We start from the raw sequence: 56,087 nt of genomic DNA, 5'->3' as shown, positions 1-56,087 counted from the left end.
TGGTGGACCGAATGGTCAGCGCCTGATCGGCCAGATCGTCGAGGTCCGCGTCACCGAGGCCTTCCCGTTCTCGCTGCGCGGCGAGCTCCTTACCCAGCATTGATGGTCCAATCCCTCCCAACCGGAATCGAGCATTGAAAAAAATCCCCAACCAGCCTCACCACTTCACCCCCCAGCCGCTGGACAACCGGCGCCTGGCCAACCTGTGCGGCGCACTCGATGAAAACCTGCGTCAGATTTCTGCCGCACTGGACGTGACCATCTTCCGCCGTGGCGACCGCTTCGTGGTCACCGGCACCAATGCCGAACGCGCGGTGGAAGTGCTGGAACGCTTCTATGAAAAGGCGGACCGCCCGGTCGCCGTGGACGACATCCAGCTGGCCCTGGTCGAGCAGCGCGCCAATGCCGCCGCCGACGAAGAGGCCGGCCTGCCGCCGCTGTCGGCGCGCCGCCGCAAGGCGACCGCTGCAGCCGCGGTCGCTGCCGCCGCAGCCGCCGTCGAGCAGGAAAACCAGGATCCCCTGCCGGACAGCCCGGTGTTGAAGACCCGCAAGCACGACCTGCGTGGCCGCACCCCGCATCAAAGCCAGTATCTCAACGCCATCCTGGAGCACGACATCACCTTCGGTGTGGGCCCGGCCGGTACCGGCAAGACCTACCTGGCAGTGGCCTGCGCGGTCGATGCGCTGGAGCGCGATGCCGTGCAGCGCATCGTACTCACGCGCCCGGCAGTGGAGGCGGGCGAGCGCCTGGGCTTCCTGCCGGGCGACCTGGCACAGAAGGTCGATCCCTACCTGCGCCCGCTCTATGACGCGCTGTATGACCTGCTGGGCTTTGACCGCACGCAGAAGCTGTTCGAGAAGCAGGCCATCGAAATCGCGCCACTGGCCTACATGCGCGGGCGCACGCTGAACCACGCCTTCATCATCCTCGACGAGGCCCAGAACACCACGCCGGAACAGATGAAGATGTTCCTCACCCGCATCGGCTTCGGCAGCAAGGCCGTCATCACCGGTGACGTCACCCAGGTGGACCTTCATCATGGCCAGAAGAGCGGCCTGGTCGATGCCATCTCGGTACTGCACGATGTGCGCGGCATCGCCTTCTCGCGCTTTACCAGCGCCGACGTGGTACGTCACCCGCTGGTGGCGCGCATCGTCGATGCCTATGACGCCGCCGGCAACAGCCGCCCCGATACCGCGCGCGCCACCGCCCGCACCGCCACCAATCTCTTGACCAAGTCCGCCAGGCCCCGCAATGCCAAAACCTAAACTCACACTGTCGGTGCAATACGCCGACGACCGTCTCAAAGAGGCCATCACCCGTCCCCTGCTGCGCCGCTGGGTGCAGGCTGCACTGTTCGCTCCGGCCGAACTGACGCTGCGCTTCGTGGGCAGCGAGGAAGGCCGCGACCTGAACCGCGACTATCGCGGCAAGGACTACGCCACCAACGTGTTGACCTTCGCCTATACCGAAGACGAAGACAGTGAAGTGACCCAGGCCGACATCATCTTCTGTACTGACGTACTGGAAAAGGAAGCGGCCGAGCAGAAGAAGAGCGTGGAAGAACACACTGCCCACCTGGTGGTGCACGGCGTGTTGCATGCGCAGGGCTACGACCATGAGGACGACGAAGAAGCCAACGAGATGGAGGCGCTGGAAACCGAGATCCTGGCCGGGTTGGGCTATGGCAATCCTTATGCCGCGCGCTGACGCGATGCGCTGAGGGCGCCGCCCTTGCCTTGATGGATGAACGGTCTGCTGCGGCAGGCCGTTTTTTTCGTCTGCTTGCCGGACATCAAGCAGTTGCCAACCTGGCTACGACAAATCTGATCGATGGGAGGACATCGATATTCAAACCCGCGATGGTGATGACGGTACAGCAACGAAGCGCGTCTTTTACGTCGGTTTTTTTGCAAACTTTAAGGAAAAACCTGATGGGAATTTGCCTCCTGCTGGACAAGAATGAAGGCACACAATTATTCATCGGGGAGAAGGTCATGAAGAACTGGAAGATCGGCCACCGTCTTGGCCTGGGTTTCGCAGCAGTCCTGGTATTGCTGGTGGCAGTGGCCGCATTCGGCCTGCAACAGGTGTCGCGCCTGAACGATCGCATCGTCTTCCTGACCTCCATCGACGAGGGCAAGCTGGAAGCCTTATCCAAAGTACAATTTGCCGTCGGCCTGCGCGCCATAGCGGCCCGCAACCTGACCCTGGTGACCGATGCCGCCGAGCAAAAGAATGATCTGGCGCTGGTGGGCTCCTCGCAGCAGGACATCGACGCCGGGATGAACGAACTGGCCAAGCTGATGCAGGACCCGGCCACCACCCAGCAGGAACGCGACATGCTTGCGCAGTTGCGCCAGCTGGAAGCGCAGTATCTGCCGGTGGCCGTCAACATCGTCAAGCTGGCCACTTCGCAGCAGACCGACGCCGCGCGCGCTTCGCTGGTCAAGGATTGCATGCCTATCCTGAACCGCGTCATCGCCCATGTTGCACAATTCAACAAGATGCTGCGCAGCAATTCGGAAGCCAACGTGGACCAGGCCGAAGCCGCCTATGAGCTCGCCAAATGGACCATGCTGGGCGCCAGCCTGGCCGCCCTGATGCTGGGAGGCCTGATCGCCTGGCTGCTGACCCGCTCCATCTCCCGTCCGCTGGCCCAGGCCGTGAGCGTGGCGCAGAGCGTGCAGGCCGGTGACCTGGGCAGCCACATCGAAGTCAACAGCAAGGATGAGCTGGGTCAGCTGATGGCCGCACTCAAGGGCATGAACGACAGCCTGGTGGCCATCGTGGGCGAAGTACGCCATGGCACCGACACCATCGCCGTGGCTTCCGATGAAATCAAGCGCGGCAACATGGACCTGTCCAACCGCACCGAACAGCAGGCCAGCTCGCTCCAGGAGACCGCCTCGGCCATGGAACAGCTGACCGCCACCGTCAAGCAGACCAGCGACAATGCCCGTGAAGCCCGTCGCCTGGCCGACAATGCCTCGCAAGTCGCTGCCAAGGGTGGCGCTGCAGTGGGCCGGGTGGTGGAGACCATGCATTCGATCAGCGCGTCCTCGCACAAGATCGTGGACATCATCAGCGTCATCGATGGCATCGCCTTCCAGACCAACATCCTGGCCCTGAACGCAGCCGTCGAAGCGGCCCGTGCCGGCGAACAAGGCCGCGGCTTTGCGGTGGTGGCCTCCGAAGTGCGTACCCTGGCGCAACGCTCGGCGGTCGCCGCCAAGGAAATCGAAGCACTCATCAACGAGTCGGTGGCCAAGGTGGCTGCCGGCGAACAGCAGGTCGGCGAAGCCGGATCGACCATGCAGGAAGTGGTCAAGAGCATCGGCAGCGTGACCCAGATTGTGCAGGACATCAGCGCCGCCAGCAGCGAGCAGACCACCGGCCTGGAACAGATCAACAGCGCCGTCGCCCTGATCGACGAAGCCACCCAGCAGAACGCCGCACTGGTGGAAGAAGCAGCCGCGGCCGCCGCGTCGATGCAGCAACAGACCGAAGCCCTGACCGATGTGGTGAGCGTGTTCAAGCTCTCCCCCACCCAGGGCCAGGCAGCACCGCTTGCCGTCTCCGCCAACCCGCAGCGCAGCCAGCTGCAGCACGCCGAGGTGCGCGGCGGCGGACAGATGGAAGCGCTCAGCTATGCCTAAGCGGGCACAAACGGGCATAAACGGACAACAGCGAGCGCCCAGCGATACGATTTCCCTGAAGTAGTTCTTGCCGGCATCAGTGATGCCGGCTTTTTTTGCGTCCATGCGCAACGTCACTGCCAGCTTGCGTTTCCGGGCGGCAAGCGCGGCGCCAAGGATGAGCTGGAGAGCGCTGTTGCCAGGCCCCTTTAGTGGACTTGTCACATAATTGTTGTATCCTATGGCTCTTCGAAACTACGTCGGGCTCGCGCCTAACGCCATGCAAGATCACCCTAGTAGCGTCAAATCTGACGCTAAACCCCATCGTTCTCTGTTTGAACGACTCACCGCACTGATTTCCCCCGAGCCCGAGAACCGGGCAGAACTGCTCGAAGTGTTGCATGACGCCCACGAGCGCAACCTGATCGATGCCGATGCGCTGTCGATGATCGAAGGCGTGTTCCAGGTGTCCGACCTGGCCGTGCGCGACATCATGGTCCCGCGCTCGCAGATGGACACCATCGATATCTCCAAACCCATCGAGACCTGGATGCCGGAAGTGCTGGCGACCTCGCACTCGCGCTTCCCCGCCGTGGATGGCGAGCGCGACAAGGTCATCGGCGTCCTGTTGGCCAAGGACCTGCTGCGCTACTACGCGGAGGAATCCTTCGACGTGCGCGACATGCTGCGCCCGGCCATCTTCATCCCTGAATCCAAGCGCCTCAACGTACTGCTGCGCGACTTCCGCGCCAACCGCAATCACATGGCCGTGGTGGTCGACGAATATGGTGGCGTGGCCGGCCTGATCACCATCGAGGACGTGCTGGAACAGATCGTCGGCGACATCGAGGACGAATACGATTTCGACGAAGCCGAAGACAATGTGCTGGCCCTGAAGGACGGTCCACACGGTCCGCGCTGGCGCGTCAAGGCGCTCACCGAACTGGCCCAGTTCAACGAAGAAGTGGGCAGCCGCTTCTCTGAGGACGAGGCCGATACCATCGGCGGGCTGGTCGCCAACCATGTGGGTCGCGTGCCGCGCAAGGGCGACGAGTTCGATATCGATGGCCTGCATTTCGAAGTGCTGCGCGCCGATGCGCGCCAGGTGCATGTACTGCTGGTGTCCAAGCTCCCCCCGGCACCGGTGGACGAAGAGTGATGTTCTGATCTGCCAGCCTTTCCAGCGTGAATTCCCCTGCCTCCCCTGAATTGCACTCCCCGCCCGGGGAGGCCGCCGCTCGCGGTCGCCTTGCCCTGACCGTCGGCCTGTTGCTGCCGGTGGCGGCAGGTGCGCTGAACGTGTTCGCCTTTGCCCCGTTCAAGTGGTGGCCGCTGCAGATCGTCGCGCTGGCCTGGCTGTTCCACTGTGTGCTGGCACGTCCGCAGGCCAGTGTGCGCGGCCACTTCCTGCGCGGCTGGCTGTATGGCTTCGGCTGGTCGGCGGCAGGCGTGCACTGGCTCTACATCAGCATGCACGACTACGGTGGCATGCCGGGCTGGATGGCGGCGCTGGCAGTAGGCCTGCTGGCGCTGTACCTGGGTCTCTATGCCGGCGCGGCCACGGCCCTGGCGGGCTGGCTGCGCAATCGCTGGTCGTCCTCGCCCCTGCTGCTGGCGCTGTTCATGCTGCCGGCCCTGTGGACCTTGTCGGAATGGCTGCGCGGTTGGGTATTCACCGGTTTCCCCTGGCTGATCTCGGGCTATGCCCACACGGTGGGGCCGTTGGCCGGCTTCGCCCCGGTCGGCGGGGTCTATCTGGTGGGCTGGGTCGCGGCGCTCATTGCCGGCAGCCTGGCCCTGCTGTGGATGGGGCTGTGCCGCAAGGGTGTGGCCGGTACCGGCCAGCGCATCGTGCTGCCGCTGTGCGCAGCCGCCCTGCTCTGTGCAGGCGGCGTGGCACTGCGGCTGGTGAAGTGGACTGCGCCACAGGGCCAGCCGATCACGGTGCGGCTCCTGCAGGGCAACATCCCGCAGGAAATGAAGTTCTCCAACGATGCCCTGGTATCCACGCTGGGGATGTATGAACAGATGATCAGCGCGGCCCCGGCGGACCTGATCGCCACGCCGGAAACCGCCATCCCGCTGCTGCCCCAACAGTTGCCGCCGGATTACCTGGAACGCATCGCCCGCTTTGCGCAACTCAGCGGTAGTCACCTGGCGCTGGGCATCCCGCTGTCCGATGGACCGCAGCAGTATGCCAATTCGGTGCTCGGCTTCGGCCCGGGCGTCGGGTCGGCACTGATGCCTTACCGCTATGACAAGCACCACCTGGTCCCCTTCGGCGAGTTCATCCCGCCCGGTTTCCGCTGGTTCGTCGACCTGATGCATATCCCCCTGGGCGACATGACACGCGGCGCGCCGGTGCAATCGCCCATGGGCGTGAAGGATCAGTGGATCCTGCCCAACATCTGCTACGAAGACCTGTTCGGCGAGGAGATCGCCGGCCAGCTGCGCGATGCCTACCGCGCCGGCCAGCCGCAGGCCAGCGTGCTGCTGAACCTGTCCAACATCGCCTGGTTCGGCAATTCCGTCGCCCTGCCCCAGCACCTGCAGATTTCGCAGATGCGTACCCTGGAAACCGGCCGCCCGATGCTGCGGGCCACCAATACCGGCGCCACCGCCGTGATCCTGCCGGGCGGTGCCACCAGCGAGCTGCCGCCCTATACCCGCGGCGTACTGGCCGGCCAGGTGCAGGGCTATGGCGGCCAGACGCCCTACATTCTGCTGGGCAACAAGCTCATCGTCGGCATTGCGCTGTTGATGCTGCTGCTGGCCTGGGGCCGCAACAAGGCTGCCCGTATCCGGCACTGAAGCCGGCACTGATGCCCGCACTGGCCCCCAGCGCGCCGCCGGTCCCGTCCAAAACCGGGTCAAACGCCCCAAAAGACGCTAAAATCCAAGGTTTTCGCAATTCCTCCGCCGGTTCGCCAGGCAACCACACACGATGCTGACATTTCAACAAATCATCCTCAAGTTGCAAGAATATTGGGACGCCCAGGGCTGCGCGCTGCTGCAACCCTATGACATGGAAGTCGGCGCAGGTACCTCGCACACCGCGACCTTCCTGCGCGCGATCGGGCCCGAGCCGTGGCGCGCCGCCTATGTCCAGCCGTCGCGTCGCCCCAAGGATGGCCGCTATGGCGAGAACCCCAACCGCATGCAGCATTACTACCAGTACCAGGTGGTGTTGAAGCCGGCTCCGGAAAACATCCTGGACCTGTACCTGGGTTCGCTGGAAGCCCTGGGCCTGGACCTGCAGCAGAACGATGTGCGCTTCGTCGAGGATGACTGGGAAAACCCCACCCTGGGCGCCTGGGGCCTGGGCTGGGAAGTCTGGCTCAACGGCATGGAAGTGACGCAGTTCACCTATTTCCAGCAGGTCGGCGGTCTGGACTGCAAGCCGGTGCTGGGCGAGATCACCTACGGCATCGAGCGCCTGGCAATGTACCTGCAGGGCGTGGAAAACGTCTATGACCTGGTCTGGACCGAATGGACCGAGAACGGCGTCAAGAAGCACCTGACCTATGGCGATGTGTTCCACCAGAACGAGGTGGAGCAGTCGACCTTCAACTTCGAGTATTCCAACACCGAGTTCCTGTTCTCGCTGTTCTCCAACTACGAAGCCGAAGCCAAGCGCCTGATGGAGGTGCCGCTGGCACTGCCGGCCTACGAGCAGGTCCTCAAGGCAGCCCACACCTTCAACATGCTCGACGCCCGTGGTGCCATCTCGGTGACCGAGCGTGCCGCCTACATCGGTCGCATCCGCAACCTCTCGCGTTCGGTGGCGCAGGCCTACTTCGAATCGCGCGAACGCCTGGGCTTCCCGATGCTGGGCGAGGCCAAGGTTGCAGCCTGAAGAGCGGGCTGAACACGGCCAATGACATCATGCGGCGTCGGCCCAGGGCCGACGTCCCGAGCAAGACAGCAAGACAGACAACATGAACCAGACACTCCTCGTAGAACTCGTCACCGAAGAACTGCCGCCCAAGGCCTTGGCCAAGCTGGGCGATGCCTTTGCCGCCGGCATTTTCAACGGCCTGCAAAGCCGCGGCTATCTCGAATCCGATGCCGCCGCCACCGCCTATGCGACTCCGCGCCGGCTGGCCGTGTCCATCACCGGCGTGCGCGCCGCCTCGCCCGACAAATCCATCCGTGAAAAGGTCTTGCCGGTCACCGTGGCGCTGGACGCCGAAGGCCGTCCGGCCGCACCGCTGGTGAAAAAACTGGCCGCCCTGGCCGCCGCCACCGGTACCACCGTGATCACCCCGGACCAGCTCGAACGCGCGCAGGACGGCAAGGCCGAGAGCTTCTTCTACACCTATACCGCCAAGGGCTCGGCCCTGGCCGTGGGCCTGCAGGCGGCGCTGGAAGAGAGCCTGTCCAAGCTGCCCATCCCCAAGCTGATGAGCTACCAGCGCCAGTTCGGCCGCGCCGCCGGCGAGACGGTGCACTTCGTCCGCCCGGCGCACTACCTGGTGGCGCTGCTGGGCAACGACGTGGTGCCGATCAACGTCCTGGGCCTGGATGCCGGCCGTACCACGCTGGGCCATCGCTTCCTGTCCTCCGGTGCGCTGCAGATCGCCACGCCGCAAACCTACGTGGAAACGCTGGCTGCGCAAGGCAAGGTCATTGCCAGCTTCGGCGAGCGCCGCGAAAAGATCCGCTCCGCGCTGCTGGCCAAGGCGGGTGCCGACCAGGTGCTGATGCCCGATTCGCTGCTGGACGAAGTGACGGCCCTGGTCGAATGGCCGGTGGTCTATGAATGCAAGTTCGAGGATGAATTCCTGGCCGTGCCGCAAGAATGCCTGATCCTGACCATGCAGACCAACCAGAAGTATTTCGCGCTGACCGACAACGCCGGCAAGCTGCGTTCACGCTTCCTGATCGTCTCCAACCTGGAGACCGCCCATCCGGAACACATCATCGGCGGCAACGAGCGCGTGGTGCGCCCGCGCCTGTCGGATGCCAAGTTCTTCTTCGAGCAGGACAAGAAGAAGACCCTGGCCGAGCGTGTCCCGCAACTGGCCAACGTGGTCTACCACAACAAGCTGGGCAACCAGCTGCAGCGTACCGAGCGCGTGCAGGCGCTGGCCGGCAGGATTGCCGCGCTGATGGGCGGCGATGTGGCCCTGGCCGAACGCGGCGCATTGCTGGCCAAGGCCGACCTGTTGACCGACATGGTGGGTGAATTCCCCGAGCTGCAGGGCATCATGGGCACTTACTATGCACGCCACGATGGCGAGCCCGACGAAGTCGCCCTGGCCGCGTCCGAACACTACCAGCCGCGCTTTGCCGGCGATGCGCTGCCCGCCAGCGCGACCGGTACCGCCGTGGCCCTGGCCGACAAGCTGGAAACCCTGGTCGGCATCTGGGGCATCGGCCTGCAGCCGACCGGCGACAAGGACCCGTTCGCCCTGCGTCGTCACGCCCTGGGCGTGCTGCGCATGCTGGTGGAAAAACGCCTGCCGCTGTCGTTGACCGCGCTGCTGGACGCGGCTGCGGCACTGTTCGCCGGCAATGCCAATTTCAAGGACCCGCGCGCCGACGTGCGTGCCTTCATCTACGACCGCCTGCGTGGCCTGCTGCGCGAGCGCGGCTTTGCGCAGAACGAAGTCGAAGCGGTCGTGGCGCAGCAACCCGAGGTGCTGGACAACGTGGTCGAACGGCTGCAAGCGGTGCAGGCTTTCGCCGCCCTGCCGGAGGCTGAAGCCCTGGCTGCGGCCAACAAGCGCATCACCAACATCCTGAAGAAGATCGAAGGCGTGGCCATCGATGCCCACGGCGCGGTGCAGGAAAGCCTGCTCCAGGAAGCGGCCGAACAGGGCCTCTTCGCGGCCATGCAGACCACCCGTCCACAGGTGGAGGCCGCCTACGCCAAGGGCGACTTTGCCGGCGCCCTGAAGGCGCTGGCGCAATTGCGCCAGAACGTCGATGCCTTCTTCAACGACGTCATGGTCAACGCCGAGGACGAGCAACTGCGCAAGAATCGCCAGGCACTGCTGGCGGCGCTGCACGGCATGTTGAACCAGGTGGCCGATATTTCCAAGCTGGCGGCGTAAGCAGCACGCCACGCCCGACCGTCGTACCGATCCGCCGCGCATGGGCCTGTTCCTGCGCGGCGGTGTTCATGAAGGGAAGCAGCAGGCATGAAACTGATCATCCTCGATCGCGATGGCGTCATCAATCATGATTCCGACGCCTACATCAAGTCCCCCGACGAGTGGATCCCCATCAAGGGTTCACTGGAGGCGATTGCGCGCCTGAACCAGGCGGGCTATCGCGTCGTGGTGGCGACCAACCAGTCCGGCGTGGCGCGCGGCCTGTACGACATCAAGACCCTCAACGCCATCCACCAGAAGATGCACACGGCGGCCCAGCAGGTCGGTGCCGATATCGATGCAGTGTTCTTCTGCCCGCACTCGGACGCCGACAACTGCGATTGCCGCAAGCCCAAGCCGGGCATGTTCCACGAGATCGCCAAGCGCTTCAACATCAGCCTGCGCGGTGGCGTGACCACCGTCGGCGATTCGCTGCGCGACCTGCAGGCCGGCTATGTGGCCGGCTGCGCACCCTTCCTGGTGCTGACCGGCAAGGGTGAAAAGACCCAGGCCAAGGGCGGTCTGCCGCCTGGCACGCTGGTTTTCCCGGATTTATCGGCTGTGGTTGATTTCATCCTGAAGTCGCCGGTCGGGGTTTCGGTATAGTGCCGGCAGCCCGTCGCAAGGCGGGCAGCATCCCCTCACAACAACAACATGCCTTGGCATGGGAGAAACGATTTTGCGCCTAGTACTGATCCTGCGTTCGGTGGTCTTCATGGTCCTGATGGCCGTGGCCACCATCATCTGGTCCTTCGCCTGCCTGCTGTCGGCCCCCTTCCCTTACGCCCAGCGATACTGGTGGACGTCGCGCTGGAACGTCTTCGTGATCTGGACCGCGCGCGTGATCTGCGGCATCCGCTACGAGATACGCGGCAAGGAGAACCTGCCCGATGCGCCGGCAATCCTGCTGTCCAAGCACCAGTCGGCCTGGGAAACCATCTTCTACGTCATCAACAGCCCGCGTCCGCTGGTGTTCGTGTTCAAGAAGGAACTGACCTATGTGCCCTTCTTCGGCTGGGGCATCGCCCTGCTGCGCATGATCCCGATCGACCGCAAGAAAGGCCGTGACGCCTTTGCCCAGGTACTGGAACATGGCCGCCGCCGCCTGCAGGATGGCCAGTGGATCATGATGTTCCCCGAAGGCACGCGCACCGCAGTCGGCTCGCAAGGCAAGTACAAGGCCGGCGGTTCGCGCCTGGCAGTGGAAACCAATACCCTGGTGGTACCGGTGGCGATGAACTCCGGCGAGTGCTGGCCCAAGGGCAGCTTCATCAAGAAACCGGGGCTGATCACGGTGTCCATCGGCAAGCCGATTTCGCCGGAAGGCCTCAATCCCCAGGAGTTGAACGAGCGCGTCGAAAATTGGATAGAATCGGAGATGCGCGTGATTTCGCCGGACGTCTACAAAAACAGCGCGCCCCGGCCGGCCGCCCAAGCTGCTTCCCAGTAATGCTGCGCGGCCTCCATCCTTAGCCCATTGCCCCCAGGACGCCGCGACCACCTTGATACACCTGCGCAAACCCAAGCCCAATCCCGACCAGCTCTCGCTGCAACTGGACTTGTTTGCGGCGCCCGCAACCGCGACTGCGCCACCGGCCGAACTCGGCCCGGCGCTGCCTTCGCCGACGGTACAGCCACCGCTGATCGTCACGCCCAATCCGGTGGTGCATGCCGCGCCGCTGCCCACGCCCCTGATCGCCCCCCAAGTGGCACCGGCCAGCCCGCGGCCGGCCACGCCCAGCGGGCGACCGGCCGATGGCAAGCGGCGCATCCACCTGGGTGAACACACCATCGATTTCGCCTTGTTGCGTTCCAAGCGCCGAACCATCGGCTTCCTGGTCAGCGATGAAGGCTTGCGCGTGACCGCACCCAAGTGGGTGACCCTGGCCGAAATCGACAATGCCATCCGCGAAAAGCAACGCTGGATCCTCACCAAGCTCAACGAACGCCGCGAGCGCTCGGCACGACGCCTGCAACCGCAGATGCAATGGCGCGACGGCGCCACCCTGCCCTACCTGGGCCAGGACATCACCCTGCGTATCCGTACCGGCCAGCGCCAGGCGGTGATCCTTGATGACGTGACGCGTGAACTGACAATCAGCCTGCCGGCCGATGCCGGCGAACAGCAATTGAAGGATCGCGTGCAGGGCTGGCTGCAGGCGCGCGCTGAAGAGCTGTTCGGCAAGCGCCTGATGATCTACGCCGAAAAGCTGGGCGTGACCTATCGCTCCTATGCGCTGTCGTCGGCCACCACGCAGTGGGGCTCCTGCACCTCGGATGCGCGCATCCGCCTGAACTGGCGGCTGATGCATTTTGCCCTGCCGCTGATCGACTACGTGATCGCCCACGAACTGGCGCACCTGCGCGAGATGAACCACAGCCCGCGCTTCTGGGCCACGGTGCAATCGATCTTCCCCGAGTTCGAATCGGCCAAGAAGGCCTTGCGCGACAGCGCGCCGGAAACCCTGCCCATCTTCTGACCGGCGCGCCCTGGCGTGCTCAGAAACTCACATTCACGCCCACATCCAGCGAACGTCCATAGCCGGGCAAGGCTTGCAGGCTGCCGCTCTTGGCATTGGCCAGTCCCGACAGATAGACCCCGCCCAGCGGGTCGGCGTAATTGCGGTTGAACAGATTGCTGATGCCCGCATTGACGCTGATGGCCTGGTTGAAGCGATAAGCGGTCCTGAGATTGACGACGGTGTAGCTGGCGGTGACCGGTTCCAGTCGATTGCTGTCCACCAGCGTCTTGCGCCCCACATGGTTCAATTCGGCGCGGTTAGTCCAGGCACCGCGTTTCTGTTCCAGCGCAGCCAGCACGTTGAAAGGCATCATGTGATAGAGGTTGCCGCCATCGACTCGCTTGCCGCGCGTGAGACCGGCCTTGCCGGTGAAGGCAATGTCACCCAGGCCAGCGGTGCGCCACAGCGGCCATTTCCACGAGGCATTGATACCGTACAGACGGGCGTCGTGGTTGGCGAACTGCAGTAGCTTGCCGGAGGCACTGCTCACGCTGTAGGGATTGAAGCTGCCGATCACATCTGCATCAATGTAGTTCTCGACATAGCTGAAGTAGGGCGTGAGCCTGAAGAACCAGCGCGGCCCGGCACCATCGCTACCCTCACTGTCCTCGCTGTGCCAGTCCGCCGTGGCCGACAGCGTATGCGCCACCTCCGGCTTGAGGTCGATATTGCCGACATAACCGTTGCCATCGCCGAACCAGTTGGTCATGGTCATGGCCATGGTGCCGCGGCCCCAGGTGTAGCGCTCGTACAGGTTGGGAGAGCGGGTCTTGCGGGCATAGCCGAACTCGTAGGTGTGACCGGCATCGGCCTCCAGGCGCGCCAGGGCCGTGACATCGATGTTGTTGTCGCGCCGTGCGTGATCCCGTGCGTTGAAGGCGTTGGCCGCCATCAGGTCGGTCATGTTCATCATGCCGGTACCGTAAGGCTGCACGTTGCCGGCATCGGTCCTGACCAGTTCATCGCGCACGCCGATCAGGGTGGTCCAGCGCGCATCGAGCTTGTGCTCCCATTCGGCGAACAGTGCCATGCGCTCGCGACTGCCATCGTTGATGTTCACATAGGTGCTCGGCCCCATCATCATCGAGCCCGGTACCGGCGGCCAGAAATCATCAAGGTGGAAGCTGTGGAATTCGTTGCCCAGGCGAAGCACGCTGGCACCGTCCTGGCCCAGATCGATGTCTGCGCGCACGCTATAGCCCATGTCGCGGCCCCGGGTATCCATGGGCATGGTGCCGCTGCGCTCCGCACTGAAGAAGCCCATCTCGTGTTCGGTACGCTGCCAATACAATTTGGTCAACAGCTTGCCCCAGCCAAAGCGACGGTCGTAGCCCAGATTGGCGAAGGTGGAACGATTTCCCGTCATGTCCATGTACTGGTTCGGGAAGCCTTGATAGGGAATGTATTGCTGGCCGACCTTGAGTACCAGTTGCTGGCCGTCTCCCCGCGCCGCCAGGGTCAATGCGTGGTTGTTGCTCTCGAACTGGCTGCCGAGGACCTTGTCGCCGTTGCCGTTGACATAGCTCTCGGCACGCGACTGGCTCCCCACGTAGCTGACCGACAGACTGTCGCTGGCCACCGTGGCATTGACCGATGCCGATACTTCGGAGTTGACGCTGCGTGCCGAAACCGAGAAGCCGCCCTTGCTCAACAACTGCCCCGCCTGTTGCGAAAACTGTGGTGCCGGCGAAGACAGTTCGATGCTGCCGCCGATGCTGTCGCCGCCAATGCTGACCGGCGTGATGCCGGCCACCACCCGCGTCATGCCGACCTGCGAAGGTGGCATGTAGGACATGGGCGCGTTCATCTGGTTACCGCAGGCGGCTGTGACTTCCATGCCATCCAGGCGGATCTTGAGGCGGTCGGCAGCAAAGCCATTGAGCACCGGTAGCGCCGAGACGCCACCGGCGGCAGCGGCATGGAAACCTGGCTGGTCAAGCAGCAGCGCGGTGCTGTCAGCGCTTGCCGCATTGGCTGCGGTGCTCGGAGCCGACGGCTCGCCATGGACCGTGACGGTGGGTAGGCGGGTGTCGTCGGTGCTCTGCGCCAGCGCATGGCCGCACGCAGTGAAGGCCAGCGCAATGGCGCAGGCGCAAGGTGTCAATTGCATGGAACTCCCCTGTGATTGTCGTTATCGGTAGGCTGACAATTATCAGGAAGAGCGGCGCTGCAGGACTGCGACATATTGTCGCGACCCGCCCCTTCATGCGACGACGATGGCGGTGATGCAGAGAGGACAAGGGGATGGACAGCTGCGTCAAATTGACGCAGCTGTCGGACGATTCACCGCAATCACTGCTTCATATAACGCTCTGCCAGGGTTTCATACAGCGGCGGCGCAAAGACCTTGGAAACGGCTGACGCGATCAAGGCGGTCGCCATCAGCGAGATCACCAGCGCGTGACCATCGACCATTTCCATCACGATCACAAAGGCGGTGATCGGTGACTGCGTCACTGCCGCCAGGTAGCCGACCATGGCCAGCGCCACCAGCATGGGGAGCGAAGTCCCGCCGAAGACCAGGTGCAGCAGGTTGCCGAAACCGGCGCCGATGGACAGCGAGGGCGCGAAAATCCCGCCCGGCAGGCCCGGCAGGTAAGAACCGATCATCGAGGCGAACTTCAGGAAGGGATAGAACACCGACAATCCCTGGCCATCATTGAGCAAGCCGTGCGCCTGCTCGTAGCCGCTGCCGAAGGTGGCGCCACCGGCCGCTACGCCGATGACGGCGACGACGAAACCGCAACCGGCGGCGAAGGCCACCGGACGTTCGGCGCGCAGGGTCACGACGCTGGCGGGAATCCAGCGGGTGGGATTGAGGATCAGCCAGCAGAACAGGCCGCCGGCCACGCCGGTCAGCACGGCCGTGACCACCACCGCCAGGATCAGCCGGCCGCTGGTCTCGCCGGGAAAGGCGATGGAACCGAAATAGGTGTAGTTGCCATTGATGGACAGGGCTACCAGACCGGCGAAGATGATGGTGGTGATGACCACCCCGCTGGCGCGCTGCTCGAAGCTGCGCGAGAGTTCTTCGATGGCGAAGACGATCCCGGCCAGCGGGGTATTGAACGCGGCAGCCAGACCGGCCGCCGCGCCGGCCAGGATCAGGCGGCGCTCCATGTGTTCGTATCCGGCCGGATACAGGCGGCGCAGGTTGTACATGATGGCCGCGCCGATCTGCACCGTCGGCCCTTCCCGGCCGATGGTCATGCCACCGGCAATGGCCACCACCGAGAGCACGATCTTGCCGACCATGACACGAATGGAAAGCAGCGCATTGCCACGCTCGGCGGTATCGCCATGCAGGGTGGCAATGGCCTGGGGAATACCGCTGCCTTCAGACCCGGGGAAGTAGCGCCGCGTGATCCAGACGCAGGCGGCACAGACGGCCGGCGTCAACAGCAACGGCAGCCAGGGCGAGCGATGTTCGATGCTGCGAAAGACACCGAAACCGATCTCGATGGCCTGCGCATACAGGACCGCCACCAGGCCGACGATGATGGCGCCGCTCCAGAGAATGCCGTATTCGACCCACAGGCGACGCATGTGGCTTTTGGAAAGTTGGTAGAGGCTCAATTGGCGTTCCTGTTGTCGTTGTGGGTGGAGTGATGTGGCTTCCACGTGAGTGCCGGAGTAGCGACCAGCCCGTCCTCGCAATGAAAAAAGCCCGCATGAGCGGGCTGGCAGGCTGGCAGTCGCGCGCCTCAGTCGGCGGCGTTGTACTGCTCTTTCTTCTGGATGAACTCGATCTTGTAGCCATCCGGGTCGGTGACGAAGGCGATCACGGTCTTGCCGTGCTTCATCGGGCCGGCTTCGCGGGTGACCGCGCCCCCCTTGGCCTTGACCGCGTCGCAGGCGGCATAGGCGTCATCGACCTCAATGGCGATATGACCGTAGGCGTTGCCCAGGTCATAGGATTCGGTGTCCCAGTTATGGGTCAGTTCGAGCACGGTGTGATCACGTTCATCGCCATAACCGACGAAGGCCAGCGTGAACTTGCCGTCAGGGTAGTCATTCCTGCGCAGCAGCTTCATGCCCAGCACCTGGGTATAGAAATCGATGGAACGATCCAGATTTCCCACACGCAGCATCGTATGCAACATTCTCACTTGGCGACTCCTTTTGATTCATGGCTAATGTGACGCAAGCCGACATTATCCCCGATTTGAGGGACTCGCGCCCAGGCCGGGCAGATGCGGGGCGGTCAGGCAGTCGCTGGGCAGCAGAGGGAGACGCAAAAAAAACGGGCAATCCGTGGATTGCCCGTTTTTCCTCAAGATGGCTTGCGCCGTGGATGTCCTGGACCATTATCGGGGGACCAGTCCCGTGTGCTGCCTCAACGGCCGTAGTAATAAGCAGAACGGTCGTCGTAGCGATAACGGTCATCGTAACGATAGGTACGCACTTCGGTACGCTCGACGTAACGCACCGGGCGCGGCGGCGGAGGTGCGTAATAACGCGGTTGCTCGTACACCACCTGCTGCGGCGGCTGATAGTACACCGGCTGGGGGGCCTGGTAATAGACCTGCTGCGGCGGGGCCTGATAGACCGGTGCGGAATTGGCGTTGGCGATCAGCGATCCGATGGCGACGGCGCCGATGATACCGGCAGCGATGGCCGCTCCGTTGCCGCCCCGGTCATGCGCCATGGCGGGCGCGCTGACGACGGCAGCAGAAGCAAGAAGAGTGGTGGCGATCAATACCGATGCGATTTTTTTGCTGGCCATGATTGGCTCCTGTCAAAGAAGTCCGCGATCTGTCGCGGCACGATTCCAATATAAGACAGCTTCAGCTCAAATCCACCAAATATGAAACTTCGTTACAGTTCTTACGGATGGGCCAGGCGTCTGTAATAAAGTGCAACGCGGCACCATCCAGTGGCGCGAACCTGGGTGAATCAGGCCTGGCGGGCCGCCAGCAGGTTGGCCAATGCCACGAACTGTTCCACCGGCACGGCTTCCGGGCGGTCCTGGGGATCGACGCCGGCCTGGCGCAGTTCGTCTTCGCTGAACAGGCCCGCCACGCAGTTGCGGATGACCTTGCGACGTTGCGAGAAGGCCTTGGTCACCACCTGCTCCAGCAGGGCCTGCTGGCAGGGCATGGGCTGGGCCAGCGGGATCATGCGCACGATGGCGGAATCGACCTTGGGCGGCGGGTCGAAGGCGGTAGGAGGCACCACGAACAGCAGCTCCATGTGATAGCGCCATTGCAGCATCACCGACAGGCGCCCGTAGGCCTTGCCACCCGGTTCGGCCACCATGCGCTCGACCACTTCCTTTTGCAGCATGAAGTGCTGATCCTGCACCTGCGGCGCAATCTCGGCCAGGTGGAACAGCAGCGGGCTGGAGATGTTGTAGGGCAGGTTGCCGACCACGCGCAGCTTGCGCCCTTCCGGTACCGGGATGCTGGCGAAATCGAACTTGAGCGCGTCGGCCGAATGCACGGTCAGGCGGGCGGCATCGAAGCGTTTCTTGAGGCGCTCCACCAGATCACGATCCAGTTCCACCACGTACAGGTGACGCAGTTCCTCCAGCAGCAAGGCCGTCATCGCCGCCAGACCGGGACCGATTTCAACCATGGCGTCATCGGCGGCGGGGGCGATGGAGCGGATGATGTCGTGCAGCACCAGGTCGTCGGTGAGGAAGTTCTGGCCGAAGCGCTTGCGCGGGATATGTTTCATGGTCTGCTCTTGTGTTGTGTTGCGGCGGGCCTCACTGGCCCGCGTTCTGTTGCCGGCGCGCCATGTCGGCGGCGGCGCGGATGGCCACCAGCATGCTGCCGTGGTCGGCGTGTCCCAGGCCGGCGGCGGCCAGGTCCAGGGCGGTACCGTGATCGACCGAGGTGCGGATCAGGGGCAGGCCGAGCGTGATGTTGATGCCATGACCGAAACTGGCGAACTTGAGCACTGGCAGGCCCTGGTCATGGTACATGGCCAGCACGCAATCGGCTTGCTCCAGGTACTTGGGCTGGAACAGGGTGTCGGCCGGATACGGGCCTCGGGCATCGATGCCGCGGGCACGGGCGGCTTCCAGTGCGGGCGTGATGACCTCGATTTCCTCTCGGCCCAGATAACCGTTTTCACCGGCATGCGGATTGAGCCCGGTGACCAGGATGCGCGGGCTGGCGATGCCGAACTTGCCACGCAGGTCGGCCTGCAGGATATCCAGCGTACGCGCCAGGCTGGTGGCAGTAATGGCGGCCGGCACATCCTTCAAGGCCAGGTGCGTGGTGGCCAGGGCCACACGCAGATGGGGGGCATCGCCACCGGCCAGCATCATCACGACCTGCGGGGTGTGAGTGACCTCGGCCAGGTATTCGGTATGGCCGGTAAAGGCGACGCCGGCATCGTTGATGCTGCTTTTTTGCAGCGGGGCGGTGACGATGGCGGCGAAAGCGCCAGCCAGCGCCCCCTGCACGGCCAGGTCCAGTGTCTGCAGCACGGCGCGGCCATTGCGCGCATCCAGTACGCCCGGGCGCACCGGTTCGGCCACGGGGCAATCAATGACGGTGAGGCAGTCCTGCGGGAAGTGCGGCAGGCCGCTGTTGCGCCAGGCCTGGATGGAGATGGCGGCCACGCGCATGGCCGGATCGATGTCATGGGCGGTCTGGGCCAGCAGCGCCGCATCACCCAGGAGGATGCAGCGCACCTGCGCGCGCAGCTCCCAGGCGGCACGCAGGGAAATCTCCGGACCGATGCCTGCCGGTTCGCCGCAGGTCAAGGCAAGAATGGGTCGGTTCATGGCGTCTTCAGGACTCACGATAGCGGGCTTCAAAAAGCGGGCTTCAAAAATGCAAGAGCCGGCAACGGGGCCGGCCTCTTGCGCGGGTGGGAGGGCACAGAGGCGCCCTCTTATCTTCCTGTCACTGCACTTACTCGTCGTTGCGGTACTCGACGTAGGCGCGGTCGCGGATCTGGCGCATCCAGTCTTCGGTGGCTTCCTCGATCTTGCGATCGCGGATGGCCTGGCGCGCAGCCTGGCGGGTACGTTCCTTGGAAGCGTCGTCGGTCTTGCGCTCGACCACCTGGATCAGGTGGTAACCGAACGGGCTCTCGATGGGCTGGCTGACTTCACCCGGCTTCAACTGGTCCATGGCGCGTTCGAACTCGGGGACGGTGTCACCAGGGTAGATCCAGCCCAGGTCGCCGCCCTTGGAGGCGGACAGGTCATTGGAGTACAGCTTGGCCAGTTCCTCGAAAGAGGCGCCGTGGTCCAGGCGTTCCTTGAGTTCGGTCAGCTTGCGCTTGGCTTCGGCGGCGGTGACCACCTGGTTGACCTTGATCAGGATGTGGCGCACATGGGTCTGCTGCACAGCCGGGGCGGCGGCCTGGGTACCACCGGCGTCGCGGCGGCCGACCAGCTTGAGGATGTGGAAGCCATTGCCGCTCTTGAGCAGGCCGCTGACCTGGCCATCCTGCAGCTTGGCCACGCCGTCGAGGAACAGCTGCGGCAGGCGATCGGTGGGACGCCATCCGAGGTCGCCACCGGTGAGGGCGTCGGCCGCGTCGGAATAGGCGGCTGCGGTCTTGGCGAAATCAGCACCGGTCTTCAGTTGACGCAGGACATCCTCGGCGCGATCACGACGGGCGGCCAGTTGTTCGGGGGATGCGTTTTCGGGCACGCGGATCAGGATCTGGGCAATGTCGAGCTCCTGGCGCTGGCCACCGGCATTGGCTTCGGCGGCGAGGTAGTTGTCAATCTCGGATTCGGTGACGACCACCTTGTTGTCGACCTCGCGCTCGCGCAGGCGCTGGCTGAGGATTTCACGGCGGATCTCTTCGCGGAAGCTGGCGTAGTTCATGCCCTCGGATTCCAGGCGGGCGCGGAATTCCGGCATCGACAGCTTGTTCTGTTCGGCGATGCGTTGCATGGCGCGGTCCAGCATGCCGTCGTCGACCACGATGCCGTTTTCCTTGGCCATCTGGGCCTGGGCGCGTTCGACGATCATGCGTTCGACCAGTTGACGCACCAGTTGCGCACGCGGCGGCAGCTGCACATTCTGCGAAGCCATGCGCTTTTCCACGCTGGCCAGGCGTTCGGCCACTTCCTGGCGGGTGATGACTTCGTTATTCACCACCACCAGGATCGAATCCACCGGGCGCGGATCGACGCGGCCGCCGGTTGTGGTGACCGGGGTGGCCACCGCTGCCGCAGGGGCTGCGGCCGGCACCGCCGGCTTGGCAGCAGCCGGCTTGGTGGCGGGCTTGGACGCCGCCTTGGCCGGTGCGGCCTGCTGGGTGCTGGCCGCGGTCTCGGGCGGTGTCACGGGGATGATGGTGGTCGCGAACTGCGCATGCGCATTGCTGATCACGCCCAGCATGCACAGCAGCGCGGTCACTGTTTTGGTTGTTGCGAGGTGGGGTGTACGCATATTACGCATGGACTGATCGTTGGTTCGTAAAAGGTTAGAAGTTGTTGTTGCCGGTCATGGAGTCCGGCAGGTTCACGTTCTGGTAACCGGGCACGCTGCTCTTGATCGCCTCCATTGGGTTGGAGCCGATCTTGGAGAAGCCATTGAGTTCGAGCTGGATGAAGAAGCCCGTGGACGCCTTGGTAGAGGACGTCGGAATGCGCTGCGCGACCACCCGGAAGACCCAGCAATCGGCCTTGTATTCGAAGCCGGCCAGGCCTTCGGCCACGGTGCGGTCGGGGATGGAATAGTTCATGCGGCCCACGGCGTAGATACGCTGGGTCAGCGGCCATTGACCGGAAATGTCCACCTGCTTGAGCGGGTCGAGCACGCCGGTGTAGGGGTTGATGTAGGTACGGTCGAGACGGTATTGCAGGTTCAGCACGCGCTTGGGGGCGGGCTGCCAGCGGATGCCGAAGGTCGAACGCACCATCTGGCGCAGGGTTTCGCTGTACTGCACCGTGTTGTCGGTGGAGAATTCGCGCGTGATCTGGCCACCCAGTGCCAGCAGCAGGTCGGACTTGCTGCCCAGGTTCGTGGTGGTGGTGCCGCTGATACCGACCTTGGGGTCGCTGAAGTAATAACGTTGACCGACTGCGGCGCGCAGGCGCTCCAGGCCGTTCTCCTCGATCAGGCGGGAGGTCACGGCGGCAGTCAGCTGGTTGGCATCGCTGATGCGGTCGTGGCCGACGAAGCGGTTCTCGGTGAAGATCTGGGCAAAGTTGAAGTCCGCCAGGCCCGAATCGAAGACCGGGAATTGTGACTGGTCGCGATAGGGCGTGCGCACATAGAACAGGCGCGGCTCCAGTGTTTGCGTCATGCTGCGGCCGAGCAGGTTGGATTCACGCTCGAAGATCATGCCCGAGTCCAGCGACAGGGTCGGCAAGGTACGCGAGAAGGTAGTCGGCTGCCCAACTGAAGTGTTGTTCAGGCTGTATTGCGTGGCATCCAGGATCACCTTGGGCGTGATGAAATAGCCGGGACGGATGATGGGATACGACACGGTCTGCGTCACATAGCTGCGATCGCCTCCGACCAGGTCGCCGCTGCTGAAACGGGTGAATTCGGCGACCGTATTGAAATCGAAGCCGCCGACGTCATAGCGGGTACCGTTGAAAGTCAGCTGAGGTACACGGTCGTAGGGCTTACTAATCGGTGCATTGACATCTTGAAGCAGTTGGTACTTGGAAACCAGGCCAACGACGCTCCAATAGGTGCTGCCATAGCTTAGGCTAACATTACGCGGCAACAAACGCTGTGTACTAGCCGTGATGGAATGCGCGAAATCGGACGGATAGTCGTTGTCCGAAGCCTTGTTCAGGTTCCACGCCAGCTGCAGGCCGGGGGCCAGGGTCTGGTTATGGATCGAGGACAGCGAATAGCGCCCGGTGCCGGTAACCCGATCCTGGATGCCTTCGACATAGGTGACACCATTGTAGCTATCGCCCATGTAACGGGTTTCAGCCCCCATTTGCAGGCCGCGCCGGGCGATATACTTCGGCACCAGCGTCAGATCATAGTTGGGCGCCAGGTTGAAGTAATAGGGTACCGCGACTTCGGCACCACCATTGGTGGTCATCCCGATGGTCGGCGGCAACACACCAGACTTGCGCTCGCCCGACAAGGGGAACGACATCCAGGGTGCGCCCAGGATGGGCACATCCTTGAAATAAACCAGACCGCCATGCATGACGCCCTCGTCACGGCCGCTGTCCAGGTCCATGGTATTGGCGCGCAGGTACCAGTCCGGGTCCGGGGCTTCGCAGGTGCTGTAGGTGCCACGGGTCACCTGCGCCTCATCGTTGGAGATGAAATCGATGCGTTCGGCCTTGCCGCGTCCGCCGTTCTTGCCCAGCAGATAAGTCGGCTTGGTCACGTAGCCCGCGCCGGTGCCCATGTTCATCTCGGCATAGTCGCCGGTGTACTGGTCCTGCAGGCGCTGCATCCAGACGTGCCCGGTCGCTTCGACCTCGTCCTGGATGATGCGGTATTCGGCCTTGTCGGACTTGATGGTGGTGCTGCCCTTGACCAGTTCGACGTCGCGATCGAGGTTGACCTGACGATCCGGACGGCCGGTCATCTGCTCGGCACTGACGTTGACCGGGGCGTCCTGGTCCTGCGCCGGGGTGGGTGCTGGCGAGGCCGTGGGCAGGCTCATCTGCGCGTGCACGGAAAGCGGCAACAGGGCCGAGGCCGAAGCCACCACCATTGCCGAAGAAAACAGACGCGCCAGCCGCCAGTTGACAGTACGTTCAGTTAAAGACTTGGAAAACCGGATCATGAAAAGAGAGGCTAGATACCGTGCAGGCGGATTTTTTGGGGTTAATCCCTTATTATATGGGAACTCAACCACGTCCAACGATTTCCTCAGATAGTTCATGTCTTCACCTGGTTCTAACCCCGATTCCCGCCTGTCCGAACTGCAAGCCTGGCTGTCCACCCTGGCCGCCACGCCCGTGCTGCCCTCTTCCCTGCGCCCGGCCTCGGCCGACGCCAGTTTCCGCCGATATTTCCGCGTGGACACGCCGGACGGTGGCACGGCCATCGTCATGGATGCCCCACCGCCGCAGGAAGACGTTCGCCCCTTCGTCAGGGTCGCCGGCCTCTTCGGCGAAACCGGTGTGACCGTGCCCAAGGTGTTGGCGCAGGATGCGGAACGCGGTTTCCTGCTGCTTTCGGACCTGGGTTCGACCACCTACCTGTCGCAACTGTCAGCCGATAGTGCGCACGCACTATACATGGACGCGATCGAGGCCCTGGTACTTTTACAAGCGCAAAGCAAGCCCGAAGCGCTGCCAGAGTATGACCGGCCGCTGCTGCTGCGCGAGCTGGAACTGTTCCGCGAGTGGTACATCGGCAAGCACCTGGGCGTGACGCTCACCGACGAGCAGAATGCGGTGCTGGACAAGACCTTCGACGCCATCCTGGCCAACAACCTGGCGCAAGCGCAGGTCTATGTGCATCGGGACTACCATTCGCGCAACCTGATGGTGCTGCCCAAGGGCAATCCGGGCATCCTCGATTTCCAGGATGCGGTCTATGGCCCCATCACCTATGACCTGGTTTCGCTGCTGCGCGACGCCTACATCCAGTGGGACGAGGAAATGGTGCTGGACTGGGCCATCCGTTACTGGGAAAAGGCGCGCCGCGCCGGCCTGCCGGTGACGCCCGACATCGACAGTTTCTACCGTGACTTCGAGTGGATGGGCCTGCAGCGCCATCTGAAGGTGCTGGGCATCTTCGCCCGCCTGTGGCACCGCGATGGCAAGGATGGCTACCTGAAGGACATCCCGCTGGTGATGGAATACACCCTCAAGACCGCGCGCCGCTACGTGGCCTTCACCCCGCTGGTGCGCCTGATCGAAAAGCTGGAACAGGAACACGCACCCAAGTTCGGCTACACCTTCTGAGGCGCCGACCATGAAAGCCATGATCTTCGCCGCCGGACGCGGCGAGCGGATGCGTCCGCTGACCGATACCTGCCCCAAGCCGCTGTTGAAGGTCCGCGGCCGGCCGTTGATCGTCTGGCAGATCCTGACGCTGGTGCGCGCCGGCATCACCGAGATCGTCATCAACCATGCCCATCTGGGGCAAATGATCGAAGACACCCTCGGTGACGGCAGCCGCTACGGTGCGCAATTGCGCTACTCGGCCGAAGGCACGGCGCTGGAAACCGCAGGCGGCATCGCCCAGGCGCGCCACCTGCTGGGCGAAGAGCCTTTCATTGCAGTATCCGGCGACATCTGGTGCCCGCACTTCGATTACTCCGAACTGCTGAGCGTGCTGGAAGACGAAGACCCGTGGGGCAATCCACTGCCGGAAGACAAACGCGACATGGCCTGGCTGTATCTGGTCAAGAATCCGCCCTTCCATCCCGCAGGCGACTTCGCACTGAACAATTTCGCTCTCTCCAATGACGGCGAACCCAAGCTGACCTTCGCCAACATTGGCGTGTACCGTCCGCAGATGTTCGATGGCATCACCCCTGGAGAGCATGCCAAGCTCGGTCCGCTCTTGCGCGAGTACGCGGCGCAAGGCCGTATCGGTGGTGACGTCTATCGCGGCGTGTGGCACAACGTCGGTACCATCGAACAACTGGAAGCACTGAACCAGCCGCCCCAAGGAAACCAGCCATGAGCTTCGACGCCACTCCCTTCGCCGCCCGCCGGGCGCGTCTGATCGCCAGCCTGCAACAAGCCGGAGGGGGCGTGGCCATCATCCCGACCGCGCCCGAAGTGATGCGCAACCGCGATGCCGACTATCCGTATCGCCACGACAGCTATTTCTACTACCTGACCGGTTTCACCGAACCTGAGGCGGTACTGGTACTGGTGGCCGGCAAGGAAAACCGTAGCATCCTGTTCTGCCGCGACAAGAACCTGGAACGCGAGATCTGGGACGGCTACCGTCACGGCCCGCAAGCCGCACAGCAGCTGTTCGCCCTGGACGCCGCCCATCCCATCGACGAACTGGACAAGAGCATGCCGGCCCTGCTGGCCGACGCCCGCGCGGTCTACTTTGCGCTGGGCCAGGACGAGAAGCGTGATGCGCAATTGCAGCGCTGGCTGCAAGGCGTGCGTGCACTGGCCCGCAGCGGCGTGTCGGCGCCGGGTGCAGTGGTCGATGTGAACGTGCTGCTGGACGACATGCGCCTGTTCAAGGACGCCTTCGAGATCGACCTCATGAAGCGCGCCGGCATCATTTCCGCCGAGGCACATTGCCGCGCCATGCGCATCTGCCGCCCCGGTCTGCGTGAATACCACCTGGAAGCCGAGCTGCTGCACGAATTCCGTCGCAATGGTTCGCAATATCCGGCCTACGGCTCCATCGTCGCCACCGGTGCCAACAGTTGCGTGCTGCACTATCGCGCCGGCGACGCCGAGATCAAGGACGGCGATCTGGTACTCATCGACGCCGGCTGCGAACTGGACAGCTACGCCTCCGACATCACCCGCACCTTCCCGGCCAACGGCCGCTTCAGTGGTCCGCAAAAGGCACTGTATGAAATCGTGCTGGCCGCGCAGGCGGCCGCCATCGCCGAAACCGCACCGGGCAAGCGTTTCATGGACGGACATGATGCCGCCGTGCGCGTACTGGCACAGGGCATGCTGGACACCGGCCTGCTGGACAAGAGCAAGGTCGGCTCGCTGGAGGACGTCATCGAAAAGGGCGACTATCGTCAGTTCTACATGCACCGCACCGGCCACTGGCTGGGGATGGATGTGCATGACGTGGGCGACTATCGCGATCCGGCCACCGCCGACGGCAGCAAACCCTGGCGTACGCTGCAGGCGGGCATGGTGCTGACCATCGAACCGGGCATCTACGTGCGTCCGGGCGAAGGCGTGCCGGAACAGTTCTGGAACATCGGCATCCGCATCGAGGATGACGCCCATGTCACCCCAGCCGGCTGCGAGCTGCTGACCACCGGCGTACCCACCCGGGTTGACGACATCGAAGCCCTGATGCGCCAGGGCTGACCGGTGGGCATCGGGATCACCGCTGCCCGCCCCCAGGACTCGACGGCATGCGCCGGATCAAGCCCGGTCGACGTGGCTCCGCTACAATGACGCCTTCCCGAATCTTTCATCCAAGGCATCGTCCGGCATCATGCAATCCGTCGATTTCGATCTGATCATCTGTGGTGGCGGCCCGGTCGGCCAGAGCGTGGCCGCTCTGCTGGCACGTCGCCAGCGACCCGCGGCGCGCATCGCCGTGATCGACATGAAGACGCCCGAGCAGGCCGCCGCCGACCCACGCACCATCGCACTGTCCTATGGCAGCCGCCAGATCCTCGAAGAACTGGGCGCCTGGGACGACATCGGCCGCAGCGCCACCGCCATCGAACAAATCCACGTCTCGCGCCGCGGCCATTTCGGCCGCACATTGCTGGACCGCAAGGACTACGACCTGCCAGCGCTGGGCTATGTGGCCCGCTACGGCGAAGTCAACCGGGCGCTGGCGAGCGCCATCGCGCCATTGGGATTGACGCTGATGCGACCGGCCGAGGCGCAGGACATCAGCGAAGTGGACGAACACGTTGCCGTCACCCTCAAGGACGGCCAGGTGCTGCGCGCTGCACTGGTGATCCAGGCCGAGGGCGGCGTCTTCGGTGAGCAGCAGCAAAAGACCCTGCAGCGTGACTACCAGCAACTGGGCGTGATCGCCCATGTGCATGCCGACCAGCCCGTCGCGCACCGCGCCTTCGAGCGCTTCACCGATGAAGGCCCGCTGGCGCTGCTGCCGCAGGACGATGGCTATGCTCTGGTCTGGTGTGTCCGTCCGGCCACCGGCGAACAGCTGCTGGCGCTGGAGGACACCGCCTTCCTGGCCGCCCTGCAGCGTACCTTCGGCGAGCGGGTCGGACGCTTTACCCGCATCAGCCCGCGCCACGCCTTCCCGCTGGGCCTGAACGCCCGCCCCGGCCAGGGCCGGCGTGTCGTGGCCATCGGCAATGCCGCGCAGACGCTGCATCCTGTCGCCGGCCAGGGCTTGAACCTGGGCCTGCGCGACTCTCGTGTACTGGCCGATGTGCTGGCCCGTGACCTCACGCCGCAAGCGTTGCAGGCCTTCGACCGCCAACGTGACCAGGACCGGGGCCTGACCATCCGCCTGACCGACCTGATGGCGCGCATCTTCGCTGGCTCACCCCAGGGCTCGCCACTGCAGGCCGCGCTGGGCCTGTCGCTGGGGGCCATCGACCTGCTGCCGGGTGCGCGCGCCCTGCTGGCCGGGCAGATGATGTTCGGTCGTCGCTGATGTGAATAAAGCTGCATGCGCGCGGTAGCAGTCCGTCGCGCATGCGGTCAGGAAATGCGACAATGCTGACTCGCGGCGCCAGCCGCCCCACCTAGCAGACACGCATTTGCCATGAAACAAGACCCGCGCTTCAAGAACCTCTTCATCCTCGACCATCCGCTGATCCAGCACAAGCTGTCGCACATGCGCGACAAGCGCACCTCCACGCGTACCTTCCGCGACCTGTTGCGCGAAATCACGCTGCTGATGGGTTATGAAATCACGCGTGATCTGCCGCTGACCACCGAGACCATCGAGACCCCGCTGGTCACCTACGAGGCGCCGGTGATCGCCGGCAAGAAGCTGGCCGTGGTGCCGGTGCTGCGCGCTGGCGTGGGCATGAGCGATGGCCTGCTGGAACTGATTCCCTCGGCCCGCGTGGGCCATATCGGCGTCTACCGTGACGAGAACCACCTGCCGGTGGAATACCTGGTGCGCCTGCCTGACCTGCAGGACCGCATCATGATCCTGTGCGACCCGATGGTGGCCACCGGCAACTCCGCCGTCTATGCCGTCGATGCGCTGAAGAAGCGCGGCGTGCCGGCTTCGCACATCATCTTCGTGGCACTGGTCGCCGCCCCGGAAGGCGTGCAGGTCTTCGCCGATGCGCACCCTGACGTGAAGCTCTATGTCGCCTCGCTGGATTCTCACCTGGACGAGGACGCCTACATCGTGCCGGGCCTGGGCGATGCAGGGGATCGTATCTTCGGCACCAAATAAGCGACCTGACAGTCGCCAAAGAAAAACGGGTTGCGCATCATGCGCAACCCGTTTTTTCTTGCCTGCCAGCTCAGGAGGAAGTCAGTCCACCGCCTTGACCATATCCTCGATGGCCTTCTTGGCATCGCCAAAGACCATCATGGTCTTGTCCATGTAGAACAGTTCGTTGTCCAGCCCGGCGTAACCGGCGGCCATAGAGCGCTTGTTCACGATCACGGTCTTGGCCTTGTAGGCTTCCAGGATGGGCATGCCGGCAATCGGCGACTTCGGGTCCTTGCCGGCCGGGTTGACCACGTCGTTGGCGCCCAGCACCAGTACCACATCGGCCTGGGAAAATTCGCTGTTGATGTCTTCCATCTCGAAGACCTGGTCGTAGGGCACTTCGGCCTCGGCCAGCAGCACGTTCATGTGACCGGGCATGCGACCGGCCACCGGGTGGATCGCATACTTCACGGTCACGCCGTTGTGGGTGAGCTTTTCGGTCAATTCCTTCAGGGCATGCTGGGCGCGTGCCACCGCCAGGCCGTAGCCGGGCACGATGATGACGGTCTCGGCATTGCCCATCAGGAAGGCCGCATCATCGGCCGAACCGGACTTGACGTTGCGCTGCTGCTGCGCGCCGCCGCCGGCGGCCGCCGCCTCGCCGCCAAAGCCGCCCAGGATCACGTTGAAGAAGGAGCGGTTCATCGCCTTGCACATGATGTAGGACAGGATCGCGCCGGACGATCCGACCAGCGAACCGGCGATGATGAGCATGGAATTGTTCAGCGAAAAGCCGATGCCGGCTGCCGCCCAGCCGGAATAGCTGTTGAGCATCGAGACCACCACCGGCATGTCGGCGCCGCCGATGGGGATGATGATGAGCACACCCAGGGCAAAGGCAATGGTGGCCATGATGATGAAGGGCAGCCAGTTCTGGGTGAGGACGAAGATGATGCCGAAGCCGATCATCGCCACCGCCAGCAACAGGTTCAGGAAGTGCTGGCCGGAGAAGTTGACCGGGGCGCCCTGGAACAGGCGGAATTTGTATTTGCCCGAGAGCTTGCCGAAGGCGATCACCGAACCGGAGAAGGTGATGGCACCGACGAAGGTACCGATGAAGAGCTCCACACGATTGCCCACCGGGATGGCCTGCCCATGGCCGGAAATGCCCAGCGCCCAGGGTTCGGCCACGGCCGCCACCGCAATGCAGACCGCCGCCAGGCCAATCAGCGAGTGCATCGCCGCGACCAGTTCGGGCATCTTGGTCATTTCGACGCTGCGCGCCAGATAGGCGCCGATGCCGCCGCCCACGATCACGCCAGCCGCCACCAGCAGGTAGCCAATGTCACCGGAGGCATTGCCGCCCTCGCTCTTGAGCTTCACGATCAGGGCCAGAGTGGTCAGTACCGCGATAACCATGCCGGCGATACCGAAGCTGTTGCCGCGTCGTGCCGTGGCCGGGTGCGACAGGCCTTTGAGCGCCTGGATGAAGCAGATCGATGCGATCAGGTACAACAGGGTCACCACATTCATGCTCATGCTTGTTCTCCCGACTTGGCCTTGGGCTCTTTCTTCTTGAACATTTCCAGCATGCGCTGGGTCACCATGAAGCCGCCGAACACGTTGACCGCCGCCAGCGCCACGGCCAGCGTACCGGCAATGCGGCCCACCGTGCCTTCGGTCAGGCCGGCGGCCAGCATGGCGCCGATGATGATGATGGCCGAGATGGCATTGGTCACCGCCATGAGCGGTGTGTGCAAGGCGGGAGTGACGGTCCAGACCACGTGGTAGCCGACATAGATGGCCAGCACGAAGATGATCAGGTTGATGATGGTGTGGCTGACTTCCATGTTGTTCCTCCTTGTGGCACGACCGGCCGAAGCGGCTGGCCGTGCGGATTATTGGTGAGGGGTCAGATCGCTTTGAGGCTGGTGATGCGGTTCTTGTCGTCCACGAAGACGACCTTGGGCTTGTAGGTGGCGACTTCTTCATCGCTCATCGGCGCATAGGTGCAGATGATCAGCAGGTCACCCAGATGCGCCAGGCGGGCAGCTGCGCCATTGAGCGAAATCTCGCCGCTGCCGCGCTTGCCGCGAATGGCGTAGGTGGAGAAGCGCTCGCCGTTGTTGACGTTGTAGAGCTCGATCTTCTCGAACTCGCGGATGTCGGCCGCTTCCAGCAGGTCTTCGTCGATTCCGCAGGAACCTTCGTAGTTCAGGTCACACTGGGTGACCGAGGCGCGATGGATCTTCGCGCGCAGCATGATGCGTTGCATGTACTTCTTCCTTCTTTGTTTCCGTGGGTGATGATTTGCGGCTAAAGGGCCGGGATTGCCCGGGTTTTCCGCCGCCCCGGGCCGGCAGATTCATTTGCGCAGGATTTCGCCGCCCTGGCAGAGCAGTGTGGCCGCGACGATGTCGTCTTCCCGGTTGATGACCAGCTTGCCCTCGGCGTCGATGATCAGCTTCAGGAAGTCCAGCACGTTGCGGGCATACAGGGCCGAGGCATCGGCCGCCACCAGGGCCGCCAGGTTGCCTTCGCCGATGATGTGCACACCGTGCTTGATGACGGTCTTGCCGGGTTCCGACAAGGGGCAGTTGCCCCCCTGGTCGACCGCCATGTCCAGGATCACCGAACCGGGCTTCATGGCCTTGACGGTCTCTTCGCTGATGAGCACCGGCGCCTTGCGGCCGGGGATCAGGGCGGTCGTGATGATGATGTCAGCCTGTCTGGCGCGCTCATGCACCAGTTCCGCCTGGCGCTTCATCCAGTCCGGCGGCATGGGACGGGCATAGCCGCCCACGCCCTGGGCGATTTCCTTCTCTTCGTCGGTCAGGAAGGGAACATCCAGGAATTTGGCGCCGAGCGACTCGATCTGCTCCTTCACGGCCGGACGTACATCAGAAGCCTCGATCACCGCACCCAGGCGCTTGGCGGTGGCAATGGCCTGCAGGCCGGCCACGCCGGCACCCATGATCAACATGCGGGCGGCCTTGACGGTGCCGGCGGCAGTCATGAGCATGGGCATGAAGCGCTGGTAGGTATTGGCCGCCATCAGCACGGCCTTGTAGCCGGCGATGTTGGCCTGCGAAGACAGCACGTCCATGGATTGCGCCCGCGTGGTACGCGGCGCGGCCTCCAGGGCGAAGGCTGTGAGCCCGGCGGCGGCCATGGCGGCGATGTTGTCGGCATCGAAGGGGTTGAGCATGCCGACGATCACCGTGCCTGGCGTGATGCGGGCCCGCTCGCTCTGGCTGGGCGCCCGCACCTTGAGCAGGATTTCGGCGCTGTAGACCGCCTCGGCACTGCCGATGCTGGCGCCGACGGCGACATAGGCCTCGTCAGGAATGCTGGACTTGATCCCGGCCCCGGATTCGACCATCACCTCGTGCCTGGCGGCCACCAGTTTCTTGACGGTTTCGGGGGTGGCGGCGACACGGGTTTCTCCGTCCCGGCTTTCGGCGGGGATCGCTATCCTCATTCCTGGCTCCTTTTTTTGTGGATTCTTGCCCCAATCTTACACGACTGCCCTTGTCGGCCAAGTAATTTACCGATCCCTGAGAACCGCCGCGGCCGCTTGTGCGGCGAGGGCTGGCGCTGAAGAGTCGGCCCCGACAGGGTAGAATGCCGGATTCACGAGGTCATCAATGTCTGAAGTCTGGAAACCCTCTGTCACCGTCGCCGCCGTCATCGAGCGCGACGGTCGCTTCCTGATGGTGGAAGAACACAGCGCCGGCGGGCTGCGCATCAACCAGCCGGCCGGGCACCTGGAACCGGGCGAGTCGCTCATTGCAGCAGCGGTGCGCGAGGCGCTGGAAGAATCGGCCCACGTGTTCAGCCCTACCGCTCTGGTCGGCACCTACCTGTCGCGCAACGTGTCGTCCTCCCGCGGCGGGATGTCGGTCACCTACCTGCGCTTCGCCTTTGCCGGGACGGTCGGCGAAGCGCTCGACCGGCCACTGGATGAAGGCATCGTCCGTGCCCTCTGGATGACGCGCGACGAACTGGCGGCCTGTGCCCAGCGCCACCGCAGCCCGCTGGTACTGCGCTGTGTGGACGACTATCTGCGCGGCCAGCGGGCGCCGCTGGAGCTGGTGCATACCGATCCCAGCGCGATCGGGGACCTGCCGGATCATTGAGCGACAGCAGCGCTGCCTGTCGCATAGAACGGAAACAACATGAGCAAGAAAAGAGTAGTCATCGGCATGTCGGGCGGCGTGGATTCGTCGGTTTCGGCATGGCTGCTGAAGGAGCAGGGTTATGAAGTCATCGGCCTGTTCATGAAGAACTGGGAAGATGACGACGATTCGGAATACTGCTCCACCCGCGAAGACTGGATCGACGCGGTCAGCGTGGCCGATGTGGTCGGGGTGGACATCGAGGCGGTCAACTTCGCCTCCGAATACAAGGACCGCGTCTTTGCCGAATTCCTGCGCGAATACCAGGCGGGACGCACACCCAACCCGGACGTGCTGTGCAATGCCGAAATCAAGTTCAAGGCCTTCCTGGACCATGCCATGAAGCTGGGCGCCGATCTGATCGCCACCGGCCACTATGCGCGCGTACGCCAGGGGCCGCAGGGCGACTTCCAGCTGCTCAAGGCGATGGACGCCAGCAAGGACCAGAGCTACTTCCTGCACCGCCTGAACCAGGAGCAGCTCTCGCGCACCGTCTTCCCGCTGGGAGAGATCCACAAGACCGAAGTGCGCAAGATCGCCGAGCAACTGCAACTGCCCAATGCGAAGAAGAAGGATTCGACCGGTATCTGCTTCATCGGCGAGCGACCCTTCCGCGAATTCCTCAACCGTTACCTCTCCTACAAGCCGGGGCCGATCAAGACCGCTGATGGCCAGACGGTGGGCGAGCATGTGGGCCTGTCGTTCTATACGCTGGGCCAGCGCAAGGGCATCGGCATCGGCGGCCTGAAGGGGCACCAGAATGCCGACGGCCATGGCGACGCCTGGTACGTGGCGCGCAAGGATGTGGACAACAACACCCTCTATATCGTGCAAGGCCATGACCACCCCTGGCTGCTCTCGCCCACGCTCTCGGCCGGCCAGGTCAGCTGGGTCGCTGGTCACGCACCGCAACTGCCGGCGCTGTCGGCCAAGACGCGCTATCGCCAGGCTGACGTCCCCTGTGGCTTCAGCGACGCCGGCGCCAGCTTTTCGCTGGCCTTCGACAATGCCCAGTGGGCCGTCACGCCGGGGCAATCGGCCGTGTTGTACGACGGCGACGTCTGCCTGGGTGGCGGCATCATCGAAACCGGCGCATTGCCCGACTAGACATTCCTGTAGATCAACATTGTGGCGCCCCGACGGTGATTTCACCTCGGGGCGTTTTCTTTTGAGCAACATCTCGGCGATGGGTGGGCCTTGAACTGTCGGCCTGAAGGCTCCAGATGATAAAAATTATCAATCACACCGATAAAAGGGCTTGCAATCCGGCCGCAAATGGCAAATAATCTAAATAAGAATTGTTCGCATTTAATAGGAGGTGATTGTAATGAGCCAACTGAACGACAACAGCATGGAACGTCGCAACAAGCCGGGCACGACCGCCAACGGAACTCCGATCACCCGCATCAAGAGCACGGACCTGTTCCGTCAGATGCGCGAACTGGAGATCGATCATGGCGGTCGCATCTACAAGCTGCGACTGACGCAATTGAACAAGCTGATCCTGACGGCCTGATCCGGTCGTCTTCAGGAGAAGGTGGATAAACAGGCCAGCCAGCGTCGTTCGTCATGACGCGTCGCCAGCCAAGCTAGCCCAGCGAGGAGAGTTTGATGGTTACCGAGAACATGACGTCCGCATTTGTGGAACCCAACAACGCACCGGCCCAACCTGAACTTCTGGTGTCCGCCGTGTTGCATCTGATGTCGCACTACACCGCCAACAACAGCCAGGAAACGCAAAGCTGCGTGAAGCTGGCCTCGGTGATCGAAAGACACCTGAAAGCGCTGGCGGAATTGCCCAACCTGGCGCCGGTACTGCGGGCGACCTGCCAGCAGTTGTCGGAACAATGGGCGCATGTGGTGGAACGGACGATGCCGCCGCCGGAAAAATTCAATTTCTTCTCGCGCATGGTGGCAGGAGCGAGATCTGCATAGAGCCTGATGAAGCAGGCAGCAAGGCGTACAATGATCGTATGTGTTTGTAACAACATCTCCGAAGGCAAGATCCATCAGGCGGTCGATGCAGGCATGACGTCCATGGCCGAGTTGCGCAAGCAGCTCGGCGTGGGTACTTGCTGCGGCAAGTGCCATTCCTGCGCCAAGAATGTCCTGCGCGAGTGTCTCAGCAATACCCGACAAACACAGCAGGGCGCCCGTCCGGTGGTATTCCATCCCGCCTTCGCGGCCGCCTGAACAAGATCAATGAACGCCATTTCACCGTCTCTCATGAGTGTCAGCCCACCCAGCGCCCTGTTGCGCCAGGCACGCAAGATCGGCCCGCTGGGGCTGATCATCCTGTTGCACATCGCTTTCTTCTGGGCGCTGCAAAGCGGCCTGGTCAAGCAGGCCGTCAATGCCGTCCCCAAGGAAGTCATCGCCACCTTCATCGTGCCGGAAAAGGCGCCTGAACCGGCACCTCCCAAGGCCGAGCCGGCCCCGCCCAAGGAGGTGAAGATCGTCAAGAAGGTGGTGGCGCCGCCCAAGCCTATCCCGGTGACGGAAACCCCGACCCCGACCAGCATCACCGCACCACCGCAACCGCCGCAGCCGGCCACGCCTGCGCCACAGGCAGCCGCCGAGCCGACCCCGGCACCGGCCGCACCACCGGGTCCGGTTCTGCCCAAGCAGATCACGTCCGGCATCGAATACATCGAGAAACCGAATCCGAGCTACCCCAGCGTCTCGCGTCGCATGGGTGAAGAAGGCGTGGTCGAGTTCCGCGTCACCGTCAACACCAGCGGACGCGCGGAAAAGGTGGAGATCACCAAGTCTTCCGGCTATTCCCGCCTGGACGATGCCGCGCGTACGGCCATCATGCGTGCCGTGTTCAAGCCCTACATCGAGAATGGCAAGGCCATCACCGTCAGCACGGTCGGCAGCCTGGCGTTCCGCCTGAACTGAGACCGCTGAGTCCGGACCACGCAGCACTGGACAGCATCGACAGCATTTTGCCGGGCCTGGCCCGGCATCGTATTCGTTTCATCATCCCCTCATCTGATAGACACAAATAGAAGGAAATATCATGGAAGTTAGTCCCTACGGATTGGAAAGCCTCTGGGCGCAAGGCGATTTCGTGACCAAGGGCGTCGCCGTCCTGTTGCTGGCGATGTCGATCGCATCGTGGTACGTGATCATTACCAAGGCGCTGCAGCTGCTGCGTTTCCGCAAGGCCTCGGCGGCCGCTGGCCACCAGTTCTGGGATACCACCAGCCTGCCTGAAGGCGTGGCCACCCTGGGTCAGGAAAATCCCTTCGCCGATGTCGCCCGCGCCGGCGTCACCGCGATGAGCCACCACACCGCCCACAAGGGCCACCTGCATGACCAGCTGTCGGTGAGCGACTGGGTCACCCTGTCGCTGCGCCAGGCCATCGACGAAGCCTCCGGCAAGCTGCAGACCGGCATGGCCGTGTTGGCTTCGGTCGGTTCCACCGCTCCGTTCGTGGGTCTGTTCGGTACCGTCTGGGGCATCTATCACGCGCTGGTGTCCATTGGCACCACCGGCCAGGCCAGCATCGACAAGGTCGCCGGCCCCGTGGGCGAAGCTCTGATCATGACCGCACTCGGCCTGGCCGTGGCCATTCCCGCCACCTTTGGCTACAACGCCCTGGTACGCGGCAACAAGACCACCATCGCCAAGCTCAACAAGTTCGGCTTCGACCTGCATGCCCTGTTCGTCACCGGCGCACGCGCCGCCGATGAAGACGGCCAGCCCAATGGTGGCAAGGCCAAGCTGACCGCCGTCGGGAGGGCATGATGGCAATGGGTTCCCTGTCCGATTCGGACGACGACTTCAATCCGGAGATCAACACCACCCCGCTGGTGGACGTGATGCTGGTGCTGCTGATCATCTTCATCATCACCATCCCGGTGATGAACCATGCGGTCAAGATCGACCTGCCCAAGGCCAGCAGCCAGCCTGACCAGGTCAAGCCGGAAAGCATCAACCTGTCCATCGACGCGACCGGCAACGTCTTCTGGAACGAAGAAAAGATCGACAGCAGCGAACTGGGTGCGCGCATTGCCGTGGCGGCCCAGAAGCAACCGCAGCCCGAACTGCACCTGCGCGCCGAGCGCACCACCCAGTACGAAAAGGTGGCGCAGGTCATGGCGGCCGCGCAATCGGGCGGCCTCGCCAAGATCGGTTTCGTGACGGATCCCGAGAAGAAATAAGCCTCGAAACAAGCCGCGACGCGACCACCTGCCGGTCGCCCGATGCCCATCCCAAGGGATGGCCGGAAAAACCTCCCTCGCCCGCCGACGGAGGTTTTTTTTGTTTTCATTCACTCAAGGCAACAAAGGCAAGAATGATTCGCGCTAATTAATGATGAAGATTGGAAACGCCTGCGCTATGATCCGTCCGTCAACGCCGTGGCCAGGCAGCCATCCGCCCCCCAGCAAACGCGGCTCCCCCTTCAATCCCCCATTTTTTCGAGGTGCCCATGAAAGGCGATCCCGCAGTCATCAAGTTGCTCAATGCCCAGCTGACCAACGAACTTACCGCCATCAACCAGTATTTCCTGCATGCCCGCATGTACAAGCACTGGGGTCTGGACAAGATCGGCGCCAAGGAATACGCCGAATCCATCGGCGAAATGAAGCATGCCGACAAGCTGATCGACCGCATCCTGATGCTGGACGGCCTGCCCAACCTGCAGGCGCTGCACAAGCTGATGATCGGTGAAAACACCAAGGAAATGATCGAATGCGACCTGAAGCTGGAACAGGCCGCCCACAAGACCGTCAAGGAAGGCATCGCCACCTGCGAACAGCATGGCGACTATGTCTCCCGTGAACTGTTCCAGATGATCCTGGACGACACCGAAGAACACATCGACTGGCTGGAAACCCAGCTGGACCTGATCGACAAGGTCGGCATCCAGAATTACCTGCAAAGCCAGATGTCGCCGGCCAGCGAATAAAGCTGCGCTGCCCAGGCAGACAAACAAAAAGCGCGCTCGGTTGAGCGCGCTTTTTTGTTGAGCTTGTTTTGTGGACCTTGTCCCCTGCAGCAGTGACAGCCTCAGAGGTGCGGCACCGTATCCTTGAACGACACCCGTTCCGACACCTTGTCGAACAGCCGTGCCAGTTGCGGATAGTCGTCGCGCCAGGTCTGATCCGGGAAGCGGAAGCTCAGCCAGCCCAGCGCACAGCACACCGCCACATCAGCCAGGGTGTAATGATTGCCCACGCAGAAAGGCTTTTCGCCCAGCCCCTCGGCCATTGCCTTGAGCGAAGCCTCGACCTTGCTCCACTGGCGCTTGATCCATTCCGGGCTCTGCTGCTTGGTCGGGCGCATGGTCTTTTCCAGGCGCACCAGCACGGCGGCATCCAGCAAGCCGTCCGCCAGCGCTTCCCAGCACTTGATCTCGGCGCGTTCGCGACCATTGGGGGGCAGCAGCTTGCCCACAGGGGTCAGGGTATCGAGATACTCGACGATCACGCGGGAGTCGAACATGGCGCCACCGTCATCCATCAGCAGGCAAGGCACCTTGCCCAGCGGATTGTTTTCTTGGATGGTGGTCGATGCGCTCCAGACATCTTCCAGGATGAATTCGTAATCGATCTTTTTTTCAGCCATCACGACGCGCACCTTGCGCACGAAGGGACTGGCATTGGAGCCGATGAGTTTTAGCATAGCAAGTGGTGTAATGATCTGAGTCGATTATAACATTCGCATTTCTTGGCAAAATCGTGAAGAGTAATGCCAGGAACGGAAAGCAACGGTCTGCCAATGGAGTGTGGTGGCCGGAAAACTGGGCTGGCCAGCGCGTGGATGGTAAAATGCCGGCCTCGGGCGATTCGGGTTTTTAGGCAAATGCCTCTGAAAACTCGCCAATCTTCAGTCAACGCATCTCATCCGTTTCCATCATGTCCCTCTCTGCTCTCTCGGCCCTGTCCCCGCTGGACGGCCGCTACGCCTCCAAGACCGATAAACTGCGTCCGCTGCTCTCCGAAGCGGGCTTCATGCACCATCGCGTGAAGGTCGAGATCGCCTGGCTGCAAGCCCTGTCCGAAGCCGGCTTTGCCGAGATCAAGCCGTTCTCGGCCGAGGCACGCGCCTTGCTGGACAAGCTGGCCGCCGACTTCACCGAGGCCGACGCCGCCCGCATCAAGGAAATCGAAGCCGTCACCAACCATGACGTGAAGGCGGTCGAATACTGGCTCAAGGAAAAGGTGAAGGATGTGCCGGAGCTGGTGGCCGCCTCCGAATTCATCCACTTCGCCTGCACCTCCGAAGACATCAACAACACCTCGCACGGCATGATGTTGAAGGCCGCCCGCGACACCGTCGTGCTGCCCTCGCTGCAAGCCGTGATCGCCCGCCTGACCGAACTGGCGCACGAGCACGCCGCCGTACCGATGCTCTCGCGTACCCACGGCCAGCCGGCCAGCCCCACCACCCTGGGCAAGGAAGTGGCCAACGTCGTGGCACGCCTGCAACGTGCGGCCAAGCGCATCGCCGCCGTCGAGATCCTGGGCAAGATGAATGGCGCCGTGGGCAACTACAACGCCCACCTCTCGGCCTACCCGCAGACCGACTGGGCCGCCTTCTCCAAGCAGGTGGTGGAGCAGCGCCTGGGCCTGGTCTTCAATCCCTACACCATCCAGATCGAGCCGCATGACTACATGGCCGAGCTGTTCGATGCCGTGGCCCGTACCAATACCATCCTGCTGGATCTGAACCGCGACATCTGGGGCTACATCTCCCTGGGCTACTTCAAGCAACGCACCAAGGCTGGCGAAATCGGTTCCTCGACCATGCCGCACAAGGTCAACCCGATCGACTTCGAGAACTCCGAAGGCAATCTGGGCATGGCCAACGCCGTGTTGAAGCACCTCGCCGAAAAGCTGCCGGTCTCGCGCTGGCAGCGCGACCTGACCGACTCCACCGTGCTGCGCAATATCGGTGTGGGCTTCGGTTACACCGTGCTGGCCTACGATAGCTGCCTGCGCGGCCTGAACAAGCTGGAAGTGAACCCGCAACGCCTGGCCGACGACCTCGACGCTACCTGGGAAGTGCTGGCCGAGCCGGTGCAGACCGTGATGCGTCGTTATGGCATCGAGAATCCGTATGAACAACTGAAGGAACTGACCCGCGGCAAGGGTATTTCCAAGGATGCGCTGCGTGACTTCATCAACAGCCTGGCCATCCCCCAGGAGGCCAAGGACCATCTGCTGGCCATGACCCCGGCCAACTACATCGGCACCGCCGTGGAACTGGCCAAGGCCATCTGATCCGGCCAGACCCGCTCGCCCCCTGTCGAAATGGCGCACAGCAATGTGCGCCATTTTTCATTTGCGCAGAGAATATACTGAAGAAAAATAGATTACTCGCAAAACCGGATGGCTGAAGTACCATTTCGACCAGTAATGCGAGTAGCCAAAGCTCTTTATACTCATCAGCGTCAAAAAGAGTGGCATCATCCCTTGCCGCCGGGAATGCAAGGCCTTGACGCCGCGCATCTCGTGAAGACTTCGCATTGAAGACTTCATGGCGAACACTTCCCCCGACGCAAGAACGAGTTGCCCGCCCTGCAGAACCATTGCAGAGCTAGCCGCTCCAACCGCCACCAACTTCTGCCTGCCCTATGGATCGCTACACCAAACCCGCCGTACTGCTGCACTGGCTGATTGCCCTGCTGATCATTTCCGCCTTCGGGCTGGGTCTGACCATGGTCGACATTCCCGGCCTGACGCCAACCAAGTTGAAGTATTTTTCCTGGCACAAGTGGCTGGGCGTGACCGTCCTGGCCCTGGTCTGCGTGCGCTTGCTGTGGCGCCTCACGCACAAGGCACCGGCCTACCCGCGCAACATGCCGCAATGGCAGCAATCGGCTGCCCATGGCCTGCACCTGGGCCTGTACGTGCTGATGTTTGCCATTCCTGTTTCCGGCTATCTCTACAGCCTGGCCGCCGGCGTGCCGGTGGTCTACCTGGGCGTGGTGCCGCTGCCGGTGCTGATCGCACCCAATCCCGAACTCAAGCCGCTGCTCAAGGCCACCCATTACTGGCTCAACATGACGCTGCTGGCGGCCTTCGCGCTGCACGTACTGGCCGCGCTGAAGCACCAGTTCATCGATCGTGACAATATCTTCAAGCGCATGCTGCCCTGAGCCAGCATTACCTGATTCTTCATATCTTGCTCGTTTTTACACGGAACCCGACATGACTCTCTCCCGCCTCCTTCGCCCCTCCCTGCTGGCCCTGGCTGCCGCTTCCTTCACATTGGCTGCACAAGCGGCTCCGTTAAAAGTGGATGCCGCCAAGAGCGCCGTAACCGCCACCTTCAAGCAGCTCAACGTCCCGGTGGACGCCAAGTTCAAGAAGTTCACCGCCACCATCGATTTCGATGCCGCCAAGCCGACCGAAGGCAAGGCTACGGTGGAGATCGACGTCGCCAGCTTCGACCTGGGCGAGCCTGAGTACAACAAGGAAGTGCTGAAGAAGGAATGGTTCAACGCCGCCCAGTTCCCCAAGGCCACTTTTGTCACCAGCAGCATCAAGCCGGCCGGCAGCGGCAAGTTTGACGTGGCCGGCAAGCTGACCATCAAGGGCAAGAGCACCGACGTCTCCTTCCCCCTGACCGTGAAGAAGGAGGGCAGCACCCAGGTCTTCGACGGCACCCTGCCCATCAAGCGCCTGACCTACAACATCGGCGAAGGCGAATGGAAGGACACCGGCATGGTGGCCGACGAAGTCACGATCAAGTTCCACATCGTCGCGCAGTAAGCCAACAATAAAACAGCAGTTCCGCGCCATGTCGCACCGCCTCGCGGCGGGCTTCCCCCAGCGGTTTTTTCTCTCAACAAGGAATCGAATCACATGAAACTGAACCACCTCCTGCTCGCCCTGGTCGCCGCCGGCGCCGCCGTGTCCGCCAACGCCGCCGACACCTACAGCATCGATCCCAGCCACACCTATCCCAGCTTCGAAGCTGACCACATGGGCGTGTCGATCTGGCGCGGCAAGTTCGACAAGACCAGCGGCACCGTCACCCTGGATCGCGCTGCCAAGACCGGTACCGTCGACATCATCGTGGACACCGCCTCCATCGACTTCGGCATGAGCAAGATGAACGATCACGCCAAGAGCGCCGAGATGTTCGACGTCGCCAAGTTCCCCACCGCCGAGTACAAGGGCACGATCAAGTTCAACGGCGACAAGCCGGCCACCGTGGAAGGCAACCTGACCCTGCATGGCGTCACCAAGCCGGTCACCCTGACCCTGAACAAGTTCACCTGCATCCAGCACCCGATGCTCAAGCGCGAAGTCTGCGGTGGCGACGCCTCGGCCACCTTCAACCGCGCCGACTTCGGCATCGACTACGGCGCCAAGTACGGCTTCTCCACCGAGACCAAGCTGGCCATCCAGGTCGAAGCGATCAAGACCAACTGATTCGCTTTTCCAGCGCAGAGGTGAAGCTCTGCAGCAGGAAGCAAGCAAAAGCCGATGCGATAATGCATCGGCTTTTTTGTTTGTGCGACTTGCTTGCGATCATGGAGCAATTTGCCGCAACGCCGCACAATGGCTCGCATTCGCCGTTTTGCTGCCCTGCAAAACTTTTTAAAACGCGCTAATCTAAGCGCCGTTCCCCAAGGAGCAAGTAGCATGTCGTTAGCAGACCTACGTAAAGACTACAGCCGCGCCAGCTTGTCCGAGCTCGATACCGCCGCCGACCCGATCGACCAGTTCGCGATCTGGTTCGATGAGGCGACCCGAGCGCAGATCCCCGAGCCCAACGCCATGAGCGTGGCCACGGTCGGGGCCGATGGACGCCCCTCGTCGCGCATCGTGCTGATCAAGCAGTTCGACCAGCAGGGCTTTACCTGGTTTACCAACTACGACAGCCGCAAGGGCGTCGACGTCGCCGCCCAGCCCTACGTGGCCTTGCTGTTCCACTGGGTAGAACTGGAACGCCAGGTTCGCATCGAAGGAAAGATCGAACGCGTTACCAAGGAAGAAAGTGACGCTTACTTCTACAGTCGCCCCCTGGGCAGCCAGCTCGGTGCGATTGCATCGCAGCAGAGCCGTACCGTGGCCGACCGCGAGACGCTGGAACAGCAATACGAAACAACCAAGCAGCAATTCGGGGAGCATCCATCCCGCCCGGAGCACTGGGGCGGCTACCGTGTCATTCCCGATCGCATCGAATTTTGGCAAGGCCGCCCCTCCCGCCTGCACGACCGCGTGCTCTACACGCGTGATGCCAACGGGCAATGGCAGCGGCAGCGCCTGCAGCCCTGAGGGAAGCAACACGCCTGGCAGGGCGCAAAGCATTCATCACTGACGCGGAGGAAAATCGTGTTTTGGGAAAAGAAGCTTGACGCCTGGGTGGAAAACATCCGCAACGTATCCGCCCTGCCCCTGCGGCTGGTGCTGTGGAACGGACAGCAGTACGACTTCGGCACCGGGGCGCCGGAAGTCACCTTGAAAGTCCCACATGCATCGGCCATCACCTCACTGTTGACGCCCTCCCTCTCCAACCTCGGCGAAGCCTACGTCGAGGGCAAGATCGAAGTCGAGGGCAAGGTCAAGAACATCATCAACGTGGCCAATGCCCTGGCCGCCAACACCCTCAAGGCCGAAGGCCGGCTGGGCCGCATGGTGCGCAGCGTGACGCACACCAAGAAGCGCGACGCCGAAGCCATCCAGTACCACTACGACGTTTCCAACGACTTCTACAAGCTGTTCCTCGACGAGAACATGGTCTACTCCTGCGCCTACTTCGAGAACGGCGACGAGGACCTGGGCAGCGCGCAGTTGAAGAAGATCGACCACATCCTGGAAAAGATCCAGCTCAAGCCCGGCCAGACCTTGCTCGACATCGGCTGCGGCTGGGGTGCGCTGGTGCTGCGGGCGGCGCAGAAGTACGGTGCCCGCTGTGTGGGGGTGACGCTGTCGAAGAACCAGTATGCGCTGGCGCGCGAACGGGTCGAAGCCGCCGGGCTCTCGGACCGCATCGACATCCGCCTGCAGGACTACCGCGATGTCACCGGCAGCTTCGATCGCATCACCTCGGTGGGCATGTTCGAGCACGTCGGCATCAAGAACCTGCCGGGCTACTTCGCCCAGATCCGCAAGTTGCTGGCCGATGGCGGCATGGCGATGAACCACGGCATCACCAGTACCGATATCGAAAATGGCGAGTCACCCTACGGTGCCGGCGAATTCATCGACAAGTACGTCTTCCCGGCCGGTGAGCTGCCGCATATCAGCACCGTGCTCAAGACCATGCAGGAGGGTGGGCTGGAAGCCTTCGACGTCGAAAACCTGCGGCGCCACTATGCCCGTACCTGCGGCATCTGGGCTGACAACTTCGAAGCCAATACCGAGGCCATCCACAAGGTCACCGACGAGAAGCATTACCGTATCTGGCGCGTCTACCTGGCCGGCAGCTCCTATGGCTTCGAACGCGACTGGATTTCGCTCTACCAGGTCATCTGCACCAAGGCCGGCAACAGCGCACAGACGCTGCCATGGTCACGCAAGTACATTTATCAAAAATAAGATTTCGCCGACACCATCAAGCAAGAACGGGCATGCCGCGGCATGCCCGTTCTGCATTCTGCCCCACGCATCGGGGCAGTACCTGTCGCCCCTCGCTATGCCGGCTTGCTCTTCTCGGCAAACACCTCGCGCAGCTTGGCCACCTTGGGCGCAACCACGAAGGCGCAATAGCCCTGGAACGGATGCTGCACGAAATAGTTCTGGTGGTAGTCCTCGGCCCGGTAATACGGCTGCGGCGCCGATAGCTCGGTCACGATCGGCGCATCCCACACCAGGGCCATCTCGGCGATGATGTGCTTGGCGACGTCATGCTGCACCTCGTCCTGGTAATAAACCACCGAACGGTACTGGGTACCGACGTCGTTCCCCTGGCGGTTCAGGGTGGTCGGATCGTGGATGGTGAAGAAGATCTCCAGGAGCTCGCGATAGCTGATCTGCTGCGGATCGAAGGCCAGCTTGACCACCTCCGCATGCCCGGTCTGCCCGCCGCACACCTGTTCATAACTGGGATCGACGACGCTGCCGCCGGTATAGCCGGACTCCACCGACTGCACGCCCCTGACCTGCTGGTAAACCGCTTCCAGACACCAGAAGCAGCCGCCGCCCAGTACTGCGATTTCCGTGGCCATGCTGTTCTCCCGTTGAGTTGCTTGTGATAAAACTTTACTCCAATTCAGCACTTCATGTATGGCTGACGTGAATGATTGTCAAGACTGCGCCGCAGCATGACGGCGGCAGAAGCAGGCCGTATCCGCTATCATGTGCACATCTGCGCCATGCCGGCTGACCGCAACGATGCGGCCCGGGCGCCCCGACCCAGACCATACTCCCGATGCACACACGTTTTCCCCGCGCCGACGCGCGTCAGTTCGACGCCGCGCATTTCCGCCAGGCCCTGTCCCAGTTCGCCACCGGTGTCACCGTCATCACCACCCGTCTGGCCGATGGCACGCTGCTGGGCCTGACCGCCAGTTCCTTCAATTCGGTCTCGCTGGACCCGCCGCTGGTGCTCTGGAGCCTGGGCACGCGCGCCAACAGCATGCCGGTCTTCTCCGGCAATTCGCATTACGTCATCAACATCCTCGGTGCCGAACAGGCGCATCTGGCGCAGCAGTTCGCCAGCAGGATGGAAGACCGCTTCGAGGGCGTGCCCTATACGCTTTCGCGTACCGGGCAGCCAGTGCTGGAGGGCGTATCGGCCTGGTTCGAATGCCACAACCGCAGCCAGTATCCGGAAGGTGACCACGTCATCTTCGTGGGCGAAGTCGAACATTGCGAAGTCCGGCCGCAATCGGCACTGGTCTTCCACAACGGCCGCTTCAGCAAGACCGAAGACGTCTGAACACCACAGTGATGGACGAAAAAAAAGCGCCCGAGGGCGCTTTTTTTTCGTCCGGGACCGCTTAGAACTTGTAGCCCACCGACAGGAAGGTCACGATCGGATCCAGCGTGATGGTGGTCTTGTAGCGCTGGGGACCCAGGGCCGCAGCGGCACCGGCCGGCTGTGCGGTGATGTCGGCATCGGTCTTGAGCGGAATGTAGGACACCGACAGGCTAGCCGACCAGCGGTCGTTGAAGGCGTAGGTGGCGCCGCCGGTCAGCACGGGCGACCAGGAGGAGCTCAGCGAGGCGCTGGCGGTACCACCGGTGTTCAGCGATGCCGAATTCTGGAAATTGCGCGACAGCGACACGTCCGAATACCACACATAGGTCACGCCGGCGCCCACGAAGGGACGGAAGGTGTCATTGGCAGCACCGAAGTAATACTTGGCGACGATGGCCGGGCTCCACTGCTTGGCCTTGCCCAGTTCGCCCAGGGCTTGCAGGTCACCGGTACCCTTGAGCTTGAACTCGGGCGGAATGCCCAGGTCGGCGGTCAGCGCGAAGTTGTCGGTGAAGAAGTGGGTGAAGGCGATCCCCACGGTATCGGCATTGCTGACCGAGGAGGTACGGTTGGGATAGCTGGCAGCGCCAGGACCGTTGAGCTTGGTCAGGCCGCCGCTGGAATCCTGCGGTGCCAGGTGGAACCAGCCCAGGTTGACCACGTTGCTGCCCGCAGTCTGTGCCATGGCCGGCGCAGCAAAGGCTGCCATCACGGACAACGCGGCGAGTTTGGGCAAGAAGGAAAATTGTTTTTGCATTGCTGTCTCCAAGAGTTTGCGGGCGTGGCCCGGATTTTTTATTCCCGACGGCTGGCGTCTGACGGGATTGTGTTCACGGCTGGTTACCGCTTTTCATTATTCAGCGTAAGTTCAGGTCACTGCGGATGACCCTGCTTTTACACTGATGAAACAAAAAGAACGCGCGTGCTATTCTTTGGAGATACTATGCCAGCTTTGTCATATTTTGTATAGAAGTTGTGAAGCGCCCATCCGACCCTGTAGGCTTTTGGCAACCGGCGACTGAGCTACTGACCGCAGAGTCAGTACCAGCGCGGCTGACAGCGGGGGTAACAGCGCGACAGCAGGCGTTCGGGAGAGCGAGAAAACAGGAAGGGGAAGACGGCCTCAGCTCAAGCGTTAAGCAGTCTTTCCAGCACGCCTTGCGAATCAAAGGCGGCACGGCGCAGCCTGTCGTTGACACCTTGCCACGCCGGCGTCGCCGGCAGTGACTCGACCACGATCAGGTCGGCACCGGTATGGTCCATGTCGCGCAGCGCAGCATAGAGATCGTGTGCATAGGCGTCGACCGACGCCGGCATCACGCGCACGACCGTCGCGCTCACCTTGCCTTCGTGCTGCCCACCGCCGATCAAGGCCACCTTCTTGCCGATGGCGGCCAGGCGCGCCAGCACGTCCTGCAGCCGGCCCGGCTCAACCTGCACCACCGGCGTATGCGGCGCATAGTGGGCGTCAAGCGTCCCGGAGGCACGTGGCGCGGTGACGTCGGGCGTGGCCAGCGGCACGCCCAGCACGGCGGCGATGCGGTCCGCGCTGATCTGGCCGGGGCGCAGTAGCACCGGGCCGTGGGTCTCCACCCGCGAGAGATCGACGATGGTCGACTCGATGCCGACTTCGCTCTGCCCACCATCAAGCACGTAATCCACCAGGCTGTCGGCATCGCTGCCAAATTCCTCGCGGACATGGTCAGCCGTGGTCGGGCTGACGTGGCCGAACTTGTTGGCGGAGGGGCCGGCGATACCGCCCTTGCCGCCACGGAATTCACGCAGCAGCGCCTGCGCCACCGGATGCGAAGGGCAACGCAGTCCCACCGAATCCTGGCCACCGGCCACGGCGTCGGGGATATGCGCAGCGCGCTTCAGGATCAGGGTCAGCGGACCGGGCCAGAACGAGGCGATCAGGCGTCTCGCTTCCACCGGGACCGATGCCGCCCAATAGCCGATGTCGGCCTCCGGCGAGACATGCACGATCACCGGATGATTGGCCGGTCGCCCCTTGGCCGCATAGATGGCAGCAATCGCCGCCGGGTTCTCGGCATCGCCGCCGAGACCATAGACAGTCTCGGTCGGGAACGCCACCAGCCCGCCCTGCTCCAGCTTGCGGGCGGCATGCATGACGGCGGCGGCATCGATATGCGGGGCCGGGGATGTGCTCTTGTCGTTCATCGCCTGATCCTGCCGCTTACAGTGGGATGCCCAGGATGCCGCAGGCCGCAGCCAGCTGCTGCTGCGCATCTTTCAGGGTGGCACCGGTGAAGGTGACATGACCCATCTTGCGACCGCGTCGCGCCTCGGCCTTGCCGTACAGGTGCAGGTGCGCACCGGGCAACGCCAGGACCTGGTCCCAGGCCGGTTCGCGCTGGCTGTCGCCATCGCCTTCATACCAGACGTCACCCAGGATGTTGAGCATGACCGAGGGCGAATGCTGGCGGGTATCGCCCAGCGGCAATTGGGCCATGGCGCGGGCCTGCTGTTCGAACTGGCTGGTGACGCAGGCATCGATGGTGTAGTGGCCGCTGTTGTGCGGACGCGGCGCCATTTCGTTGACCACCAGCGCGCCATCCTCCAGCACGAAGAATTCGATGCACAACACACCCACGTACTGCATCGCACCGATGATCTGCAAGGCTGCCTGCTGCGCGCGCTCGGCGGCATCCGGCTTGATGTTGGGACCGGGGACGGTGGTGGTGAAGAGGATGCCATCGCGATGCACGTTCTCGGCGATCGGATAGACCACGGCCTGGCCATCATGCCCCCGTGCCACCAGCACGGAAACTTCATAGGCCAGCGGCAGCATCTTTTCCAACACGCAGGTCACGCCCTGCATGGCGGCGAAGGCCGTGCGCACTTCTTCGACACTGCGCACGCGCACCTGCCCCTTGCCGTCATAGCCCATGCGGGCGGTCTTGAGGATGCCGGGCAGCAGGTTCGCGTCGAGACCGTCGATATCGGCCTCGGTATTGATCACCAGATGCGGGGCCGGCAACACGCCGGAACGCGATCCGCACTCGGTGAAGAAAGCCTTCTCGGCCGTGCGGTCCTGGGCGATCGACACGCCCGAGGCCGCCGGTGCCACGAAGGTCTGGGCCGCCAGCGTCGCCAGGCTCTTGGCCGAGACATTCTCGAATTCGGTGGTGACCGCAGCGCACAGCGCACCCAGCTCCGCCAGCGCCGGACCGTTGTCGTAGGCGGCGGTGATCAGACGGTCCGCCACCTGACCGGCCGGACAGTCGGCATCGGCTTCCAGCACGGCGACCTTGAAGCCCATGCTCTGCGCGGCATGCGCGAACATGCGCCCCAACTGGCCGCCTCCCATCACACCTAGCCAGGTGGCCGGGGTGGTCGAGGGAACGGCAGGGCTAAGCGAGGGTACGGACTGCTGGGTCATACAGGCAACTTCATATCGAGAGCGACTTGCGTCTGGGTCTTGCGGAAGGCTTCCAGCTTCTCAGCCAGCGCCGCATCAGTGGTGGCCAGCATGGCGATGGCAGACAGGGCCGCATTGGCAGCACCCGCTTCGCCGATGGCGTAGGTCGCCACCGGAATGCCCTTGGGCATCTGCACGATGGACAACAGCGAATCTTCGCCACGCAGATACTTGGACGGCACCGGCACGCCCAGCACCGGCACGATGGTCTTGGCGGCGATCATGCCCGGCAGGTGGGCAGCGCCACCGGCACCGGCGATGATGGCGCGCAGGCCGCGCGCGCGGGCGCTCTCGGCATAGGCAAACATCTGGTCCGGCATGCGGTGCGCGGAAATCACCTGCGCTTCGAACGGGACGCCGAAGTCCTTCAGGATGGCGACCGCATTCTGCATCACCTCCCAGTCCGAGGACGAACCCATGACCACACCCACCAGGGGCTTGACGGTATCGCTCATGATCTCAGTCCCTCAGCTTGTTGCCGGTCAGGCGTTCCAGCGCTTCGCGGTACTTGGCGCCGGTCTTCTCGATGACGTCGGCCGGCAGCGGCGGCGCCGGCGGGGTCTTTTGCCAGCCATCGACGGTTTCCAGGTAGTCACGCACGAACTGCTTGTCGAAGGACGGCGGCGAGATACCGACCTGGTAGCTGTCGGCCGGCCAGAAGCGCGAGGAGTCGGCGGTCAGCACTTCATCCATCAGGTGCAGCACGCCGTTGTCATCCAGGCCGAACTCGAACTTGGTGTCGGCGATGATGATGCCGCGGGTGGCGGCGTAGTCGGCGGCTTCCTTGTAGAGCTGGATGGCGACGTCGCGGATCTTGTGCGCCAGCTCGGTGCCGATGCGCTTCTCGGTTTCCTCGAAGCTGATGTTTTCGTCATGTTCGCCCAGGTCGGCCTTGGCGGCCGGGGTGAAGATCGGCTGTTCCAGCTTGGAGGCCTGTTGCAGGCCGGCCGGCAGCTGGATGCCGCAGATCGCGCCGGTGGCCTGGTAGTCCTTCCAGCCGGAGCCGATGATGTAGCCGCGCACCACGGCTTCCACCAGGATGGGCTTCAGGCGCTTGGCCACCACGGCGCGTCCGCGCACCTGTTCCACTTCGGCCGGGTTCACCACGGATTCCGGATCGACGCCGGTCAGGTGGTTGGGCACGATGTGGCCGAGTTTCTCGAACCAGAAATCGCTCATCTGGTTCAAGACCTTGCCCTTGCCCGGGATCGGTTCGTTCATGATGACATCGAAGGCCGACAGGCGATCGGTGGTCACGATCAACAGCTTGTCGTCGCCGACGGCGTAGTTTTCGCGGACCTTGCCGGTGCCCAGCAGAGGCAGGGAAGTGATCGAGGATTTGTACAGACTGCTCATGATGGTCTTTTCGTAAAGTCAAAAACCGGAACCGCCATGTTCAGGGCGATTCCGGTCGGTTAGTGCCGGCGCTTGATTGCTCAGCGCTGCTCAGCGCTTACTGGACGATCTGCGCCAGTTCGCCGCTCTTGTACTTCTCGGCGATCTTTTCCAGCGAGACCGGCTTGATCTTGCCAGCCTGGCCTTCGCAACCGAAGGACAGGAAGCGTGCCTTGCAGACCAGCTTGGCGGCTTCGCGAGCCGGCTTCAGGTAGTCGCGCGGGTCGAACTTGGACGGGTTCTCGAACAGGTAGCGACGGATCGCACCGGTCATGGCCAGACGGATGTCGGTGTCGATGTTGATCTTGCGCACGCCGTGCTTGATGCCTTCCTGAATCTCTTCGACCGGCACGCCATAGGTTTCCTTCATGTCGCCGCCGAATTCGCGGATCTCGGCCAGCAGTTCCTGCGGCACGGACGAGGAACCGTGCATCACCAGGTGGGTGTTGGGGATGCGGGCGTGGATTTCCTTGATGCGGTCGATGGCCAGGATGTCGCCGGTGGGCTTGCGCGAGAACTTGTAGGCACCGTGCGAAGTACCGATGGCAATGGCCAGCGCGTCGCACTGGGTGGCCTTGACGAAGTCGGCGGCCTGGTTGACGTCGGTCAGCAGCTGTTCGCGGGTCATGGTGCCGTCGGCGCCGTGGCCGTCTTCCTTGTCACCCTTCATGGTTTCCAGCGAACCCAGCACACCCAGTTCGGCTTCGACGGTCACGCCGATGGCGTGCGAGAACTCGACCACCTTGCGCGAGACTTCGACGTTGTACTCGTAGCTGGCCACCGTCTTGCCGTCGGCTTCCAGCGAGCCATCCATCATCACCGAAGAGAAACCGGACTTGATGGCGGCCATGCACACGGCCGGGGATTGGCCGTGATCCTGGTGCATCACCACGGGGATGTGCGGATAGGCTTCCACGGCCGCCGAGATCAGGTGGCGCAGGAAGGCTTCGCCAGCGTATTTGCGGGCACCGGCAGAGGCTTGCATGATCACGGGCGCGCCGACTTCATTGGCGGCTTCCATGATGGCAGTGACCTGCTCCAGGTTGTTGACGTTGAAGGCCGGCAGGCCGTAACCGTTTTCGGCGGCGTGGTCCAGCAGTTGACGCATGGATACGAGAGGCATGATGAAAACTCCAGAACGATGAAAAATCAGTACTCGCCAACGCGCAGAATCTTCAGCGCATTGGTGCCGCCGACCTGGCCGATGGGCTCGCCCCAGGTCACGACGATAAGATCACCCTTCTGCACCACGCCTTGCGCCAGCAGCAGATCCTGGGCGCCCTTCAACATGGCTTCGGTGTCGGGCGCCTGGGCCAGTTCCAGCGTATGCACGTTGCGGAACAGCGAGGCCTTGCGGCGCGTGGCGACATTGGGGGTGATCGCGAAGATCGGGATATCGATGTTGTGACGGCTCATCCACAGGGCAGTCGAACCGGATTCGGTGAGCGCTGCAATGGCCTTCACGCGCAGGTGGTGCGCGGTGAACAGTGCGCCATAGGCGATCGACTGGTCCACGCGGGTGAAGCGCAGGTTCAGGAAGTCCGCGTCCAGCTGCACGTTGTCGGAACGCTCGGCTTCCAGGCAGATCGCGTGCATGGCTTCCACGGTTTCCACCGGGTACTTGCCGGAGGCGGTCTCGGCCGAGGTCATCACGGCGTCCGTTCCATCCAGCACGGCGTTGGCGACGTCGGAGACTTCCGCGCGGGTCGGCACGGCATTGACGATCATGGACTCCATCATCTGGGTCGCGGTGATGGTCAGCTTGTTGGAGGCGCGCGCCATCTTGATCATGCGCTTCTGCAGGCCCGGCACGGCGGCATTGCCCACTTCCACGGCCAGGTCGCCACGGGCCACCATGATGCCGTCGGAGGCGTCCAGGATTTCCTGCAGCAGCGGGATCGCTTCGGCGCGTTCGATCTTGGCGATCATCATCGGCTTGTGGCCGAAGGGTTCGCCGGCCACATTGGACAGCTGGCGTGCCATCTCCATGTCGGTGGCGTTCTTGGGGAAGGACACGGCCACGTAGTCGGCCTGGAAGCTCATGGCGGTCTTGATGTCGTCCATGTCCTTGGCCGTCAGCGCGGGCGCAGACAGGCCGCCACCCTGGCGGTTGATGCCCTTGTTGTTGGACAGTTCGCCGCCGATCTTGACCACGGTATGGATCTCATTGCCCATCACGCGCTCGACCTTGAGCACGATCAGGCCATCGTTCAACAGCAGAACGTCATTGCCCTTGAGGTCACGCGGCAGTGCCTTGTAGTCCAGGCCCACGCGCTCCTGGTTGCCCATCTGGCAGTCGGAATCGAGGATGAACTTGTCGCCGTTGGCCAGCATGATCTTGCCATTCTCGAACTTGCCCACGCGGATCTTGGGACCCTGCAGGTCGGCCATGATGGCGACCTTCTTGCCGCATTCGTCGGCCACTTCACGCACCAGGGTGGCGCGGTCGATGTGATCCTGCGGCTTGCCGTGCGAGAAGTTCAGGCGCACCACATCCACGCCGGCGCGGATCATGCGGGTCAGGGTCTCGCGGTCGCTGGAAGCGGGGCCGATGGTGGCGACGATTTTTGTTGCTCTGGACATGAATACCTTCTGGTTGCGACTTGGTGATAGAAGCCCGCTGCCCGGCCCGATGCAGGGCCGATCAGGCGGATCGCTTCCGCCCCGGACGCGCGTCTCGGACGCGTCCTCGTTGGTGATGCTACAGACTCAGAATTCGGATGGCCCCGGATGGGACCACGAGGCGCCGCACCCGGCAGCGGGGTACGGCGCCGGTCTTGCTTACTGCGCGCGTTGCAGCAGGATCTCGACCGCAGGCAGGGTCTTGCCTTCCAGGAATTCCAGGAAGGCGCCGCCGCCGGTGGAGATGTAGCCGACCTTGTCGGCGATGTGGTACTTGGCGATGGCTGCCAGGGTGTCGCCACCACCGGCAATCGAGAAGCCCGGCGAGGCGGCAATGGCGCGCGCCAGGGTCTCGGTGCCACGGCCGAACTGGTCGAACTCGAACACGCCCACCGGGCCGTTCCAGACGATGGTACCGGCGCGACCCAGTTGCTCGGCCAGCACGGCAGCGGTCTGGGGACCGATGTCGAAGATCATGTCGTCGTCGGCGACATCCTCGGCTGCCTTCACGGTAGCCACGGCGGTCGGCGAGAATTCCTTGCCCACCACGACGTCGGTGGGGATGGGCACCGAGGCGCCGCGCTTGGCCATCAGATCGATGATGGCCTTGGCGTCGTCCACCAGGTCCGGCTCGGCCAGCGACTTGCCGATCTTCAGACCGGCGGCCAGCATGAAGGTATTGGCGATGCCACCACCGACGATGAGGTTGTCGACCTTCTCGGCCAGGGTCTTCAGGATGGTCAGCTTGGTGGAGACCTTGGAACCGGCCACGATGGCCACCAGCGGACGGGCCGGCTGGTTCAGGGCCTTACCCAGGGCATCCAGCTCGGCTGCCAGCAGCGGACCGGCACAGGCCACCGGCGCGAACTTGGCCACGCCGTGGGTGGTGGCTTCGGCGCGGTGCGCGGTGCCGAAGGCATCGTTGACATAGACATCGCAGAGCTTGGCGATCTTTTGCGCCAGCTCGTCACTGTTCTTCTTTTCGCCCTTGTTGAGGCGGCAGTTCTCCAGCAGCACCACCTGGCCCGGCTGCACGTCCACGCCATCGACCCAGTCGGCCACCAGCTTGACCTCGCTGCCCAGCAGTTCGGACAGGCGCTTGGCCACGGGGGCCAGCGAATCCTCGGGCTTGAACTCGCCTTCGGTGGGACGACCCAGGTGCGACGTCACCATCACTGCAGCGCCTGCCTTCTGGGCTTCGCGGATGGCCGGCACCGAAGCGCGGATGCGGGTATCTTCGGTGATATTGCCGGCATCATCCTGCGGCACGTTCAGATCGGCACGGATGAAGACGCGTTTGCCTTGCAGTTGATTGGCAGAAACCAGATCGCTCAGTCGGTTGAATTTCATAGGTAGGAATTCGAAGAAGGGGGCGAAAAACATCGTATTTTACTCCAGCCTGACCTGCTCCTGACGGCTTTTTGCCAGCCCGGACAAGATCCCGGGCGCTTCAGGCTGGTGTGCGCAAAGATTCACATGAACCAACGCAACAGTGTAAAGAGTGACATTCCCGCCACAATAGTTCCCAGAAGATGACGCGTTGCGGCAAAGAAGATGGCGCCACCGATGCCGGCCAGCAACTTGGGATTGCTCAGGCTCAGGTCAAGGACTCCGTGCGCGCTGACCAGATCGGGGAAGATGATGGCCGCCATGGCCGCCGCCGGAGCGTAGCTCAGGGCGTGCTTCAGGCGTGGCGGCAACTTGACCGCGTGGCCGAACAGGAAAAAGCCGCTGCGCGTGACCAGGGTGGACACAGTCATCAGGACGATGGCGCCCCACACATACCATTCACTCATGCGGCAGCCCCTTCATCCTTTTCTTTTCCCGGAAGCAACTTGTCGGCCAGCATGGCCGCGCTCATCCCCAGCACCATCGCCAGCAGCAGACCCAGACGGTAGGGCAGCTCCAGCGCCAGCACCGCCACCGTGCCGGAGACCACCACCCCGGCCAAGGCCGGCAGGCTGCTGGTCATGGGGATCATGATGGCAATGAGTGCCAGGGTGCCGGCGAAGCCGATGTTCCAGCTCTCCGGAATCTGGCTGGCCAGCAGGATGCCGATGGTGGCCCCGAGTTGCCAGGCCACCCAGCCCGGATAGCAGATCGCGGCAAAATACCCGATCTTGCCTGCAGGTTGACCGAAGGTCGAGGGTGGAAAGCGCTGCGGGAAGAAAGCCATCGAGATATCGCCGTTGAAGAAGCCGTACCACACCCGGCGATACCAGGGCAGGTGCTCGAAATGCGGCGCCACGGCGGCCGAGAAGATGACAAAGCGCAGGTTGACGATCATGGCCGTGAAGAACACCACCAGCAGCGGCACGCCGGTCGCCAGCAAGGGCAGTACGGCGAACTGGGCCGAGCCGGCATAGACCAGCAGGCTCATGCCCAGCGACTGGAAGATGCTCATCCCCGACTTGACCATGGCCATGCCCGAGACCACGCCCCAGGCCAGTACGGCCGGTATGGTCGAGGCACTGGCGCGCCAGCCTTCCTGGAAGGCGTCCTTCTCGATGCGGCGGGCGGTGGCGGGATCGTGCGGCGCTGGCTGGCCTGCCGATCCTGATCCCTGCTCGCCTGTCTCCTTCTGCATTGTTGTTCCGTTACGCGTATTGGATGCGCCGGCCGGGAATGCCGGTGCATGTGACGATGTGTGCATTTTCACTCAGGTCTTTCATTCTACAGATGAAAGTTTTTGCTCGCGTGAATCCGCTAAAATGCAGTTCCTTGGCCGGTTCGTCCGCGCCGGGCGTTTCATACCGAATTTTCGCTTTCTGCACATTCTGCATTTTCTGCAATCACCGCATACAGGGAGATGACCATGTCCATGGCTGACCGCGACGGCAAGATCTGGAAAGACGGCGAGCTGGTCGACTGGCGCGACGCCACCGTCCACGTACTGACCCACACGCTGCATTACGGCATGGGCGTCTTCGAGGGTGTACGCGCTTACAAGACGGCCGAGGGTACGGCCATCTTCCGTCTGAAGGAACACACCCAGCGCCTGTTCAACTCGGCCAAGATCTTCCAGATGGACGTGCCGTTCGACCAGGAAACGCTGGCCCAGGCGCAATGCCAGGTGGTACGCGAAAACCAGCTGGAATCCTGCTACATCCGCCCGCTGATCTGGATCGGCTCGGAAAAACTGGGCGTGTCCGCCAAGGGCAACAAGATTCACGTGGCCATCGCCGCCTGGCCGTGGGGCGCCTACCTGGGCGAAGACGGCATCAGCAAGGGCATCCGCGTGAAGACCTCTTCCTTCACCCGCCACCACGTGAATGTGTCACTGGTGCGCGCCAAGGCCTGCGGTTATTACATCAATTCCATCCTGGCCAACCAGGAAGCACTGGCCGACGGCTACGACGAAGCCCTGCTGCTGGACACCGAAGGCTATG

The 56,087-nt window shown here is 63.0% G+C and carries 57 protein-coding genes (2 of these 57 only partly in view); 33 read left to right on the top strand and 24 right to left on the bottom strand.

The window, feature by feature from the left end:
* From miaB to HBH1_RS04460, 11 genes are all read left to right on the top strand, one after another.
* A protein-coding gene (miaB, locus tag HBH1_RS04510) for a tRNA (N6-isopentenyl adenosine(37)-C2)-methylthiotransferase MiaB (RefSeq protein ID WP_006462873.1) crosses the window boundary here: on the top strand, positions 1-103 show its 3' end. 1,238 nt of this gene lie to the left of the window's left edge; 103 of the gene's 1,341 nt are visible here — the last part of the coding sequence; the start codon falls outside the window, past its left edge; it ends in the stop codon at positions 101-103.
* A 31-nt stretch (positions 104-134) separates the two neighbouring features.
* Positions 135-1,271: a PhoH family protein gene (locus HBH1_RS04505; protein ID WP_077237372.1), complete on the top strand. Its 1,137-nt coding sequence runs from the start codon at positions 135-137 to the stop codon at positions 1,269-1,271.
* On the top strand, positions 1,258-1,713 hold the full coding sequence (gene ybeY / locus HBH1_RS04500) for an rRNA maturation RNase YbeY (protein ID WP_039875009.1): 456 nt from the start codon (positions 1,258-1,260) through the stop codon (positions 1,711-1,713). The genes HBH1_RS04505 and ybeY overlap by 14 nt, the downstream gene beginning before the upstream one ends.
* A gap of 224 nt (positions 1,714-1,937) precedes the next feature.
* Positions 1,938-3,662 (top strand): methyl-accepting chemotaxis protein, encoded by a 1,725-nt coding sequence (locus tag HBH1_RS04495; RefSeq protein ID WP_102661739.1) that lies wholly within the window; start codon positions 1,938-1,940, stop codon positions 3,660-3,662.
* Positions 3,663-3,921: 259 nt separating this feature from the next.
* The gene (locus HBH1_RS04490; protein WP_102661738.1) at positions 3,922-4,800 is read left to right on the top strand and encodes an HlyC/CorC family transporter; all 879 of its coding nucleotides are present in this window, start codon (positions 3,922-3,924) and stop codon (positions 4,798-4,800) included.
* Between the two features lie 26 nt (positions 4,801-4,826).
* Positions 4,827-6,452 carry an apolipoprotein N-acyltransferase gene (gene lnt / locus HBH1_RS04485; protein WP_102661737.1) on the top strand — a complete coding sequence of 542 codons (1,626 nt, stop codon included), beginning with the start codon at positions 4,827-4,829 and terminating at the stop codon, positions 6,450-6,452.
* A gap of 133 nt (positions 6,453-6,585) precedes the next feature.
* Positions 6,586-7,497, top strand: a complete 912-nt coding sequence (glyQ, locus tag HBH1_RS04480) for a glycine--tRNA ligase subunit alpha (protein ID WP_006462867.1) — start codon at positions 6,586-6,588, stop codon at positions 7,495-7,497.
* Positions 7,498-7,579: 82 nt separating this feature from the next.
* Positions 7,580-9,700, top strand: coding sequence for a glycine--tRNA ligase subunit beta (glyS, locus tag HBH1_RS04475; RefSeq protein ID WP_102661736.1), 2,121 nt, complete (start codon positions 7,580-7,582; stop codon positions 9,698-9,700).
* An 87-nt stretch (positions 9,701-9,787) separates the two neighbouring features.
* The gene (gene gmhB, locus HBH1_RS04470) at positions 9,788-10,345 is read left to right on the top strand and encodes a D-glycero-beta-D-manno-heptose 1,7-bisphosphate 7-phosphatase (protein WP_006462865.1); all 558 of its coding nucleotides are present in this window, start codon (positions 9,788-9,790) and stop codon (positions 10,343-10,345) included.
* Positions 10,346-10,403: 58 nt separating this feature from the next.
* The gene (locus HBH1_RS04465; RefSeq protein WP_102661735.1) at positions 10,404-11,189 is read left to right on the top strand and encodes a lysophospholipid acyltransferase family protein; all 786 of its coding nucleotides are present in this window, start codon (positions 10,404-10,406) and stop codon (positions 11,187-11,189) included.
* A gap of 52 nt (positions 11,190-11,241) precedes the next feature.
* Entirely contained in the window at positions 11,242-12,219 is a 978-nt protein-coding gene (locus HBH1_RS04460; RefSeq protein WP_102661734.1) for a M48 family metallopeptidase, read from the top strand.
* 19 nt (positions 12,220-12,238) lie between these two features.
* Here the strand turns inward: HBH1_RS04460 and HBH1_RS04455 are convergent, their stop codons facing one another.
* From HBH1_RS04455 to HBH1_RS04420, 8 genes are all read right to left on the bottom strand, one after another.
* On the bottom strand, positions 12,239-14,371 hold the full coding sequence (locus HBH1_RS04455) for a TonB-dependent receptor (protein WP_102661733.1): 2,133 nt from the start codon (positions 14,369-14,371) through the stop codon (positions 12,239-12,241).
* Between the two features lie 182 nt (positions 14,372-14,553).
* The gene (locus tag HBH1_RS04450) at positions 14,554-15,807 is read right to left on the bottom strand and encodes a chloride channel protein (protein WP_233207521.1); all 1,254 of its coding nucleotides are present in this window, start codon (positions 15,805-15,807) and stop codon (positions 14,554-14,556) included.
* Between the two features lie 158 nt (positions 15,808-15,965).
* Positions 15,966-16,370, bottom strand: coding sequence for a lactoylglutathione lyase (gene gloA, locus HBH1_RS04445; protein WP_102661731.1), 405 nt, complete (start codon positions 16,368-16,370; stop codon positions 15,966-15,968).
* A gap of 227 nt (positions 16,371-16,597) precedes the next feature.
* Positions 16,598-16,987 (bottom strand): hypothetical protein, encoded by a 390-nt coding sequence (locus HBH1_RS04440; RefSeq protein WP_006462859.1) that lies wholly within the window; start codon positions 16,985-16,987, stop codon positions 16,598-16,600.
* Between the two features lie 170 nt (positions 16,988-17,157).
* Positions 17,158-17,940, bottom strand: a complete 783-nt coding sequence (rsmA, locus tag HBH1_RS04435; protein WP_102661730.1) for a 16S rRNA (adenine(1518)-N(6)/adenine(1519)-N(6))-dimethyltransferase RsmA — start codon at positions 17,938-17,940, stop codon at positions 17,158-17,160.
* A gap of 31 nt (positions 17,941-17,971) precedes the next feature.
* Positions 17,972-19,000, bottom strand: a complete 1,029-nt coding sequence (pdxA, locus tag HBH1_RS04430) for a 4-hydroxythreonine-4-phosphate dehydrogenase PdxA (protein ID WP_199181519.1) — start codon at positions 18,998-19,000, stop codon at positions 17,972-17,974.
* A gap of 130 nt (positions 19,001-19,130) precedes the next feature.
* The gene (locus HBH1_RS04425; RefSeq protein ID WP_102661728.1) at positions 19,131-20,639 is read right to left on the bottom strand and encodes a peptidylprolyl isomerase; all 1,509 of its coding nucleotides are present in this window, start codon (positions 20,637-20,639) and stop codon (positions 19,131-19,133) included.
* A 25-nt stretch (positions 20,640-20,664) separates the two neighbouring features.
* Complete coding sequence (locus HBH1_RS04420; RefSeq protein WP_102661727.1) at positions 20,665-22,950, bottom strand: LPS-assembly protein LptD; 2,286 nt, start codon at positions 22,948-22,950, stop codon at positions 20,665-20,667.
* A 97-nt stretch (positions 22,951-23,047) separates the two neighbouring features.
* Here HBH1_RS04420 and HBH1_RS04415 point away from each other — a divergent pair, with 97 nt between their 5' ends.
* The 5 genes from HBH1_RS04415 to upp all read left to right on the top strand — a co-directional run bounded on the left by HBH1_RS04415 (position 23,048) and on the right by upp (position 28,187).
* Entirely contained in the window at positions 23,048-24,079 is a 1,032-nt protein-coding gene (locus HBH1_RS04415; RefSeq protein WP_102661726.1) for an aminoglycoside phosphotransferase family protein, read from the top strand.
* A gap of 10 nt (positions 24,080-24,089) precedes the next feature.
* A complete protein-coding gene (gene murU, locus HBH1_RS04410) occupies positions 24,090-24,806 on the top strand; it encodes an N-acetylmuramate alpha-1-phosphate uridylyltransferase MurU (protein ID WP_102661725.1) in 717 nt (238 codons plus the stop codon).
* Positions 24,803-26,149: an aminopeptidase P N-terminal domain-containing protein gene (locus HBH1_RS04405; protein WP_102661724.1), complete on the top strand. Its 1,347-nt coding sequence runs from the start codon at positions 24,803-24,805 to the stop codon at positions 26,147-26,149. Before murU ends, HBH1_RS04405 begins: the two co-directional genes overlap by 4 nt.
* Before the next feature lie 130 nt (positions 26,150-26,279).
* Complete coding sequence (locus HBH1_RS04400; RefSeq protein ID WP_102661723.1) at positions 26,280-27,428, top strand: FAD-dependent monooxygenase; 1,149 nt, start codon at positions 26,280-26,282, stop codon at positions 27,426-27,428.
* A 111-nt stretch (positions 27,429-27,539) separates the two neighbouring features.
* The gene (gene upp / locus HBH1_RS04395; protein WP_102661722.1) at positions 27,540-28,187 is read left to right on the top strand and encodes a uracil phosphoribosyltransferase; all 648 of its coding nucleotides are present in this window, start codon (positions 27,540-27,542) and stop codon (positions 28,185-28,187) included.
* A gap of 81 nt (positions 28,188-28,268) precedes the next feature.
* On the opposite strand, the gene HBH1_RS04390 is transcribed toward upp, so the two are convergent.
* The 4 genes from HBH1_RS04390 to HBH1_RS04375 all read right to left on the bottom strand — a co-directional run bounded on the left by HBH1_RS04390 (position 28,269) and on the right by HBH1_RS04375 (position 31,650).
* Entirely contained in the window at positions 28,269-29,708 is a 1,440-nt protein-coding gene (locus tag HBH1_RS04390) for an NAD(P)(+) transhydrogenase (Re/Si-specific) subunit beta (protein WP_102661721.1), read from the bottom strand.
* Complete coding sequence (locus HBH1_RS04385) at positions 29,705-30,019, bottom strand: NAD(P) transhydrogenase subunit alpha part 2 (protein ID WP_006461707.1); 315 nt, start codon at positions 30,017-30,019, stop codon at positions 29,705-29,707. Before HBH1_RS04385 ends, HBH1_RS04390 begins: the two co-directional genes overlap by 4 nt.
* A 62-nt stretch (positions 30,020-30,081) precedes the next feature.
* Positions 30,082-30,444 (bottom strand): aspartate 1-decarboxylase, encoded by a 363-nt coding sequence (panD, locus tag HBH1_RS04380; RefSeq protein ID WP_006461708.1) that lies wholly within the window; start codon positions 30,442-30,444, stop codon positions 30,082-30,084.
* 90 nt (positions 30,445-30,534) lie between these two features.
* Positions 30,535-31,650: a Re/Si-specific NAD(P)(+) transhydrogenase subunit alpha gene (locus HBH1_RS04375; protein ID WP_006461709.1), complete on the bottom strand. Its 1,116-nt coding sequence runs from the start codon at positions 31,648-31,650 to the stop codon at positions 30,535-30,537.
* A 166-nt stretch (positions 31,651-31,816) separates the two neighbouring features.
* On the opposite strand from HBH1_RS04375, the gene HBH1_RS04370 reads away from it, so the two are divergent.
* The 9 genes from HBH1_RS04370 to bfr all read left to right on the top strand — a co-directional run bounded on the left by HBH1_RS04370 (position 31,817) and on the right by bfr (position 37,266).
* A complete protein-coding gene (locus HBH1_RS04370) occupies positions 31,817-32,308 on the top strand; it encodes an NUDIX hydrolase (RefSeq protein ID WP_102661720.1) in 492 nt (163 codons plus the stop codon).
* A gap of 39 nt (positions 32,309-32,347) precedes the next feature.
* Positions 32,348-33,454: a tRNA 2-thiouridine(34) synthase MnmA gene (mnmA, locus tag HBH1_RS04365; RefSeq protein ID WP_102661719.1), complete on the top strand. Its 1,107-nt coding sequence runs from the start codon at positions 32,348-32,350 to the stop codon at positions 33,452-33,454.
* A gap of 220 nt (positions 33,455-33,674) precedes the next feature.
* Positions 33,675-33,863, top strand: coding sequence for a hemin uptake protein HemP (gene hemP / locus HBH1_RS04360; protein ID WP_006461712.1), 189 nt, complete (start codon positions 33,675-33,677; stop codon positions 33,861-33,863).
* A 95-nt stretch (positions 33,864-33,958) separates the two neighbouring features.
* Complete coding sequence (locus HBH1_RS04355) at positions 33,959-34,282, top strand: hypothetical protein (protein ID WP_006461713.1); 324 nt, start codon at positions 33,959-33,961, stop codon at positions 34,280-34,282.
* Positions 34,283-34,312: 30 nt separating this feature from the next.
* Positions 34,313-34,540, top strand: coding sequence for a (2Fe-2S)-binding protein (locus tag HBH1_RS04350; RefSeq protein WP_006461714.1), 228 nt, complete (start codon positions 34,313-34,315; stop codon positions 34,538-34,540).
* 9 nt (positions 34,541-34,549) lie between these two features.
* Positions 34,550-35,248, top strand: a complete 699-nt coding sequence (locus HBH1_RS04345; protein ID WP_102661718.1) for an energy transducer TonB — start codon at positions 34,550-34,552, stop codon at positions 35,246-35,248.
* Positions 35,249-35,369: 121 nt separating this feature from the next.
* Complete coding sequence (locus HBH1_RS04340; protein WP_039874140.1) at positions 35,370-36,101, top strand: MotA/TolQ/ExbB proton channel family protein; 732 nt, start codon at positions 35,370-35,372, stop codon at positions 36,099-36,101.
* Positions 36,101-36,517: an ExbD/TolR family protein gene (locus HBH1_RS04335; RefSeq protein ID WP_006461717.1), complete on the top strand. Its 417-nt coding sequence runs from the start codon at positions 36,101-36,103 to the stop codon at positions 36,515-36,517. Before HBH1_RS04340 ends, HBH1_RS04335 begins: the two co-directional genes overlap by 1 nt.
* 269 nt (positions 36,518-36,786) lie before the next feature.
* Positions 36,787-37,266, top strand: a complete 480-nt coding sequence (gene bfr / locus HBH1_RS04330) for a bacterioferritin (protein WP_006461718.1) — start codon at positions 36,787-36,789, stop codon at positions 37,264-37,266.
* A gap of 101 nt (positions 37,267-37,367) precedes the next feature.
* Here bfr and HBH1_RS04325 read toward each other — a convergent pair whose 3' ends face one another.
* Positions 37,368-37,982 carry a glutathione S-transferase family protein gene (locus HBH1_RS04325; protein WP_102661717.1) on the bottom strand — a complete coding sequence of 205 codons (615 nt, stop codon included), beginning with the start codon at positions 37,980-37,982 and terminating at the stop codon, positions 37,368-37,370.
* Positions 37,983-38,215: 233 nt separating this feature from the next.
* Here HBH1_RS04325 and purB point away from each other — a divergent pair, with 233 nt between their 5' ends.
* From purB to HBH1_RS04290, 6 genes are all read left to right on the top strand, one after another.
* Entirely contained in the window at positions 38,216-39,583 is a 1,368-nt protein-coding gene (purB, locus tag HBH1_RS04320) for an adenylosuccinate lyase (RefSeq protein WP_102661716.1), read from the top strand.
* Positions 39,584-39,936: 353 nt separating this feature from the next.
* Positions 39,937-40,461: a cytochrome b gene (locus tag HBH1_RS04310; protein WP_006461723.1), complete on the top strand. Its 525-nt coding sequence runs from the start codon at positions 39,937-39,939 to the stop codon at positions 40,459-40,461.
* 52 nt (positions 40,462-40,513) lie between these two features.
* Entirely contained in the window at positions 40,514-41,077 is a 564-nt protein-coding gene (locus tag HBH1_RS04305; RefSeq protein WP_102661714.1) for a YceI family protein, read from the top strand.
* 93 nt (positions 41,078-41,170) lie between these two features.
* Positions 41,171-41,743 carry a YceI family protein gene (locus HBH1_RS04300; RefSeq protein WP_102661713.1) on the top strand — a complete coding sequence of 191 codons (573 nt, stop codon included), beginning with the start codon at positions 41,171-41,173 and terminating at the stop codon, positions 41,741-41,743.
* Positions 41,744-41,956: 213 nt separating this feature from the next.
* Positions 41,957-42,592: a pyridoxamine 5'-phosphate oxidase gene (pdxH, locus tag HBH1_RS04295; protein ID WP_102661712.1), complete on the top strand. Its 636-nt coding sequence runs from the start codon at positions 41,957-41,959 to the stop codon at positions 42,590-42,592.
* A 57-nt stretch (positions 42,593-42,649) separates the two neighbouring features.
* Complete coding sequence (locus HBH1_RS04290) at positions 42,650-43,855, top strand: SAM-dependent methyltransferase (protein ID WP_077237398.1); 1,206 nt, start codon at positions 42,650-42,652, stop codon at positions 43,853-43,855.
* A 95-nt stretch (positions 43,856-43,950) separates the two neighbouring features.
* Here HBH1_RS04290 and msrA read toward each other — a convergent pair whose 3' ends face one another.
* Positions 43,951-44,484 carry a peptide-methionine (S)-S-oxide reductase MsrA gene (gene msrA, locus HBH1_RS04285; protein ID WP_102661711.1) on the bottom strand — a complete coding sequence of 178 codons (534 nt, stop codon included), beginning with the start codon at positions 44,482-44,484 and terminating at the stop codon, positions 43,951-43,953.
* 203 nt (positions 44,485-44,687) lie between these two features.
* Between msrA and HBH1_RS04280 the strand changes: the two genes are divergently transcribed.
* Positions 44,688-45,197 carry a flavin reductase family protein gene (locus HBH1_RS04280; RefSeq protein ID WP_102661710.1) on the top strand — a complete coding sequence of 170 codons (510 nt, stop codon included), beginning with the start codon at positions 44,688-44,690 and terminating at the stop codon, positions 45,195-45,197.
* A gap of 61 nt (positions 45,198-45,258) precedes the next feature.
* On the opposite strand, the gene HBH1_RS04275 is transcribed toward HBH1_RS04280, so the two are convergent.
* The 10 genes from HBH1_RS04275 to HBH1_RS04230 form a co-directional block, all read right to left on the bottom strand.
* Entirely contained in the window at positions 45,259-45,996 is a 738-nt protein-coding gene (locus HBH1_RS04275) for an OmpW/AlkL family protein (protein WP_102661709.1), read from the bottom strand.
* A gap of 371 nt (positions 45,997-46,367) precedes the next feature.
* Positions 46,368-47,420: an L-threonylcarbamoyladenylate synthase gene (locus HBH1_RS04270; RefSeq protein ID WP_102661708.1), complete on the bottom strand. Its 1,053-nt coding sequence runs from the start codon at positions 47,418-47,420 to the stop codon at positions 46,368-46,370.
* A 16-nt stretch (positions 47,421-47,436) separates the two neighbouring features.
* Entirely contained in the window at positions 47,437-48,642 is a 1,206-nt protein-coding gene (locus tag HBH1_RS04265; protein WP_102661707.1) for a 5-(carboxyamino)imidazole ribonucleotide synthase, read from the bottom strand.
* Positions 48,639-49,136 carry a 5-(carboxyamino)imidazole ribonucleotide mutase gene (gene purE, locus HBH1_RS04260; RefSeq protein WP_077237402.1) on the bottom strand — a complete coding sequence of 166 codons (498 nt, stop codon included), beginning with the start codon at positions 49,134-49,136 and terminating at the stop codon, positions 48,639-48,641. Before purE ends, HBH1_RS04265 begins: the two co-directional genes overlap by 4 nt.
* Positions 49,137-49,140: 4 nt before the next feature.
* A complete protein-coding gene (locus HBH1_RS04255) occupies positions 49,141-50,037 on the bottom strand; it encodes a phosphoribosylaminoimidazolesuccinocarboxamide synthase (protein ID WP_102661706.1) in 897 nt (298 codons plus the stop codon).
* Between the two features lie 97 nt (positions 50,038-50,134).
* Positions 50,135-51,199, bottom strand: a complete 1,065-nt coding sequence (fba, locus tag HBH1_RS04250; RefSeq protein ID WP_006461735.1) for a class II fructose-bisphosphate aldolase — start codon at positions 51,197-51,199, stop codon at positions 50,135-50,137.
* 26 nt (positions 51,200-51,225) lie between these two features.
* Positions 51,226-52,659 (bottom strand): pyruvate kinase, encoded by a 1,434-nt coding sequence (gene pyk, locus HBH1_RS04245; RefSeq protein WP_006461736.1) that lies wholly within the window; start codon positions 52,657-52,659, stop codon positions 51,226-51,228.
* A gap of 198 nt (positions 52,660-52,857) precedes the next feature.
* Entirely contained in the window at positions 52,858-54,048 is a 1,191-nt protein-coding gene (locus HBH1_RS04240) for a phosphoglycerate kinase (RefSeq protein WP_102661817.1), read from the bottom strand.
* Positions 54,049-54,170: 122 nt separating this feature from the next.
* Complete coding sequence (locus HBH1_RS04235; RefSeq protein ID WP_102661705.1) at positions 54,171-54,494, bottom strand: AzlD domain-containing protein; 324 nt, start codon at positions 54,492-54,494, stop codon at positions 54,171-54,173.
* Positions 54,491-55,285, bottom strand: coding sequence for an AzlC family ABC transporter permease (locus HBH1_RS04230; protein WP_077237406.1), 795 nt, complete (start codon positions 55,283-55,285; stop codon positions 54,491-54,493). Before HBH1_RS04230 ends, HBH1_RS04235 begins: the two co-directional genes overlap by 4 nt.
* 228 nt (positions 55,286-55,513) lie before the next feature.
* Between HBH1_RS04230 and HBH1_RS04225 the strand changes: the two genes are divergently transcribed.
* A protein-coding gene (locus HBH1_RS04225) for a branched-chain amino acid transaminase (RefSeq protein WP_102661816.1) crosses the window boundary here: on the top strand, positions 55,514-56,087 show its 5' portion. The gene runs 347 nt beyond the window's last position; the window shows 574 of its 921 coding nt (coding positions 1-574); its start codon is at positions 55,514-55,516; the stop codon falls past the right edge of the window.

The organism is Herbaspirillum sp. BH-1, from assembly GCF_002870055.1.
GTDB lineage: Bacteria > Pseudomonadota > Gammaproteobacteria > Burkholderiales > Burkholderiaceae_D > Herbaspirillum > Herbaspirillum frisingense.
This window is presented reverse-complemented; position numbering and strand designations above follow the sequence as displayed.

What these genes read in the sequence shown, in the direction of transcription:
- HBH1_RS04390 (WP_102661721.1), bottom strand. Translation starts at nt 29,708, where the DNA reads ATGAGCATGAATGTGGTGACCCTGTTGTACCTGATCGCATCGATCTGC.
- HBH1_RS04400 (WP_102661723.1), top strand. Translation starts at nt 26,280, where the DNA reads ATGCAATCCGTCGATTTCGATCTGATCATCTGTGGTGGCGGCCCGGTC.
- HBH1_RS04265 (WP_102661707.1), bottom strand. Translation starts at nt 48,642, where the DNA reads ATGACCCAGCAGTCCGTACCCTCGCTTAGCCCTGCCGTTCCCTCGACC.
- gmhB (WP_006462865.1), top strand. Translation starts at nt 9,788, where the DNA reads ATGAAACTGATCATCCTCGATCGCGATGGCGTCATCAATCATGATTCC.
- HBH1_RS04270 (WP_102661708.1), bottom strand. Translation starts at nt 47,420, where the DNA reads ATGAACGACAAGAGCACATCCCCGGCCCCGCATATCGATGCCGCCGCC.
- HBH1_RS04275 (WP_102661709.1), bottom strand. Translation starts at nt 45,996, where the DNA reads ATGCAAAAACAATTTTCCTTCTTGCCCAAACTCGCCGCGTTGTCCGTG.
- HBH1_RS04240 (WP_102661817.1), bottom strand. Translation starts at nt 54,048, where the DNA reads ATGAAATTCAACCGACTGAGCGATCTGGTTTCTGCCAATCAACTGCAA.
- HBH1_RS04405 (WP_102661724.1), top strand. Translation starts at nt 24,803, where the DNA reads ATGAGCTTCGACGCCACTCCCTTCGCCGCCCGCCGGGCGCGTCTGATC.
- HBH1_RS04255 (WP_102661706.1), bottom strand. Translation starts at nt 50,037, where the DNA reads ATGAGCAGTCTGTACAAATCCTCGATCACTTCCCTGCCTCTGCTGGGC.
- ybeY (WP_039875009.1), top strand. Translation starts at nt 1,258, where the DNA reads ATGCCAAAACCTAAACTCACACTGTCGGTGCAATACGCCGACGACCGT.
- glyS (WP_102661736.1), top strand. Translation starts at nt 7,580, where the DNA reads ATGAACCAGACACTCCTCGTAGAACTCGTCACCGAAGAACTGCCGCCC.
- HBH1_RS04450 (WP_233207521.1), bottom strand. Translation starts at nt 15,807, where the DNA reads ATGCGTCGCCTGTGGGTCGAATACGGCATTCTCTGGAGCGGCGCCATC.
- HBH1_RS04455 (WP_102661733.1), bottom strand. Translation starts at nt 14,371, where the DNA reads ATGCAATTGACACCTTGCGCCTGCGCCATTGCGCTGGCCTTCACTGCG.
- murU (WP_102661725.1), top strand. Translation starts at nt 24,090, where the DNA reads ATGAAAGCCATGATCTTCGCCGCCGGACGCGGCGAGCGGATGCGTCCG.
- hemP (WP_006461712.1), top strand. Translation starts at nt 33,675, where the DNA reads ATGAGCCAACTGAACGACAACAGCATGGAACGTCGCAACAAGCCGGGC.
- HBH1_RS04355 (WP_006461713.1), top strand. Translation starts at nt 33,959, where the DNA reads ATGGTTACCGAGAACATGACGTCCGCATTTGTGGAACCCAACAACGCA.
- HBH1_RS04440 (WP_006462859.1), bottom strand. Translation starts at nt 16,987, where the DNA reads ATGGCCAGCAAAAAAATCGCATCGGTATTGATCGCCACCACTCTTCTT.
- HBH1_RS04280 (WP_102661710.1), top strand. Translation starts at nt 44,688, where the DNA reads ATGCACACACGTTTTCCCCGCGCCGACGCGCGTCAGTTCGACGCCGCG.
- pdxA (WP_199181519.1), bottom strand. Translation starts at nt 19,000, where the DNA reads ATGAACCGACCCATTCTTGCCTTGACCTGCGGCGAACCGGCAGGCATC.
- upp (WP_102661722.1), top strand. Translation starts at nt 27,540, where the DNA reads ATGAAACAAGACCCGCGCTTCAAGAACCTCTTCATCCTCGACCATCCG.
- panD (WP_006461708.1), bottom strand. Translation starts at nt 30,444, where the DNA reads ATGCAACGCATCATGCTGCGCGCGAAGATCCATCGCGCCTCGGTCACC.
- pyk (WP_006461736.1), bottom strand. Translation starts at nt 52,659, where the DNA reads ATGTCCAGAGCAACAAAAATCGTCGCCACCATCGGCCCCGCTTCCAGC.
- mnmA (WP_102661719.1), top strand. Translation starts at nt 32,348, where the DNA reads ATGAGCAAGAAAAGAGTAGTCATCGGCATGTCGGGCGGCGTGGATTCG.
- HBH1_RS04305 (WP_102661714.1), top strand. Translation starts at nt 40,514, where the DNA reads ATGACTCTCTCCCGCCTCCTTCGCCCCTCCCTGCTGGCCCTGGCTGCC.
- HBH1_RS04230 (WP_077237406.1), bottom strand. Translation starts at nt 55,285, where the DNA reads ATGCAGAAGGAGACAGGCGAGCAGGGATCAGGATCGGCAGGCCAGCCA.
- msrA (WP_102661711.1), bottom strand. Translation starts at nt 44,484, where the DNA reads ATGGCCACGGAAATCGCAGTACTGGGCGGCGGCTGCTTCTGGTGTCTG.
- HBH1_RS04345 (WP_102661718.1), top strand. Translation starts at nt 34,550, where the DNA reads ATGAACGCCATTTCACCGTCTCTCATGAGTGTCAGCCCACCCAGCGCC.
- HBH1_RS04385 (WP_006461707.1), bottom strand. Translation starts at nt 30,019, where the DNA reads ATGGAAGTCAGCCACACCATCATCAACCTGATCATCTTCGTGCTGGCC.
- HBH1_RS04325 (WP_102661717.1), bottom strand. Translation starts at nt 37,982, where the DNA reads ATGCTAAAACTCATCGGCTCCAATGCCAGTCCCTTCGTGCGCAAGGTG.
- HBH1_RS04370 (WP_102661720.1), top strand. Translation starts at nt 31,817, where the DNA reads ATGTCTGAAGTCTGGAAACCCTCTGTCACCGTCGCCGCCGTCATCGAG.
- HBH1_RS04415 (WP_102661726.1), top strand. Translation starts at nt 23,048, where the DNA reads ATGTCTTCACCTGGTTCTAACCCCGATTCCCGCCTGTCCGAACTGCAA.
- HBH1_RS04235 (WP_102661705.1), bottom strand. Translation starts at nt 54,494, where the DNA reads ATGAGTGAATGGTATGTGTGGGGCGCCATCGTCCTGATGACTGTGTCC.
- HBH1_RS04350 (WP_006461714.1), top strand. Translation starts at nt 34,313, where the DNA reads ATGATCGTATGTGTTTGTAACAACATCTCCGAAGGCAAGATCCATCAG.
- HBH1_RS04375 (WP_006461709.1), bottom strand. Translation starts at nt 31,650, where the DNA reads ATGAGGATAGCGATCCCCGCCGAAAGCCGGGACGGAGAAACCCGTGTC.
- HBH1_RS04335 (WP_006461717.1), top strand. Translation starts at nt 36,101, where the DNA reads ATGGCAATGGGTTCCCTGTCCGATTCGGACGACGACTTCAATCCGGAG.
- HBH1_RS04490 (WP_102661738.1), top strand. Translation starts at nt 3,922, where the DNA reads ATGCAAGATCACCCTAGTAGCGTCAAATCTGACGCTAAACCCCATCGT.
- HBH1_RS04300 (WP_102661713.1), top strand. Translation starts at nt 41,171, where the DNA reads ATGAAACTGAACCACCTCCTGCTCGCCCTGGTCGCCGCCGGCGCCGCC.
- pdxH (WP_102661712.1), top strand. Translation starts at nt 41,957, where the DNA reads ATGTCGTTAGCAGACCTACGTAAAGACTACAGCCGCGCCAGCTTGTCC.
- purB (WP_102661716.1), top strand. Translation starts at nt 38,216, where the DNA reads ATGTCCCTCTCTGCTCTCTCGGCCCTGTCCCCGCTGGACGGCCGCTAC.
- HBH1_RS04420 (WP_102661727.1), bottom strand. Translation starts at nt 22,950, where the DNA reads ATGATCCGGTTTTCCAAGTCTTTAACTGAACGTACTGTCAACTGGCGG.
- HBH1_RS04425 (WP_102661728.1), bottom strand. Translation starts at nt 20,639, where the DNA reads ATGCGTAATATGCGTACACCCCACCTCGCAACAACCAAAACAGTGACC.
- glyQ (WP_006462867.1), top strand. Translation starts at nt 6,586, where the DNA reads ATGCTGACATTTCAACAAATCATCCTCAAGTTGCAAGAATATTGGGAC.
- HBH1_RS04465 (WP_102661735.1), top strand. Translation starts at nt 10,404, where the DNA reads ATGGGAGAAACGATTTTGCGCCTAGTACTGATCCTGCGTTCGGTGGTC.
- HBH1_RS04495 (WP_102661739.1), top strand. Translation starts at nt 1,938, where the DNA reads ATGGGAATTTGCCTCCTGCTGGACAAGAATGAAGGCACACAATTATTC.
- purE (WP_077237402.1), bottom strand. Translation starts at nt 49,136, where the DNA reads ATGAGCGATACCGTCAAGCCCCTGGTGGGTGTGGTCATGGGTTCGTCC.
- HBH1_RS04340 (WP_039874140.1), top strand. Translation starts at nt 35,370, where the DNA reads ATGGAAGTTAGTCCCTACGGATTGGAAAGCCTCTGGGCGCAAGGCGAT.
- rsmA (WP_102661730.1), bottom strand. Translation starts at nt 17,940, where the DNA reads ATGAAACATATCCCGCGCAAGCGCTTCGGCCAGAACTTCCTCACCGAC.
- HBH1_RS04310 (WP_006461723.1), top strand. Translation starts at nt 39,937, where the DNA reads ATGGATCGCTACACCAAACCCGCCGTACTGCTGCACTGGCTGATTGCC.
- fba (WP_006461735.1), bottom strand. Translation starts at nt 51,199, where the DNA reads ATGCCTCTCGTATCCATGCGTCAACTGCTGGACCACGCCGCCGAAAAC.
- bfr (WP_006461718.1), top strand. Translation starts at nt 36,787, where the DNA reads ATGAAAGGCGATCCCGCAGTCATCAAGTTGCTCAATGCCCAGCTGACC.